A 56,616-nucleotide genomic window follows, 5' to 3' on the forward strand; every position below is an offset into this window, starting at 1 on the left:
CCGCATGCCGTGCGATCGGCTACGCGCAGGTGCTCGCCGTCATCGACGGCGAGTACGACTTGGCGCATGCGCAGGAACGCACGCTGATCGGCACCCGGCGCTACGTGCGCAGACAGCGCTCGTGGTTTCGACGCGATGCCCGCGTGCACTGGGTCGACGGTGCCGATCCCGATCTGGTCCCCGCCACCCTGGAATTTCTGGAGTCCGTATGAACAAGAAAGTCACCAGCCGCAACGCCGCCTTTCAGCAGTGGCAGTCGTACCTGACCAACCGCAGCAAACGAACCAAGGCGGGACGCTTCCTGATTCAAGGCGTTCGCCCGATCACGCTGGCGACCGAACATGATTGGCCTATCGAGGCGATGCTCTACCGCGACGGCGGCGGCGCGCTGTCGACATGGGCGCGCGATCTGCTCGACCGGTCGCGCGCGGAGCAGATCGCGCTGAGTCCCGAGTTGATCGCGGAGCTCGGTGAGAAATCGGACGTCGTACCCGAGGTGATCGCGGTTGCCAAAGCGCGGACGCCGGAACTGCGCGCGTGGCGTCCTGTCGGGACGGCGCCGGTGATCGTCGTCTTCGACAGGCCCGCGTCGCCGGGCAACCTGGGCACGCTGATCCGGTCCGCGAATGCGTTCGGCGCCGAGGCCGTTGTGGTTGCCGGGCACGGGGCCGATCAGTTCGATCCGCAGTCGGTGCGAGCGTCGACCGGATCGGTGTTCGCCATCCCGGTATTCCGCATCGCCGATGTCGGCGAGATGGTGGCGTTTCGGGATCAGGCTCGACGGCCGAGCACCGACCTGACGATCGTCGGAACGGACGAGGACGGCACCGCGGCGATCTTCGACCACGACTTCACCGGCGGCACCGTCCTGGTCGTCGGCAACGAAACCCGCGGCATGAGCGTCGCGTGGCGAGAGGCCTGCGACGTCGTGGTGCAGATTCCGATCGGGGGAGCGGCCAGTTCCCTTGGTGCGCCATCCGCGGGTGCCGTCTGCCTCTACGAAATAGCCCGTCAGCGCGGATAGGCGCTGTCGCTAGAGTGGCGGTATGGAATTCGGCAAGGGACACGGCACCGAGAACGACTTCGTGCTCCTGCCGGACCTCGACGTCGCGATCGATCTACGACCGGAGCGGGTGGCCGCGCTGTGCGATCGCAGGCGTGGCCTCGGCGCCGACGGTGTTCTCCGGATAGCGAAGGCCGGCGCTCTCCAGACCGCGGGCGTGCTCGACTCGCTGCCCGACGGAATCGGCTCCGACGACTGGTTCATGGACTATCGAAATGCGGACGGGTCGATCGCCGAGATGTGCGGCAACGGTGTTCGAGTGTTCGCTCACTATCTGCGCGCGCACGGCCTCGAAGAGCGCGACGCCTTCGTCGTCGGTAGTCGCGCGGGTGCTCGGCCTACTACCGTGCACAGCTTCGACCGGCACTCCGGTGACGTGACGGTCGGCATGGGACCGGTGCGCGACATGGGTTCCTCCACCGCGACTCTCGGCGGACGCGTTTTCGACGGCATCGGTATCGATGTCGGAAATCCGCATCTGGCCTGCGTCGATGCCAACCTGGACGCCGACGGCCTCGCCGCGCTGGACCTGACCGCCGCACCAGGATTCGACCCTGGCTTCTTCCCGCACGGCGTGAACGTGGAGATCGTGACGCCGCTGCGAGACGGCGGGGTCGACATGCGGGTGCACGAGCGCGGTGTGGGCGAGACCCGCTCGTGCGGAACCGGCACTGTTGCGGCCGCAGCTGCGGCGCTTCGCAGCGACGGGCACAGCGACGGCGTGGTGGTCGTGCGAATTCCGGGCGGCGAGGTGGAGGTGCGCATCGACGATGGTGTCGCCGCCTTGCGTGGCCCCTCTGTGCTGGTCGCCGAAGGCACGATCGACGACACGTGGTGGGGCTCGCTCGGATAACCGAATGCGACCACCTGGCGTTTCGTGGGATCATGAACAGCGTATGACGAAATCACAGATGCCCGAACTACCCACCGACGACGTGTACGAGGACGTCGCTGAGTCCGCCGAGCCGACTCATAGCCGCTGGAGCAGCGCCGATCCATCCGTCGGTGAGATGCAGCTCGACGATCGCAGTGCATTGCGACGCGTCGCGGGTCTGTCCACGGAGCTCACCGACGTCACCGAGGTCGAGTATCGCCAGTTGCGGCTCGAACGTGTGGTGCTGATCGGAGTGTGGACCGACGGAACCGCCGCGCAAGCCGAAGGCAGCATGAGTGAGCTGGCGGCGCTCGCCGAGACTGCCGGGTCCGAGGTACTGGACGCGTTGGTGCAGCGCCGTGACAAGCCGGACGCCGCAACCTACATCGGGTCCGGCAAGGCCAACGAGCTGCGCGAGGTGATCGTCGCGAACGGTGCGGACACCGTGATCTGCGACGGCGAGCTGACGCCCGGCCAATTGACCGCGCTGGAGAAGGTGGTGAAGGTCAAGGTCATCGACCGCACCGCCTTGATCCTCGACATCTTCGCTCAACACGCCACCTCACGCGAGGGTAAAGCCCAGGTCGCGTTGGCGCAGATGGAATACATGCTGCCGCGGCTGCGCGGTTGGGGTGAATCGATGTCGCGCCAGGCCGGTGGCCGCGCAGGCAGCAACGGTGGCGTCGGGCTGCGCGGTCCGGGTGAAACGAAGATCGAGACCGATCGCCGTCGCATCCGCGAACGCATGGCCAAGTTGCGTCGTGAGATCAAGGACATGAAGAAGGCGCGCGACACCAAACGAGCTCGGCGCGTGGACAATCGGGTGCCGTCGGTGGCGATCGTCGGCTACACCAACGCGGGTAAGTCGAGCTTGCTCAACTCGTTGACCGACGCGGGTGTGCTGGTGCAGGACGCGCTGTTCGCCACGTTGGATCCCACCACGCGACGTGCCCAGCTAGAGGACGGGCGCGAGTACGTGCTCACCGACACCGTCGGATTCGTGCGCCACCTGCCGACCCAGTTGGTCGAGGCGTTCCGGTCCACGCTGGAAGAAGTCACCGGCGCCGATCTCCTGCTGCACGTGGTCGACGGTGCCGATCCACTGCCGGAGGAGCAGATCAAGGCGGTCCGCGAGGTCGTGACCGACGTCCTTCGTGAAACCGACACGCCGGCACCGCAAGAGTTGTTGGTGGTCAACAAGATCGATGCGGCAGACGCCCTCACCCTGACCCAGCTGCGCGGTCTGCTGCCGGGCGCGCTCTTCGTCTCCGCGCACACCGGTGAGGGCATCGACGTGCTCCGCGCGCGGCTCGGGGAGATCCTCGGCAGACTCGATATCGAGGTCAGTGTGCTGTTGCCGTACGACCGCGGCGATCTTGTCGCTCGAATCCATTCGGACGGAAAGATTCTCGGCAGCTCGCACGAAGAAGAGGGAACCAAGGTTCGGGCCCGTGTGCCGCAGGCGCTTGCGTCCGCGCTGCACGGGTACGCGCACGGCGGCTGATCACCGGACGAGCACGGTGCCGCGCGACCGATGCGGCGGAGCCTTACTATTCGGCGTGTGACCTCGATACGCGACAAATCGGTACCCACGTCCCGGCTGCCACGCTGGACCGTGCACGGCGACGGCAAAACAATCGGTGCCGGTGCCGTCGTCGCCCCCGACGAGCGGCTCAGCTGGCCGCGCACCATCGGGATCGGGATGCAGCACGTGATCGCGATGTTCGGTGCGACACTGCTGGTTCCGACGATCACCGGGTTCCCGGTCACCACCACGTTGCTGTTTTCCGGTGTGGGTACGGTGCTCTTCCTGCTGATCACGCGCGGTCGGATCCCGAGCTATCTGGGATCGTCTTTCGCTTTCATCGCGCCGTTGGCCGCGTCCGCATCCGATGGCCCTGCAGCCCAACTCGGCGGTGTGCTGGCGGTGGGTGTGGTGCTGACCCTGGTGGGAATCGTGGTGCGCGTCATCGGGTCTCGGGTCCTCGATGCGGTGATGCCACCGGTCGTCACCGGGGCCGTGGTTGCACTGATCGGGCTCAATCTGGCGCCGGCCGCCGTCGGATCGTTCGAGAAGCAGCCGCTCGTCGCCGCGATCACGTTGCTGGTGATCCTGCTCGTGACGGTCGTCGGCAGAGGACTGCTGTCGCGGCTCGCGATCTTGGTGGGCGCGGTCACCGGTTGGGTATTCGCGGCCGCGACTGGAGGATTGGCGACCGAGCGCGTCTATGCGTTGCGGGATGCCGCATGGGTTGGGCTGCCGGAATTGCGCGGTCCCAGCTTCGACCTCTCCGTGATCCTGCTGGCGCTGCCCGTCGTCGTCGTGCTGGTCGCGGAGAACGTCGGTCATGTGAAGGCCGTCGCCGCGATGACCGGCAGGCAACTCGACGATATGGCAGGCAACGCATTGATCGCCGACGGGTTGGCAACGACACTCGCGGGTGCAGGGGGTGGGTCGGGAACCACCACCTACGCCGAGAACATCGGTGTCATGGCTGCCACGCGTGTCTATTCGACAGCTGCGTACTGGGTCGCTGCGATCACCGCGATCGTGCTGTCGTTCTCGCCGAAATTCGGCGCACTGGTCTTCACCATCCCCGACGGTGTCATCGGCGGCGCAACGCTGGTGCTCTACGGCTTGATCGGACTTCTCGGGGTGCGCATCTGGATGGATGCGAATGTCGATTTCGCCGATCCGGTCAATCTCACGGTGGTTGCCGCGGCGCTGGTGGCGGGCATCGGCGATCTGACTCTGCATATCGGCAGCGTGGAGCTGGGTGGCATCGCCTGGGGGTCCGTCGGAATCCTCGTCGGATATCCGATCGCCCGAGCGTTGGCCCGGTGGCGTTCGGCGAGCGACCGATAACCCTGGTTTACTTATGTTGGCGTAACGTAAGTTCACAGTTACAGCGACACCGCCGACAGCCAGGAGAGTTACGTGGACCGGACCCTATTCGAGCCTGAACACGACTTGTTCCGAGAGTCGTACCGGAAATTCCTCGAACAGCACGTGGCGCCCAACCACGCGAAGTGGGAAGAAGACAACATCGTCGACCGCGGTGTGTGGCTGGAAGCCGGGAAGCAAGGTTTCCTCGGAATGGCGGTCCCCGAAGAGTTCGGCGGCGGCGGGGTCAAGGATTTCCGCTACAACGCGATCATCGGCGAGGAAACCACCCGCGGCGGATACTCGGGCATCGGATTCACCCTGCACAACGACGTGATCGCACCGTATCTGCTGAATCTCTCCAACGACGAGCAGAAGCAGCGCTGGCTGCCCGGATTCGCCTCGGGTGAGCTGATCACCGCGATCGCGATGACGGAGCCCGGCACCGGCAGTGACCTGCAGGGCATCAAGACCAAAGCGGTCCGAGACGGCGACGACTGGGTGCTCAACGGCTCCAAGACGTTCATCACCAACGGCATCAACGCCGACCTGGTGATCGTGGTTGCGCAGACCGACCCGGACAAGGGTGCACAGGGCTTCAGCCTGCTGGTCGTCGAGCGCGACATGCCCGGCTTCGAGCGTGGCCGCAACCTCGACAAGATCGGCATGAAAGCACAGGACACTGCCGAGCTGAGCTTCGCCGATGTGCGCGTCCCGGCGGCAAACCTGCTGGGCGAAGAGGGGATGGGCTTCATCTACCTCATGCAGAACCTGCCGCAGGAGCGTCTGTCCATCGCAGTCGTCGCGGCGGCCGCGATGGAATCCTGCTTGGACATGACCTGCCAGTACGTACGCGATCGCAAGGCCTTCGGCAAGCCGATCGGTGCCCAGCAGAACACCCGCTTCGTCTTGGCCGAACTTGCCACCGAGACCACCGTCGTGCGAATCATGGTCGACAAGTTCATCGAGCAGCTCAACGCGGAGAAGCTCAGTGTGCAGGAGGCCGCCATGGCCAAATGGTTCTCGACCGAAGCGCAGGTGCGCCTGATCGATCGGTGCCTGCAGCTGCACGGTGGCTACGGCTACATGAAGGAATATCCGATTGCCAAGGCGTACATGGACTCTCGCGTCCAGACGATCTACGGCGGCACCACCGAGATCATGAAGGAAATCATCGGCCGGGGTTTGAACCTGACCTGACCGAGCTGCGGACCTGATCGAGCCGCTGATCTGATCGCGATGCTCTGGACGCCGCGGGCCACTGTTCCCGCGGCGTCCGGAGCCGATCTTCAGACCTTGCGGATCACCGTGACGACCTTGCCGAGAATCACCGCATTGTTGCCGGGGATGGGCTCGAACAGCGGGTTGTGCGGCAGCAGCCACACCTCTTTGCCGGTCTTCTTGAACGTCTTCACGGTCGCATCGCCGTCGATCATGGCCGCAACGATGTCGCCGTTCTCCGCCACGTTCTGTTGGCGCACCACCACCCAGTCGCCGTCGCAGATGGCGGCGTCGACCATCGATTCTCCGACGACCTTGAGCAGGAACAGGGACCCCTCGCCGACCAGTTCGCGGGGGAGTGGGAACACGTCTTCGACGGCCTGCTCGGCCAGGATCGGACCGCCCGCCGCGATTCGTCCCAGGACCGGAACGAACGTGGGGGTGGGGAGCTCGGGACCGTCGTTGCCGTGCGATTCCTCGCCGAACACCGGGCTCGGCATCGCGTCGTCTATGCCGCGAACGTCCACTGCTCGCGGCCTGTTGGGGTCGCGGCGCAAGAAGCCCTTCTTCTCGAGTGTTCGAAGCTGATGCGCCACCGAGGAGGTCGAGGTCAGGCCGACGGCGTCACCGATCTCGCGAATGCTGGGCGGGTATCCACGCTCGCCGACCGACGCGCGAATGACTTCGAGCACCCGTCGCTGCCGATCCGTCAGGCCGGCCGTGATGTCCGGGCCTCCTTGCGCGCCATCGTCTTTCATCGGTGACCCCTCCATACCTTTCGGTGTTCGTTAACCACGGTGACAGCGATTGGCTGACCGACTGTCGAGTACCTGCGGGCAACTGTCGAGCGTCGCTGCAGGTGTTCGAATTCGAATGTAGCCCCATTCGAACAGTGTTTCAAACATCTGTTCGATCCGTGTCGCGACAAATCGAGACTTTGTCGGTGGCGTCTGGTAGAAATCGAACAAGCGTTCATCGAACGAGTGATCGAACGAAGCTACCGACCGAAAGCTAGCTGGAGGAAATGCCATGAGCATCGCAGTCAACGATTTCGCGCCCGCTCCCGTAGCCGACCCGGCACGCCGCACCCCGGCACGTCGCACCCAGGTGCGGCGCCCGGCAGGCAACACCGCCCGTCCACACAGCGGACGTGTCGACTTCGGACCGGCGCGCGTCGGCGCCCCCGCAGGCGTTCATCCGCTGCCGCGTCGGCGCACCTCTCATGGGCCGAGTGGGGCGATCATCCTGTGCGCCGCTCTCCTCACAGCGGTGGTCGTGATGGGGATGCTCGGTTTGGCGCACCTGCGAGCCCCTGCGCCCACCTCCTTCTCGGGCCCCACCACGGTGGTTCAGGTACACGGCGGTGAGAGCCTCTCCGACGTTGCTGCCCGCGTTGCTCCCGATTCTTCGGTCGGGGCAGTGGTAGAGCAGATTCGTCAGCTCAACAACTTGGCGGATGCGGCGGTGCATCCAGGGCAGACACTGATCGCGCCCGCCGCGAACTGACGGATCGTCTCCGTGTTGCGGTCGTTCGAGGAAGTCGGCTACGGCTTCGTCGCGCTCGACGTCGGTGAAGCGCCCGGCAGGAGGCCTCGACGGGTATCGTCGGATCCTGTTGGTTACATCACGCCGAGTGGTCGCATCGACATCGCATCGCGTCTCTGCGAATCCGGCACCGTCGGGTCGCCTGCGGTAGCGATCGGTCGCGAACTCCTCGGCATCGACGGAGGATTCGCAATGCACTGCCCGTTCTGTCGACACCCCGACTCCCGCGTCGTCGATTCGCGAGAAGCCGAAGAAGGCAATGCAATCCGACGCCGTCGGTCCTGCCCAGAATGCGGTCGTCGGTTCACGACGGTCGAAACTGCGGTGCTCGCCGTGGTCAAGCGCAGTGGTGTCACCGAGCCGTTCAGCCGGGACAAAGTGGTCCGTGGCGTCCGTCGTGCCTGCCAGGGTCGTCAGGTGGACAACGACGCATTGAATCTGCTGGCCCAACAGGTGGAAGAGACGGTCCGCGCGTCGGGATCTGCCGAAATCCCCAGTAACGAGGTCGGATTGGCCATCCTCGGTCCGCTGCGCGATCTCGACGAGGTCGCGTACCTACGCTTCGCGTCGGTCTACCGCTCGTTCAGTTCGGCAGACGATTTCGCACGCGAGATTCAGGAGCTCCGCGAACATCAGGCCGAGGTCAGCGCGGAGTAGCTGCCGCAGCGATCGCCTTCTCGATTCTCTTTTCCGAAATGGGTTGTGGCGTACCGAGCTTTTGCGCAAATAAGCTCACCCGTAGTTCTTCGATCAGCCACGAGATCTCCACGACGTGCGCCGCGCCGCGCCGCTCCTCCGGCAGTGAGTCCAAGAGGCGCTCGTAGCGGACATAGACACGATCGAGGACATCCATACCCTGTCGATCGCGAGCAGCGCTGGCAGGCAACGCATCCAGTCGGGTGATGCCGCCGGCAAGGTAACGGGGAATCTCGCGCAACCGGACAGATCCGAACTCGGACACGAAGCCTGCGAACACCAGGTTGTCGAGCTGATTGCGAACATCGTCGGCTACGTCCGCGGTCGCCCCGCCGACTCGGTCGACTGCGCCGAGCCGTCCTTCGAGCGCGGTCGCTTGGGTGAAGATCGGCAGGACCGACCGAATCAGCTGTGCTACACGATCGTTCACCTGTGGGCGGACGGCCGCGACAAGCGCATCGAACTGCTCCGGGCTACGTACCGGACCACCTGCGGCGGAGATCGACTCGTCGACGGCGCAGATCCGGCAGTCGTCGATCAAGGCGTCCACGGAACCGTACGGGTTCTGGCTCAACGTAAGTCGCTGTGCGGTGGTCAGTCCTGCCGTGACCGATTTGGTTGCGGTCGGAATCGTGCGCAGCAGCAACGCTCGGGTGCCGGCCCGCATGGCCTCGGCTTGTTCGCGCGCTGTACTGAGCACACGTACCGCGACACCTCCGGTTTCGGTGACCAACGCGGGATAGCCCGTCACTCGCTGCCCGCCGATGGTGCGGCTGACGGTGGGCTCGAGCGAACCGAGCGATTCCGAGGTCCAGACCGTGGCGGCGGGTCGCTCGGCTGCCGACGTCGCCTCGGCGACCGCGGCGGCAACACGTGGCGCGAGGGTGGTGCGAAGCTGCGCAAGGCTCTTGTCCTTCGCGAGCACGGTACCCGTCGTATCGAGCGCGGCGAACGTCATACGGAGGTGATCGGGCAACGCGGTGACGGCGAAGTCCCCTGGACCGATCTGCGTGGATCCCAACCGAGACAGCTCCCGCGCCATCGCGGTGACCAGCGGTTCGGAGCGCGGGGTGACAGCCGCCAGGGCGGCTCGTGCGAAATCGGGTGCCGGAACCACGGTGCGTCGCAACTGCTTCGGCAGCGTCTTGATCAGCGCCACCACCAATTCTTCGCGCATGCCGGGGACCAGCCAGTCGAATCCGACCGGTCGAATCAGTGCGAGTTGCGCGACCGGGATGCGAGCTGTCACGCCGTCGTCGGCGGTACCTGGCTCGAATTGATACGTCAGTGGGAACTGGATTTCGCCCTGCCGCCAGGCGTCCGGATAGTCGCCACCCAAAACGGTTGCCGCGTCGTCGTTGACCACCGTTTCCGGCGTGAAGTCGAGCAAGGTCGGCTGACGTCGGCGGGTCTTGCGCCACCAGGTGTCGAAATGGCGGGCCGTGACCGCTTCCGCGGGGACGCGCTCGTCGTAGAACTCGAACAATGCGGCGTCGTCGACCACGATGTCGCGGCGTCGAGCCCGATGCTCGAGTTCCTCCATGTCGTCGAGCAATGCTCGGTTTCGGCGGAAGAATTCGTGTTGGGTCTGCCATTCGCCCTGTACCAGCGCGTGCCGGATGAACAGTTCGCGGGAGATCTCCGCATCGATGGTCGCGAAGTTCACGGCGCGTTTGGCGACCAATGGAACGCCGTAGAGCGTCACCCGCTCGTAGGCCATCGCGGCGCCGCGCTTGCTGGACCAATGTGGTTCGGAGTACGTGCGTTTCACCAGATGCGGCGCGAGCTTCTCGGCCCACTCGGGTTCGATTCGGGCGGCCATGCGGCCCCACAGGCGGGTGGTTTCCACCAGTTCGGCGGCCATCACCCACCGCGGCGGCTTCTTGAACAGCGTCGAGCCGGGGAAGACGGCGAACTTGGCGCCGCGTGCTCCGAGAAATTCGCGGGTCTCGGCCTCCCGAAGTCCGATGTGCGACAGCAAACCGGCCAGCAGCGCCTGATGCACCGCGTTCTCGCCCGCCGGTTCCTGGTTCTGCTCCCAGTTCAGTCCGCGGGTGATCTGCCTCAATTGGCCGTGCAGGTCCTGCCACTCTCGGATTCGAAGCCAGTGCAAGAACTCGGTGCGACACATCTTGCGGAACTGGTTGGAGGAGAGCTCGTTTCGCTGCTCGCGGAGGTAATCCCACAACTTCAGATACGACAGGAAGTCCGAGTTCTCGACGGCGAAGCGTGCATGTTTGGCGTCGGCCGCCTGCTGGTGGTCAGCGGGACGTTCGCGAACGTCTTGAATCGACAGGGCGGCGACGATGATCAACGCCTCGCGCAGGCACCCAGCCCTGTTGGCCTCGGCGAGCATGCGGGCCATCCGAGGATCGAGTGGCAGCTGAGCAAGTTCGCGCCCAGTCGGCGTCAGCTCGGGATGCGTTGTGCCCGTGGAGATCGCACCCAACTCTTCGAGCAAGGCGATACCGTCCCGGATACTGCGCTTGTCCGGCGGCTCGAGGAACGGAAAGTTCTCGATCTCACCCAATCCCAGCGACGTCATCTGCAACACGACAGCCGCCAGGTTGGTGCGCAGAATTTCGGGCTCGGTGAATACCGGGCGGGCGTCGAAGTCCTCCTCCGAATACAACCGGATGCAGATGCCGTCAGCGACACGCCCGCAACGGCCTGCTCGCTGGCGCGCGGATGCCTGCGAGATCGGCTCGATCGGCAGCCGCTGCACTTTGGTCCGCACCGAGTACCGCGAGATGCGTGCGGTGCCAGGGTCTACCACGTAGCGGATACCGGGGACAGTCAGCGAGGTTTCGGCGACGTTGGTGGACAGCACAACCCGACGGCCGGTGTGCGCGGTGAAGACCCGGTGTTGCTCGGCTGCGGAGAGTCGTGCGAAGAGCGGAACGATCTCGGTGCGAGAGAGCCTGAGATCGTTCAGCGCATCGGCGGTATCGCGGATCTCCCGCTCACCGGAGAGGAAGACCAAGATGTCGCCGTCACCTTCACCGGTCAGTTCCTGCACCGCTTCACACACCGCATCGACGGGATCGCGGTCGATGATCTGATCTCCAACCTCTACGGAGAGCGGCCGATAGCGCATCTCCACCGGATACGACCGGCCGGATACCTCGACGATCGGTGCGAGCACACCGTTGCGCGCGAAGTGTCGGGCGAACAGCTCTGGATCGATGGTCGCCGACGTGATGATCACCTTGAGATCGGGGCGCCGGGGGAGTAGCTGCTGCAGGTAGCCGAGCAGAAAGTCGATGTTGAGGCTGCGTTCGTGGGCCTCGTCGATGATGATCGTGTCGTAGCGACGCAGTAGGCGATCACGCTGGATTTCGGCGAGCAGAATGCCGTCGGTCATCAGCTTGACCAGGGTGTTCTCCGACGCCCGGTCTGTGAAGCGAACCGTGTAGCCGACAACGTCGCCCAGCTCGGTGTCGAGTTCTTCGGCGATGCGCTCCGCGACTGTGCGTGCGGCGAGACGGCGAGGCTGCGTGTGCCCGATGGTGCCGCGAATACCGCGACCGAGTTCCAGGCAGATCTTGGGGATCTGTGTCGTCTTACCCGAGCCGGTCTCACCGGCAACGATCACCACCTGATGGGCAGCGATTGCCTCGGCAATGTCGCCTCGCCGCGCCGTGACCGGCAGCGCCTCGGGATAGCGAATAGTGGGAACAGCGTTGCGACGATTGGCAATTCGCATTTCGCCTGCGGCAATCTCGGCTGTCACCGAGGCGATTGCGTGCGGCGTGCGGGCACTGTCGAGCCGCCGTCGGAGGCGGTTCTCGTCACGGATGCTGAGGTCGGCCAGGCGCTCCCGGAGTTCTTTTTTGCTGCTATGGCCGTCGAGGGATGTAGTGGACATGCTGACAAAGAGCCTATCGAACTCAGTCCACCGAGTTCTTGCACCCGATTTCCGTAAAGTGTGCGTTCATGCGACTGATGGCGGTGCACGCGCATCCCGACGACGAATCGCGCAAGGGTGCAGCAACACTGGCCAGGTACGCCGCCGAAGGCCACGACGTATTGGTGGTGACGGCCACCAACGGTGAGCGTGGCGAAATCCTCAACCCCGCGATGACCGGGGTGGGCGGCGATACGACGATCGTCGAACTGCGGCGAGCTGAGATGGCGTTGGCAGCACAGCATCTGGGAGTCGAGCACCGGTGGCTCGGCTATCCCGACTCCGGCATGGAGCTCGGAGCGGCCCGCTCCAACCCGCCGGAGGGATGCTTCGCGACGGTGCCGGTATCGGATTCGACCGAGCGGCTGGTCGAGGTGATTCGCGAATTTCGTCCCCATGTGGTGCTCACGTACGACGAATTCGGCGGCTACCCCCATCTCGATCACATGCGCTGCAACGAGGTCACCGTCGCCGCGTACGAGACGTCCGGCGATCCGTCCGCGTATCCGAACGCAGGCACTGCCTGGACCGTATCCAAGCTGTACTACTTCCACGAACCCGTTCGGGTAACCCTGCCCGTGCTCGAGATCGCCGACCGGGTTGGGCGGCATTTGCGCCGCTTCGGTGGCGATCGACGAGTCGCGGAGCCGCAGCCCCGCCCGCCGTCGCCCGAGCGGCCGTGGCCGCGGCAGTTCGACCATCCGATCTTCGCGCCGACGCTCAGGGCGCTCGGCAGGTGGACACCGCGAGCGCGTCGAGTGACGACGTACGTGACCTGCGCCGACTACCTCGAGCAACGCGACGAGGCGCTGCGCGCACATGCTTCCCAAGTCGATCCGAACGGGATCTTCTTCACTGTGCCCATGCAGTGGCGCCGCAAGCTGTGGCCCGCCGAGAAGTTCGAGCTCGCCCGTTCCCGAGTCGCCACATCGATACCGGAAACGGACATGTTCGCAGGCATCGCCGAGGCACGCTGAGCTCTGCAGGGACAGTCGCTATACGGTTGGGGCCGTACGGCGGCGACGCCGGGAGACGACATACGCGAGAGCGAGGGCTGGGCGTGGGTTCACTGTGGCACGGATTTGCGGATATGGGCAGCGTCGAGAGCAACGGCGCCTTCCTCGTCGAGCGTGGTGAGGGCGCCTACATCTGGGATGCGTCGGGCAACAAGTACATCGATGCGACGGCCGGGCTCTGGTTCGCGAACGTCGGGCATGGCCGTCAAGAGATCGCCGACGCCGTCGCAGCACAGCTGTCTCAGGTCGCGCATTACTCGAACTTCGGTGATTTCGCCCCGAAGATCACAGCCGAGCTCGCCGAGCGCCTTGCCGCGATCGCGCCGGTTCCCGGTAGCAAGATCTTCTTCACCTCCGGCGGCTCGGACTCGATCGACACCGCCACCAAACTGGTGCGCAGATACTGGCACGAGGTCGGTCGGCCGGACAAGCGGATCGTGGTCGGGCGCCAGAAGGCCTACCACGGAATGCACGTCGCGGGAACGGCATTGGCCGGTATCGCGCCGAACCGCGAGAACTACGGCGAGCTGATGGCCGACGCTCGCACGATCGAATGGGACAACGCGAAGAGCTTGCTCGAACTGATCGAGGAGATCGGCGCCGAGAACATCGCTGCATTCTTCGCCGAGCCGATCATCGGTGCAGGCGGCATCTACCTGCCACCGGAGGGATACCTCGCAGAGGTGCGCCAGATCTGTCGCGATCACGAAATCCTGTTCGTGGCAGACGAAGTGGTGACCGGGTTCGGCCGTATCGGCGGCGACTGGTTCGCATCCACCCGTTTCGATCTGCAACCCGACCTGATGACGACAGCCAAAGGCCTGACCTCCGGATACGTGCCGATGGGCGCGGTCTTCATCGCCCCGCAGATCGCGGAACCCTTCTTCGCGGGCGGCGTGTGGTGGCGACACGGGTACACGTACGGCGGTCATGCCGGAGCGGCCGCTGCAGCCATGGCCAGCCTCGACATTCTGGAGCGCGAGAACCTGCTCGTCGAGTCGAAGCGGCTGGAAGCATCGCTGCACCAGCATCTTTCGCCCCTCGCCGATCATCCTCGGGTGCAGGAGGTGCGCAGTGGTATCGGTGCGGTTGCCGCAGTCCAGCTCGCGGACCCGGCCGAAGCGCTGCCGTTCGTCAAGACCTTGCGTGAGCACGGGGTGTCCGGTCGGGCTGCGGGCGTCGGCGCCATGCAGTTCTCGCCATCCTTCGTCATGACCGACGACCAGGTCGCCGAGATGGCTGCGGCCGTGCGGGCAGCCCTCGGCTGACCCTTAGGTCGACCGCGCGTCCCGAAGATAGGTGGCTACCGGGTCGAGCCATCGATCGGCGGTCTTGCGCACCAGATAGGTGGTCAGGCCGAAGTCCAGGTCGCTCACGGGCAGAACGGCAACCTCGTCGGGATCGACCATGCGCACCGCTTCGGACTCCAGTGGGGTGATGGCGAACGTCCGCCCGGTGCGGAGCAGCATCAGCATCCCTGATATGTCGGAGAAGCGAAGACCGTCGTCGCTCAGGTCTACGCCGTGATCGGCGAGTCGCCTGCCGATGTCGGCGGGCCGCAGATCCCAGTGTCGCGGACCGCGTGCGTAGCGCATGCCGCGCAGATCGGCGGTGGTGAGTTCGGTGCGATCGGGAAACGTGCGCGCGTCGACGAGTACTCCCATCGGCTCGGAATAGAGGACGACGGTACTCAGGTCCGGGTGCGTTGTGCCGACGTGGGAGATCGCCAAGTCCACCGAACGATCGAGCAGTTCCGATTCCATGTCGAGCGACGGGATCTGGCGTAACTCGAACGAGTAGCGGTTGTTCAGCGCAGACATGGCCTGTGACAAAGTTTCTCGATGATGCGGATTGAGCACGTCAGGGATCGCGAGCCTGACGGTCTCGCGGCGATTTCCCGCGCGCATCAGGTGCGGGATCGCGTCGAAATCCGCAACGACGCCCGCGGCCAACGGAACCAACGATTCACCCGCCGCGGTCAGTCGCGTGTGATGCGTCGACCGATCGAAGAGTTCGGTCCCCAACGATTTCTCCAGAGCTTTGATGCGCTGACTCAGTGGTGGCACCGACATGTGCAGCGATTGTGCGGCGCGAGTGAAGTTGAGCTCGCGCGCCACCGCGAGAAAGTACCGCAGGTGTCGGATGTCCACCTTCTCGACGCTACCCCTCGGTGTTATCGGCTGCGACATACTGGGACAACAGAAACGGTCATTCCCTTAGGGCAGCTAACTACCTAGCGTTGTAGTCACAAGGACACGACGAAAGGGGAGTCATGCAATCCGACCCGACAGCGGCGGCAACCGGCCCACTGGAGGGAGTGCGCGTCGTCGACATCTCGACCGTGGTGATGGGCCCCTACGCGACGCAGATCCTCGGCGACTTCGGCGCCGACGTCGTTCGAGTCGAGCCGCCGTTCGATACCGCGCGCCACTCGCCCGCCGGCCTGGGCCGTCACGACGGAATGGGTCCACTCTTCCTGCAGGTGAACCGCAACAAGCGCAGCGTCACACTGAACCTCAAGGATGCCGACGGCAAAGCCGCGCTGATGGAGCTGCTGGCCGACGCTGACGTCCTCGTCACCAACATGCGCGCTCAGGCCCTCGATCGACTCGGTATCGGTTACCAACAGATTCGCGAGCAGTTTCCGCATCTGATCTACGCGCACGCCCAAGGCTTCAACACGAAGTCGAGCCAAAGCGCGCGCCCCGCCTACGACGAGGTCATCCAGGCCGTCACCGGACTGGTGGACATGCAGCGGCGGGCGAGCGGCTCGCTGCAGTTCATGCCGACGTTCATCGCCGACAAGACTGCGGCCCTCTATCTTCTCAACGGCATTCTTGCCGCGCTGTTCCACCAGCAGAAAACCGGTGCGGGGCAGGAAGTGTCGTTGGCAATGGCGGACGCGATGATCGCCGTCAACATGGTCGAACACATGGCGGGCGACGTCTACGTTCCGCGAGAAGGTGATGTCGGAAATCCGCTGAGTTTCGCCGACGTCCACGCTGCCATGCGCACAAGCGACGGCAAAGCCATTGCGGCCGTTCCCTATACCTACCGCGACGTCAGGAAGTTGCTTGTCGGAGCCGGCCTCGACGAGGACGCCGCAGATCCGGTGTGGGACGAGCCCGTCCTCGACCGGACGGTGTTCTACGACGGCATCGCCAAGGTGCTCGCGAACTCCGAGACCAAGACGGCGGCGCAATGGGAGGACTACCTCACCGCCAACGACATGCCGTACGGCGTTGTGGTCGACATCGCAGACTTGCCGGATTCCGACTATGTCCGCGAATTGAACCTCATCACCGAGGTGGATCACCCGACCGAAGGTCGAATTCGGGTGCTGGCCAACCCTATGCAGTTCTCGGCGACTCCGGTGTCCGTCCGTCGGCAGGCCGAACAACCGGGACAAAGCACGGCGGACGTGCTGGCGTCATTGCGCGCGTCAGTCTGACCCAACTCACCTCAAGGAGAAAGACCATGAACCTCGACTACAGCGACGCAGACCTCGCGTTCCGCGACGAGTTGCGCACCGTGTTCTACGACAAGATCGATGCAGGAATCCGCGAGCGTTCCGCGCTCGGCGAGACCACCCGCGACGACATCGTTGCGACGCAACGGATTCTGAACGAGCACGGTCTCGCCGTGCCGCACTGGCCCGCCGAATGGGGTGGCCGCGGCTGGACTCCGACGCAATCGCACATCTACTCGTCGGAAATGCAGCGCGCCGCGGTTCCGCAGCCGCTCGCGTTCAACGTCAGCATGGTCGGGCCGATCATCGCCGAATTCGGCAACGACGAGCAGAAGGCAAAATTCCTTCCGGCCACGGCCAACCTCGATATCTGGTGGTCCCAGGGCTTTTCGGAACCCGAAGCAGGATCGGACCTGGCCGGCTTGAAGACCACCGCGATCCGCGACGGCGACCACTACGTGATCAACGGACAGAAGACGTGGACCACCCTCGGCCAACACGGTGACTGGATGTTCCTGCTTGCTCGCACCGACCCCAAGGCCGACCGCAAGCAGCGCGGCATCTCGTTCCTGGTGTTGGATCTGACGACTCCCGGTATCGAGCGGCGACCGATCAAACTGGTCGACGGCGGATCCGAGGTCAACGAGTTCTTCTTCGACAACGTCGTCGTCCCCGTCGAGAACCTGATCGGCGAAGAGAACCAGGGCTGGACGTACGCAAAGTTCCTGCTGGGCAACGAGCGCAACAGCATCGCGCAGGTCGGTACCAGCCAGCGGCTGTTCGCCGATCTGGTCGAGCGAGCAGCGCAGACCGAGTTGGTCGACGGCACGCTGTTGCAGGACAACGAGTTCCGCACGCGCATGCACACGGTCAAGTTGCGGCTGCTCGCACTGGAGGCAACCCAACTCCGCGTCACCGGAGCATCCGAACGTGGGAAGGCCAGCCCTGTCTCGTCGCTGCTCAAGCTGGCGGGCACCCGACTGCTCCAGGAACTCTCCGCAATTCGGCTCGAGGCAGGCGCATCCGACTCGGTTCTGATCGGCGGTAGCAACGGCGCGGGCACCGCTCTGCATACCGATCTAGCCGACAACGTCGCGGCCGAGCAATACCTGAACCTGCGCAAGCTGTCGATCTTCGGCGGCTCCAACGAGATTCAGCGCGGCGTCATCGCGAAGACGATCCTTGGCCTCTGAGGGCCACCACACACTTCTCGAAAGAGGTAGCACCATGAATCTCGAACCCAACAGCGAACAGAAGTTGCTCGCGCAGAGCGTCACATCCGTCTTGGCAGGCAAGTACGTGCCCGGTTTTCGCGCCGCCGCCGCCGCATCCGAACTCGGCTGGAGTGCAGAGGTATTCACTGAACTCGCCGAGGTCGGCATCACGGCGTTGAACATTGCCGAAGAGTCCGGGGGCGTCGGGGGCGGTGCCACCGATGTCTACGTGGCGATGGAATCACTGGGACAGTTCGCAGCCGTGGAGCCGTTGCTCGACGGAGTGTTCTTACCTGCGTGGGTCCTTGCCGATGCAGGCGCCCCGGAGCGGCTCGCATCCGTGGCCGAGGGTGAGGCTGTCATCGCGGTCGCGCACGCCGAGCCGAAGCGCGCCTGGGACGGTGCACCGACCGTCGAGGCTCGCACCGAGAGCGGCATCACCACGGTGACCGGCGTGAAATCGCCAGTGCACCATGCCGACAACGCGCGGCTGCTCGTTGTCACGGCTGTCGATGTCGATGGCGTGTTCGGGCTGTACCTGGTGGACAGCGATGCGGACGGCATCACTCGCGTCGACGGGCGGACCACCGATTGGTCTCACGCCTCGGATGTCACCTTCGCTGCCACCCCGGCCACCGTCGTCGCCACGGGTCCGGATGCGCGGCAGGCCTTCGACGTGTCGATTGCCAAGGCGCGCATCGCTCTGACCGGGGAAGCCATCGGGTTGATGGAGACGGGACTGGCGCAGACGGTGGAGTACCTCCGCTCGCGCAAGCAGTTCGGCGTGCCGCTGTCGACATTCCAGGCGTTGACCCACCGGGCTGCCGACCTGTACGCCGAGATCGAACTGGCGCGCTCGATGGCATTGTGGGCCACGGCCAAGGCCGAAGAGTTCGATACCGATTCGACGGTCGAGATCGAATCCGTCGCCGACGACGCCTTCGCCTTTGTCGCGGGCGCAGCCCGTCTGGTCGCCGAAGAGATCGTTCAGTTGCACGGCGGCATCGGGATGACATTCGAGTCGCCTGTCAGCCATGTCGCTGCCCGACTCACCGGAATCACGCAGGCGTTCGGCGGTGTTGCTGCAGCACGGCGGCGGGCGCTCGCTCGCCCGACCGCAACCACCACTCCCAGTGCCGCATAGGAGGAACTCATGTCCACTGTTGCAATCATCGGCGCAGGCGTCATCGGACTGTCGTGGGCCGAACTGTTCCACGACCACGGGTGGGACGTTGTGATCTCCGATCCGCGGACCGATCTGGCCGACGTCGTCGGTGCAAGCTTGGGGGAGCGCGACATTCGTCTGTCGGGCAGCGTCGAGGACGCTGTCGCGCACGCCGACTTCGTGCAGGAGAACGGCCCGGAGCGCATCGAACTCAAGCGCGAGGTGTTCGCCGCGATCGCTGAGGCAGCACCGGCGTCGGCGATCCTCGCGTCGTCGTCCTCGTCGCTGTTGCCGAGCGCCATCGCCGAGGGCAACGCCGCTGCCGACCGGGTGCTGATCGGGCATCCGTTCAACCCGCCTGCGCTGATGCCGCTGGTCGAGTTGGTGCCCGGACCGGAAACCTCTGCCGCCACAATGGATATCGCATTCGACGTCTACTCATCGCTCGATCACACTCCGGTGCGACTGAAGAGGGAGATCCGTGGGTTCGTCGGCAACCGGTTGCAAAAGGCACTCAACGACGAGGCCTACTACCTGGTGCAGCAAGGCATCGTCGACCCGGCGGGCCTCGACACGGTGATGAAGAATTCGCTCGGGTTGCGATGGGCGACGGTCGGACCGTTCGAGGGCGGTCACCTCGGCGGCGGGCCCGACGGCATCCGCCACCTCGCGGCAAACGTCGGTTCGCAGATGACGTTTCCGCTCGGATCACCGGATCGAAGTCGGATGGACGTAGTCTTCGATCAGGTCGAGACCGCCTACGGCACCGGTCCAGAGGCGTATCGAGTGCGCGCACAACGGCGAGATCGGCTCACGCGTCGGATCCTCGACGCGGTTGCCGTTCAGCAGAAGTCGGAGGCGAAACGATGACAGAGCAACTGCTGGTACTGCACCCAGGCAGCAAGGCCATTCTCGCCCTCGGGACCGACGGCTCTCGGATTCGTCCGATCGTCGAGGACTTGCCTGATGTGCCGGACGGCATCGTCGTCGATCACGTTCGCGGCCAACTCTATTGGACGAACATGGGAACACCCGATTCATCGCGAAGACACGAGTACTTCACGCGCAACGGATCGCTCGAGCGAATGAACCTCGACGGCTCCGAGCGCCGAACCATCCTTCCCATGGGGAGTTTCACCACCGGCAAACAACTGACGGCAGACTTCGACAACGCCACGCTCTACTGGTGCGACCGGGAAGGCATGCAGGTGTTGCGGTGCAACCTGGACGGGTCGGACCTCGAACCTCTGGTAGTCGTGGCAGAAGGCGACGACGCGGCGCACGAGATCAGGAATCAGTGTGTCGGCATCGCGATCGACACCGCGAACGGATTCCTCTACTGGACGCAGAAGGGTGCACCGAAGGCAGGGGAGGGTCGCATTTTCCGTGCAGGACTGGAGATCCCGGCAGGGGAGACGGCGGCGAACCGTTCCGACATCGAGACGTTGTGGTCCGGTCTTCCGGAACCGATCGACCTCGAATTGGCAGCGGGCGGTTCGGTTTTGATGTGGACCGACCGCGGAGCCGAGCCGGACGGCAACACTCTCAACAGGGCGCGGGTGCTGCCGGAGGTCGGCACGCCGGAGATCGTCGCCCGGGGCTTTCGCGAGACCATCGCGCTGGCAAGTGCGGACGAGCGCACCTACTATGTCACCGACCTCCACGGTGCCGTTAGGTCGGTCGATGTCGAAGACGGCACAACGGAGTTGATTGCCGAACTCGGCCCCGGCCTCACCGGTATCGCTCTGGCTGACTTCTAGAAATCCACCACGAACCTGCGGTCGGGAACCACCCGGCCGCCGACGTGTATCCAGCCGTCGGCGTTGTACTGGGTCGTGATCGTCGAGCCTTGCCCTTGATGAACAGTCAGGCTGCGTTGTAGTCGATCGGTGATGCGCACCGCTGCCGAGCCGGTGGCCTCGTCCTCGGCAACACCCATGGCAGGTGCGAACATTCGCGACCTGATGGAGCCGGCACTCTCGTCCAGCCACGCCCACGCGTAGTGATGGCCCTCGTGGAACGACGCCGGGTCGAGAGCGTTCACGGCGTCGGCGTCGGGTAGATCGTGGAAGTCGAAGTGTGGTGACCAGTCGGCGCGGCCACGGGCGAAGGTAACCCCATCGACAGTGGTCACCAGAACTGCGCCCGCCGGAACTGCCAGAGTGTCGGCGGGTGTACCGCGATCGGCCAGCCACCACGCCAGCCCAACCGTCGGATGACCGGCGAACGGCAACTCGACTGCAGGAGTGAAGATCTGCGCGGGTGCAGTGCCATCGACGACCGGTCCGACGAATATGGTTTCGCTGAACCCAAGCTGAGCGGTCAGGGCTTGCCGATCCGATTCGGGAACGGCCGCCGCGTCGACAATGCCCAACTCGTTGCCGAACTCGCCTGCAGCGTCGGTGAATACACGGACAACAGCTACGTCGATACTCATGACAGCAGGCTACCGAACGCGAGTCAGGGGCCCACTCACCACCGAAAACAGTAGTGAGCGGACCCTCGGCTCGACAATGAAACTAGGCGAGCGCTTCGGTGTTCTGCACAGCCTGTGCTACCCCGGCGACTATGGCTGCGACGCGCAGCGATTCGAAGATCGCCTCGCGGCCGACGCCCTCTTCACGCAAGGTGTGCTCGTGCGCTTCGAGACAATGTTGGCAGCCGTTGATCGACGACACGGCGAATGACCATAGCTCGAAATCCGCTTTGGGCACACCCGAATTGCCGATGATCTGCATGCGCAAGCCTGCGCGCAGGTCGTCGTACTTGCCGCCGAGAAAACCTTTACCGCGGTAGAAGACGTTGTTCATGCCCATGATCGACGCGGCACCGAGGGCGGCGTTGTAGGCCTCGGCAGACAGTGTGTCGCCCGCGTCTTCGGCGATCTCTTTCAGCGTGGTCGCCGACTTGGTGGCGGCCGCGGTAGCGAGCAGGGTGCCCCACAATTGCTGCTCGGTCAGCACCGTCGAGCGCGCGATGGAGCTCAGGTTGAGCTTGAGGTCCTTGGCGTACTCGGGCAGCGAACCCTTGAGACTGTCGATGCTCATACGCTCAGACGCTCGCCGTCAGGAGCTCGCCCGCATTGATCGTCGGATCGCCCTTGCGCCAGTTGCAGGCGCACAACTCGTCGGACTGCAGTGCGTCGAGCACGCGCAGCACCTCGTCGACGTTGCGGCCGACGGAACCGGCGGTGACGGAGACGAACTGGACCTCGTTGTTCGGGTCGACGATGAACGTGGCGCGATCGGCGACGCCGTCGGCGTTCAGAACACCTGCGGCAGTGGCGAGTTCACGCTTGAGATCCGACAGGATCGGGAAGGGGAGGGTCTTGAGGTCGTCGTGCTGTGCGCGCCACTGGAAGTGCACGAACTCGTTGTCGACCGATGCGCCGAGAACCTGCGCGTCACGATCCTCGAACTCCTCGTTCAGCTTGCCGAACGCGGCGATCTCGGTGGGGCAGACGAAGGTGAAGTCCTTGGGCCAGAAGAAGACGATGCGCCACTTGCCCGCATGGTCGTCGCTGGTGATGGTGGTGAAGTAGTCGTCGGGCTGCTGTGCGTCGACCTTCGACAGATCGCCACCGATCACGCCGGTGAGGTTGTATGCCGGAAATTGGTCGCCGATGGTCAGCAGGGCCATGTAATTCCTCCGAAGTCGGTTGCGCGGTCAGTAATTTCTATCCTGCCGACATCGTTATCAGAGGTAAAGGTGATAAGTAGCACTACACTTATAAGCGTGTCCGATCAGACTTATCAGCCGACGTTGTCGCAGCTGCGCGCGTTCGTCGCAGTCGCCGAGTACCGCCACTTCGGTACGGCGGCGGTGCGTATGGGTGTCAGCCAGCCGACGTTGTCGCAGGCCTTGGCCGCGCTGGAGGCGGGTCTCGGAGTTCAGCTGATCGAACGCAGCACGCGAAAGGTGTTGGTCACGGCCGTGGGTGTGGAGCTCCTGCCGCAGGCGATGGCGACCCTCGAGGCGGCCGATCGATTCGTGGCCGCCGCTGCCGGGTCGGGTGACGGTGTGGTGGGGCCGATGCGGATGGGCATCATCCCGACCATCGCGCCATACGTGCTCCCGTCCCTACTGCCGCAACTACGCGACGACATGCCGGGGCTGTCCGTGCATGTCGTCGAGGATCAGACGGCCCGCCTACTCGATTCGCTCCGTGCGGGTGTGCTCGATGTCGCGATCGTCGCGCTCCCGGCCGACATGCACGGGATCGTCGAGATTGCCTTGTACGCAGAACAATTCGTCCTGGTGCTTCCGAAGGGGCACCATCTTGCGGGACGAACCGATCTCACGGCCGACGTGCTGGGCGGACTGCCGCTACTGCTGCTCGACGACGGACACTGCCTGCGCGAGCAGACACTGGATCTCTGTCGCTCTGTCGACGCGCACCCCGACACTGCAGGGGACACGCGGGCGACATCGTTGGCGACCGTAGTGCAGTGTGTGGCAGGCGGACTCGGCGTGACGTTGGTTCCCGAGATGGCGCTTGACGTCGAGACGTGTCGAGGACACCTCGACATCGCCCGATTCGCCGATCCCGCGCCGGGCCGCTCCATCGGTCTGGTCTTCCGTGGATCGAGTGGCCGCAGCGACGACTACCACCGGCTCGCGGACGTGGTACGCGCTAGCCGCTGACCACCGTGAGGTCGTCGAACACGATCTCGCCCTGAGCGTCGGATTCCTCGACGTCGACCACCGCGTCGATGGACCAGCCATGATCACCGGCTGGGTCGTCGAAGACTTGGCGCACTGCCCACGTGGTCGCCTTGGGCGATACTTGGAACAACTGTGGCCCACGGGCTTCCGGGCCGGTACCGATGCTCTGGTACTCGTCGAAGTACGGCGCCAGCAGGTCTTCCCATCCCTGCGCGTCCGGTCCGGTCCCCAACTCCGCCAACGACTCCCAACGACGCAGTGCGGCCAGCTCCACGCGCCGGAACATCGCGTTGCGGATCAGCACCCGGAACGAGCGCACGTTCGCCGAGATCGGCCGCACCGTCTCGGCGTCGAATGCCAGCTGCTCCGTGTCGATTTCAGCGCCGGGATTGGTGAGCTGCTCCCATTCGTCGAGCAGGCTCGAATCCACCTGGCGGATGAGCTCTCCCAGCCACTCGGTGATGTCTTCGAGCTCCTCCGTGCGCGCTTGCTCCGGCACCGTTCGGCGCAACGCGCGATAGGCGTCGGCGAGGTAGCGCAGGACAAGACCTTCGGAGCGCGTCAGCGAATAGTGACTGATCAACTCCGCGAACGTCATCGAGCGCTCGATCATGTCACGCACCACCGATTTCGGTGACGGTGCGAACTCCGACAACCAGGGGTGGCCGCCCTGGTATGTCTCGAACGCCGGCTCCAACAGCTCGGCCAACGGCTTCGGCCACGTGACTTCCTCGAGCAGTTCCATCCGCTCGTCGTATTCGATGCCGTCGGCCTTCATCTGTCCGATCGCCTCGCCGCGAGCGGCGTGCTGCTGCGCCATGAGTAGTTGTCGCGGATTCTCCAGCGTCGCTTCGATCACCGAGATCACGTCGAGGGTGTAGGTGGGCGAATCCTTGTCGAGCAACTCGAAGGTGGCGAGCGCGAAGGGGGACAGCGGCTGATCCAACGCGAAGTCGCGCTGCAGGTCCACCGTGAGACGGGCGCGACGACCGTGCTCGTCCGGTTCCGGAAGCTGCTGCACCACTCCGGCATTCACCAGTCCGCGGTAAAGGCGCAGTGCTCGCAGAATGTGCTTGCGCTGCGCGGGCCGGGGCTCGTGATTGTCCTCGAGCAGGTGCCGCATCGCGTCGAAGCAATTGCCCGGCCGGGCAATGACGTTCAGCAGCATCGAGTTGGTGACCCCGAACCGCGAGACCAGCGGTTCGGGCGACGCCGCGACCAGCCGCTCGAAGGTCTGTGCGCTCCACGACACGAACCCGTCCGGCGGCTTCTTGCGTTGCACCTTCTTCAGCTTCTTCGGGTCGTCGCCGGCCTTGGCGACGAGGCGAGCGTTCTCGACCTCGTGCTCCGGTGCCTGCACGACGACGGTGCCCATCGTGTCGAAGCCTGCCCGGCCTGCGCGACCGGCGATCTGATGGAACTCGCGGGCGCGGAGTTGCCGAGTTCGGACGCCGTCGTACTTGGTGAGACCGGTCAGCAGCACGGTTCGGATGGGAACGTTGATACCCACGCCGAGAGTGTCGGTGCCGCAGATCACCTTGAGCAGCCCGTCCTGCGCCAGCTTCTCTACGAGGCGCCGGTACTTAGGCAACATCCCGGCGTGATGGACGCCGATGCCGTGACGCACCAATCGAGACAGCGTCTTCCCGAAGCCTGTCGAGAAACGGAAGTTCCCCAAAGCCGTTGCGATGGCTTCCTTCTCCTCGCGGGTCGAGAAGTTGACGCTGGTGAGCGCTTGCGCGCGCTCGAGCGCCGCGGCCTGGGTGAAGTGCACGACGTAAACCGGCGCCTGGTTGGTGGTGACCAACTCTTCGATGGTTTCGCCGATCGGCGTCAATGCGTACGAGTAGCTCAGCGGCACAGGGCGTTCCGAGCCGGACACCACGGTGGTCGGGTTTCCGGTACGCCGGGTGATGTCCTTCGCAAAGAACTCGACCTCGCCGAGCGTCGCCGACATCAGCAGGAACTGGACGTTCGGGAGTTCGATCAGCGGAACCTGCCACGCCCAGCCACGATCCGGTTCCGCGTAGTAGTGGAACTCGTCCATCACCACCTGGCCGACATCCGCGCCGGCGCCCTCGCGCAGAGCCAGATTGGCCAGGATCTCTGCTGTCGCGCAGATGATCGGGGCATCGGCGTTGACGGATGCGTCGCCGGTCACCATGCCCACCCGATCGGCACCGAAGATCTCGCAGAGCGCGAAGAACTTCTCGCTGACCAGCGCTTTGATCGGAGCCGTGTAGAAGGTGCGCTGACCGCGGGCGAGTGCGGCGAAGTGCGCGCCGATGGCAACCATCGACTTACCGGACCCAGTAGGCGTCGCCAAGATGACGTTGGCGCCGGAGACCAACTCCAGCAGCGCTTCTTCTTGCGCGGGGTAGAGGTTCAAGCCACGTTCGGTGGTCCAGGCCGTGAAGGAATCGAAGAGCCAATCGGCATCCACGGCGCTGCCCGCAAGCAGTTCGTCGATCAGGCTCGGAAGTTGCACGTCCTACAGGCTACGTGCCGCCCAGGTCCGCGCCGCACAGTCATCACTCACGTAGCGCTGCGCTCGGTTGCGTCGATGGCGTCGAGCACGGCGAGTCGGTCGGCGGGGCTGCCCGAGATATCGGTTGTCCGCAAGCCGGATTCGAGGGTGTGCCGCCACCGTTGGCGATCGAACGCAGCGGGCTGGGTAGTCGCGATGAAGTTCTGCACAGTTGCGACGAACCGATCCGGTTCGTCGTGAAACGGGAAATGCGCAGACTCGCTGAATATTTCGAGCCTCGAATCTGGAATGGCGGAGTGCGCAAGGTGGGCGTGGGCGACGGGAAGCAGGCCATCGCGTTCGCCCCAGACGATCTGCACGGGTATGTGCTCGTACAGATAGGAGCGGTCCAGGATGGTCACCGCCTGCCCGCGCCAATCCACAACGGCACGAAGGGTTTTGATGAAGGCGCGATGCCCGGTCGCGTCGGAATGGCCCGCGACGACACGCATTCCGTCGGCGGCGTCGTGCAGCACGGACGGGCGCGAATATCCCGATGCCCGGCACAGCGCGGAGATCTGTCGCCCTGTCGACTCGAGCGCTGCAGGCACGCCGGGAACTTGGACCACGCGTAGACCGAGAGCGAATCCGGGTACCGCACCGAGACGCAGGACCGGATGGACCTCACGACTGACGCCTCCTGCACACACCAGGACGAGGCGCTCGACGAGTTCCGGAAACTGATAGGTGAACTGCGACGCGACCCCGCCGCCGAGGGAGTGGCCGATCACCGTGACTCTGTCGATGTCCAACACGGCCAGCAGGTCTCGCAGGCCGTTCGCGAAACCGGCGACCGAATAGTCGGCCCGTGGTTTGTCGGAGCGTCCGTGACCGAGCAGATCGGGTGCGATGACCGTGTGGTTGCGAGCGAGATGCGGAATGATCCCGCGCCAGGTCTCGGAATTGTCGCCGATTCCGTGGACCAGCAAGATCGCGGGACCGCTGCCCGCGATGCGCACGGCACGTCGGTAGCCGTGAATCGTCCGAAAGGTAAGGCGTGGTTCGACTTCCGTCACTGCGTGCAGCGGCCGCGTAGGTGTGGTTCCCATGCATACCCCTCTCGCCGCAGCTATCTGCGGGAGTCTACGACCGAGAAGGGTTTCGTGCAGTGTGAGCGGAAAGCGCTAGGTGGCGCTGCGCTCGCCACCGCCGATCGCGTCCAGGACGGCGAGCCGAACGGCGGGGGCGGTGGACACGGGATGCGTTCCCGAGCCGGAGACCAACATGGTCCGCCACGCTTCGGCGTCGTGCGCGGTAGTCGTCGTGGTGTCGAGGAACTCTTCGATCACGCGCAGAAACCTGATCGGATCGTCGTGGAACGGGTAGTGCCCCGCCCTATCGAACACGGCGATCCGTGAGCCGGGCATCGCTGCATGCGCAAAGTGGGCGTGGCTGACCGGGAAGACGGAATCCTTTGCTCCCCAGATGATTTGAACAGGCAAGTCTTCGTTCAGGTAACAACGATCGAGCAGGGTGATCGACTGGCCGCGCCAGTCGACCACAGCACGGAGCGTGTTGAGGAACGCTAGGTACGACGTGCGATCGGGGAGTTCGCCGATGATCGAAAGCACGTCCGGCGTTTCGCGCAGCAGCGCCTTCGGATCCATGTCGACGGCATGCAACTGGCCGATCGCGTTGCCCGCCACCTTCACTGCGGTCTTGGCACCGGGCAGCCGCATCAAGCGCAACGAGGAATTGACCATCGGCGCGGAGAGCACCCGCAGCAGCGGGTGCACATCGCCGGTGATGCCGCTGGTGGCGACGAGCACGAGCCGATCCACCATCTGCGGGTACTGATAGGCGAACTGCATTGCGACGGCGCCCCCGAGCGAGTGTCCGATGACGGTCGCTCGCTCGATGTCGAGTACCGACAGCAGGTCGCGCATGCCGTTGGCATAGGCGGCCACGGAGTAGTCGGCGCGAGGCTTGTCGGATCGGCCGTGACCCAGCAGGTCGGGGGCGATCACGGTGTGTGTCTTGGCCAGATGCGGAATCAAGTCGCCCCAGGTCGCCGAGCTGTCCCCGATGCCGTGAACGAGCAGGATCGCCGGTCCGCTACCCGCGATACGGAATGCTCGTCGATACCCGTGAATGGTGCGAAAGACCAGCCTGGTTTCGGTGTCGGGAACACGCCGCAATGTCCGCTCGCGCGAAGTGCTCATATCGTCCTCCAACCACTGAACGGGACCAGCGTGCCGACCGTGCCGCGAATGTTAGACCTCGATCACGGCACGTCGCCAATTTACTGGCCGATCGTCCAAAAATGCAGGTTACAGGTAACGCGCAGGTTGCGGACTCTGCACGAATCGACTACTGCTTATCGGTGCCCGACGTCCCACCATCGTCGTATCCGCCCTGCTCAGCGAGGAATTTCTCGAACTCCGCACCCAATTCGTCGCCGCTCGGCAGTGCCTCGTCACCTGCGAGAAGGGTCGATTGCTGCTCTTGTGCCGTGATGAAGGTGTCGTATTGGCGCTCCAGCGCGTGCACCACCGTCTCCACCTCGGCATTGCCCTGGATGTGCTCGTTGACCTGTTCGCGAACGCGAGCCGCCGCCTCGCCGAGAGCGGCCAACGGGAGATCGAGGCCACCCATGGTGCCGACGTTCTCCAACAGGGTCTGCGCTGCCTCCGGGTAGTCGGTCTGCGCAAGGTAGTGCGGAACGTGTACCGAGAAGCCCACCGACTCGTGCCCGTGTTGAGCCATTCGGAACTCCAGCAGCGACGACGCGTTTCCGGGTACCTCGATCTCGCCGGACCAGCGCTGCTGATCCTTGACCAGCTCCTTGTTGGAAGAATGCGCCGTCATGCCGAGTGGTCGAGTGTGTGGGATCGCCATCGGAATGGCACTGAGACCGATGGTGCGGCGCACACCGAGTTGTTCGGCGAGCAGTCGGACCGCGGTAGTGAAACGCTCCCAGCGCAGGTCGGGTTCCATCCCCGCGAGCAGCAGAAACGGTGTGCCCGCGGAATCACGAAGCGCGTACAGATTCAAGGAAGGCTCGTTGTACTCGGCGAAATGGTCGGTCTTGAACAACATCGTCGGCCGACGTGACCGGTAGTCGAGCAATTCGTCCACGTCGAAACTGGCGACCAGTTCCGTCTCGAGACTCTCGCGCAGATGCGTGGTCGCTAGTCGAACCGCGTGGCCGGCGTCGGTGAATCCTTCGAGTCCGTGCACAAGGACCGGGCCCATGCCGTCTTCGGACGACACCTTGGGTGCCGGAAACTCCAGCTCGTACATTCTCGACTGTTCGTCCATCGTCGACCCCTTTCACCGGCGGGAACTCAACACCATTGTCCCTCATCTGCGCACGAGCACTTCCTGCTCCCAACGCACCGGCGCAGGTCAGAATTCCCGATCGTGGAGCGGAGGGGATCGGGATCGGTGCTTGCGCCGATGTGACAGGCTGAACACGCGATCGGCAGTGAAGTTTCTACTCGGTTCCGGAGGGTGACATGACGCAGCGAGTCCAGGGTGTTGTTGCACGTGGCAAGGGAGATTCGGTCACAACCGAAACGATCGTGATACCCGATCCGGGGCCCAACGATGTGATCGTCGCCGTTCAGGCCTGTGGTGTCTGCCACACGGATCTGCACTATCGCGAGGGTGGGATCAACGACGAGTTTCCTTTCCTGCTGGGCCACGAGGCTGCCGGTGTGGTGGAGCAGGTAGGCAGTGGTGTCGACACCGTCGCGGTCGGCGACTTCGTCGTACTGAACTGGCGTGCCGTGTGCGGCCGGTGTCGAGCATGCAAGAAGGGCAAACCCTGGTATTGCTTCGACACGCACAACGCGAGCGTGAAGATGACTCTCGAAGACGGAACCGAACTGTCGCCCGCACTGGGGATCGGAGCATTCGCCGAGAAAACGCTGGTACACGAGGGCCAGTGCACCAAAGTCGATCCGGAATCGGATCCCGCGGTGGTCGGTCTGCTGGGCTGCGGCGTGATGGCCGGACTCGGGGCGGCGATGAACACCGGCAACGTGGGCCGGGGCGATTCGGTGGCCGTGATCGGTTGCGGCGGCGTCGGGGTCGGCGCGATCGCCGGCGCGAAGCTGGCAGGCGCGACGACAATCATCGCTGTCGACGTCGACGCGGGCAAGCTCGAGACGGCGAAGGAATTGGGCGCGACGCACACGATCGATGCGTCGTCGGGCGATGTCGTGACAGCGATTCAGGAGCTCACCGACGGGTTCGGCGCGGATGTGGTCATCGACGCCGTCGGCCGCCCGGAGACGTGGCGTCAGGCCTTCTATGCACGCGATCTGGCAGGCACCGTCGTGCTGGTCGGCGTCCCCACGCCGGAGATGACCCTGGAAATGCCGCTGATCGACTTCTTCAGCCACGGCGGCTCGCTGAAATCGTCCTGGTACGGCGACGCTCTACCCGAACGCGACTTCCCGACGCTGGTGAACCTGTACAGGCAGGGCAGACTTCCGCTCGAGCAGTTCGTGACGGAGCGAGTGGGACTCGGCGACGTCGAGGCGGCTTTCGCGACGATGAAGAAGGGGGCCGTGCTGCGGTCTGTGGTGGTGTTGTGAGCGAACTGCGCATCGACCGCGTCGTCACGTCGGGGACGTTCTCTCTCGACGGCGGCACCTGGGACGTCGACAACAACGTGTGGGTGATCGGCGACGACTCCGAAGTGGTGATCGTCGATGCCGCGCACTCGGCGGTGCCGATCGTCGACGCGGTTGCCGGTCGAACGGTGCGGGCAATCGTCTGCACCCACGGGCACGACGACCACATCACCGTTGCACCGGAATTGTCGGCCACCCTGGATGCGCCGGTGCTGCTGCATCCGGCCGACGACATGCTGTGGCAGCAAACGCATTCCGAGCAGCAGCACGGCGACCTCGACGACGGTCGACGTATTTCGGTGTCGGGAACCGACATCGTGGTGCTGCACACGCCCGGTCATTCGCCTGGGTCGGTATGCCTGTATCTGCCCGACGCCGGGGAACTGTTCACCGGCGATACGTTGTTCTCGGGCGGGCCCGGAGCGACCGGGCGGTCCTACTCGGATTTCCCGACGATCATCGACTCGATTTCGTCGCGCCTGTTCAGCTTGGCGCCGGAGACCTCGGTGCGCACCGGACACGGCGACGGTACGACCATCGGTACGGAGGCGCCGATGTTGGAGGAATGGATCGCGCGTGGTCAGTAGTCGCGCGGCGGTTTGCGCCGGTGTCGCGTCCGCGTTGATCGTGTTGACGGCCGGCTGCGGTAGCTCGATTTCCGGTACGGCAGTCTCACAATCCGTCGGAACTACTCGTCATCTGTCTGCCGCTCTGGGTTCGATGCTGCTGGAAAGCGCGAAGTTCCCGCCGCAATACGCGGCACTGAAACTGGCGCAGCCGGAGGCCGCTCAGGCATCGGAGGATCTCTCAGGCGTCGCCATCGGGGCTAAAGTGGATCCCGGGGGATGTAAACCGCCGCAACAGGATCGGACCGCCAACGGCACCGCGGTGGTCGTCGGTACCGATGCGGCGACGCGCGCGACGATCAGTGTGGAACTGCTGCGAACGGATTCGCCGCTGTCGGTTCTGCGCGATCAGGTCGGGCAATGCCTCGACCTGACCGCCGAAAAGAACGGTGTGACGTCCACGGTGCACACCGAAGTGCAGCCGCCACCGCCGAGCGATGCCGACGACACCATGGCTTTCACGCGGACGGTGTCGTCCGGTAGCGGGGTGACGCAGGTGAAGCAGTCGATGCTCACCCTGATCGGGCAGATCGGCGACGTGCGAACATCGGCGACGTACATGTCTTTCGGTGCAGGACAACCGGATACGGCAGCTCTGGATCAGGTGTTCACCGACGCGCTGGCGCGGGTGCGCGACGCCTAACACGGAGCACTGACACCGCTACCGATTTCGACCTGTTTTCCAGGCCGCGCGACGGTGGTTGTTCACAACCGTCGTCGTTATCCACAGACAAGTTTTCGAGGCCCTTTCTCGCCCGTTTTCATCGCGCCTCGGGTGCAGCATTGCGGCCATGACAACATCGACGACGCCACACGATCCGTTGGAGGCCTGGCGCGAGCCGCTACGCGTCTCCGATCCCGCCGACCTGATAGTCGCGGTACCTGCACTGCTCGGCTTTCATCCGCACCGATCGCTGGTGATCGTCTGCCTCGGTGGGGGATCCGCCTCGTCGGTCGGGGCGGTCCTGCGTCACGACCTGATACCGCCGGACCGGTCCGGTCACCGATCGGACCGGATGATCGCCGCGGTGGAACAGTTCGGTGCCATCTGCGGAAACGAGGGCGCGCGTGCGGCATTGGCGGTGATCGTCGACGACGTGGGCGATCGTGAGTCCTACGACGACGTGGTCGGCATGCTCGCGGCTTCGCTCGCCGCCAACGGTGCCGAACTGGTCGGCGCTCACGTCACCGCGTGTATCGAGGCCGGCCAACGGTGGTGGAGTCTGTTGGGCGATCCGCGCTCCGGTGTGTTGCCCGATCCTTTCGCATCGCGTGTGGCGGCCGCACATGTGTTGGAAGGCAGGCAAATCTGGGCGTCGCGGTCGGAACTGTCAGGCCTGTTGGACGGCGGAGACGACCTGGAACGGCGCGCCGTCGCCGACGCCGTCGACCAGTTGCGTGAGGGAGCACTCTTCGATCGACTGGGATCGAGAAGTCGGGTCGAGACGCCGCGAGAGGTCAGCCGTGCGCGACTGGACCTCGTCCTGTGGCAGATCACTACGGTGGCGTCGGGGGAGCGGCTGCAACCGATCGAGTTCGCGGAACTCGTTCTTGCACTCGATGATCGGGTGGTTCGCGATGCTGCTATGGCGCTTGCGGTCGGTGACGATGCTGTTGCTGCCGAGCGATTGTGGATCGAGCTGGCACGGGTTGCTCCCGATCCGTACCGCGCCGACGCCGCGACCCTGTTCGGCTATTGCGCCTACGTTCGCGGCGACGGCCCGCTCGCGGGCATCGCGTTCTCCGCTGCATTGGAATCGAACCCAGCACACGGTGCCGCCGGATTGCTGGATTCGGCGTTGCAGCACGGAATCAGGCCGGAGCTGGTGCGCAAGTTGGCCGATACCGGATTCGATTGCGCCCGCAGGCTCGGCGTCGATCTGCCACCGCCTACTTAGCGTGCGGCGTGCGACCGATCGCCGAGCTGCTGCAGGAACTCCCACGCGTCGGCGACGATGCCGTCGAGATCGGTGTGCTGCGGCCGCCAGCCCAGCTCGGCGATCGCACGTTCGCTGGACGCGACGAGTACGGCCGGATCGCCCGCCCGCCGCGGCGCGTCCTGTGCGGCGATGGGTCCACCGGTGACACGTTCACACGCCGAAATCACTTCTCGGACACTGAATCCGGCACCGCTACCGAGGTTGTAGATGCGATGCGTTCCCGGCTGCGATGTCCGCAATGCGAGCAGGTGCGCCTCCGCGAGGTCGCGGATGTGGATGTAGTCGCGAACTGCGGTGCCGTCCGGTGTCGGCCAATCGGTGCCGAACACCGCGATCTTGTCCCGCTGGCCCGCTGCGACCTGCAACACGAGGGGAATGAGATGGGTTTCGACGACACGGTTTTCACCGGTTCCGGCATACGCGCCGGCGACATTGAAGTAACGGAGGCTGGTTGCGCCGAGGCCGTGCGCAACCGTGTACGACGTGATGGCGTGATCGATGGCCAGCTTGGACGCACCGTACGGGTTGGTCGGCCGGGTCGGCGCGTCCTCGGTGATCGGGGATGACTCGGGTTCGCCGTAGGTGGCGGCGGTCGACGAGAACACCAACCGCGGTGTGCCCGATCGCCGGATCGCCTCGAGCAGGTCGAGCGTCTTGACGACGTTGCCGTACCAGTACTTCTCGGGCTTCTCCACCGATTCGCCGACCAACGACTGGGCGGCGAAATGCAGCACCCCGTCGAATGCGGGGGTGCCGCCTTCCCCGAGGATCTCGGCCGCCTTCTCCGCGACATCGCCTTCGACGAACTCGGCGCCCTCGGGAACCGCATCCGCGTTGCCGGTCGACAGGTCGTCGACGATCACCACGTCGTGGCCGTCTTCGAGCAGCACTTTCGCGCAGCCGCTACCCACGTATCCGGCGCCGCCGGTGACAAGAAGTTTCACTTTCTCAGACCTGCTTCACCTGGACGGCGTGTGCCATTTCTTCGGACAGCTCGAATCCCTCGTGCCCGGGCACCGTGATCAGCACCGAGACCGTCTTGTTCTCGACCGTGACGCGAGCATCGGGGACCACGCCGGCCTCCCGCAGTTGCCCGATCACCTCGGGATCGGTCTGAATGTGCTCGGCGAGCCTGCGCACCACCACAGCCGTCGGCTTACCGACAGGCAGATCACTGAGGCGAACCAGGTTCTCCGGGTTCGTCGACCCGCCTGTGTGTCCCAGCTCGTCCAGTCCGGGAATCGGGTTGCCGTACGGCGATGTGGTCGGGTGATTCAACACCTCGACAAGGCGACGTTCCACCTCTTCGCTCATGACGTGCTCCCAGCGGCACGCCTCGGCGTGTACCTGGTCCCACTGCAGCCCGATCACGTCGACCAGCAAACGCTCGGCGAGCCGGTGCTTGCGCATGACGGATACGGCCATGCCGCGACCCTTGTCGGTCAGTTCCAAGTGCCGATCGCCGGCAACCAGAAGCAGGCCGTCGCGCTCCATACGCGCCACCGTCTGACTGACGGTCGGGCCGCTCTGCTCGAGACGCTCGGCGATCCGAGCGCGCAGCGGCACCACACCCTCTTCCTCGAGGTCGTAGATGGTCCGGAGATACATCTCCGTGGTGTCGACAAGATCCTTCACCCTTTTACACCCCTTCGTCGGCCATGATGCTACCGGTCGAACCACATGATCGGTGCAGCACACAGCGTGGGGCACGCCGCAGCATCGGTGATCGATCGGGGTGCCCGCCCGCTGTGTAGTGGAACGTCGTAACCCGCGGGAAGCTTCCCGTGAGCCAAGTACCGTGTCCCTTATGACTGCGTCGTCGCGCGCGAATTCGACGCCGATTCACTCCGGCGGCGATCGTGTTGTCGTGTGGAGCCCGGACTATCTCGGCTACACCTGGGCACGCGGACACCCGATGAACCCGCAGCGCCTCGACCTCACGATGGCGCTCGCGCGATCCATCGGGCTACTCGACGGCATCGAGATCGTCGAGCCGGCGAGTGCCGCCGAATCCGAACTGCTGCGGATCCACACACCCGCCTACATCGAGGCCGTCAAGAACGCGGGAACCTCCACTGTCGTCGATGCCGTGGACCCTCCGTTCGGGCTGGGCTCCGCCGACAATCCGATCTTTCCCCGAATGCACGAGGCCGCATCGGTCATCGCCGGCGGAACGCTGAGTGCAGCGCGCGAGATCGCCGCCGGACGAACCCGTCGCGCGGTCAGCATCGGCGGCGGTATGCATCACGCGATGGCCGGTGCGGCATCAGGATTCTGCGTCTACAACGACGTCGCCATCGCCATCTCGTGGCTGTTGGACAACGGCTACGACCGGATTGCCTACATCGATGTCGACGTCCACCACGGCGACGGCGTGCAGCGAGCGTTCGCCCACGATCCACGGGTGTTGACGGTGTCGATCCACCAGCATCCGGCGACGTTGTGGCCGAGCACGGGGTGGTCGAGCGAGATCGGTGAAGGAGCTGCCGAAGGAACGGCGATCAACCTGGCCGTCATGCCGGGGACCGTCGACGCAGTCTGGTTGCGCGGTTTCCACGCCGTGGTGCCGGGAGCGATCGAGGCGTTCCGGCCACAGATCGTGGTGAGTCAATGCGGCGTCGACACCCATCGCGAAGATCCGCTCGCGGATCTGGCATTGACCGTCGACGGCCAGCGTGCCGCGTTCCTCGCGATGCGCGATCTCGCCGACCGGTACGCGGAAGGGCGTTGGCTCGCAGTCGGTGGCGGTGGATACGGTCTGGTCAGAGTGGTGCCCAGAGCATGGACACACTTGATCGCGGCTGCGCTCGATCGCGAGATCGACCCCGAGTCGGCGATACCGGAGTCCTGGCAGGAACGAGCGCGCGCCTTCGCGCCCGGGGTGAGCATTCCGACCACGATGGGAGACGGCGGCAACGTGAACTACCAACGGTGGGACGGTCCAGGCGGCACACCCGAAACCCATTCGCCTGCCGTCGACAACGCGCTGCGACGGCTCGACACCTCGATACTCGCGACCCGACGCGCCGTGTTCCCGCTACTCGGCCTCGATGCGGACGATCCGCGTGACTGACGCGCCGAATCGAGTGGACTTTCCGGAGCACTGGCGTGCAGATGTACTCGCGTCCGACGGTGGAGTCGTCACATTGCGGCCGATCATGCCGTCGGATGCCGAGCGGGTCGTCGCGTTCCACGGTGGGTTGTCCGAGCGCACCCGATACCTGCGCTACTTCGGCCCGTATCCCACGATGTCGCCGCGCGACGTCGAGCACACCACCAACGTCGACCACCGCAATCGGGTCGCGCTCGTCGCCGTACTCGGTGATCAGATCATCGCGATCGGGCTCTACGAACGGCTCTCCGACGCGGGCGGCAACGCCGTCGAACCCGACGACGCTGCACCAGGACGCTCGGCGGAAGTGGCGTTCGTCGTCGCCGACGATCACCAGGGGCGCGGTCTCGGCTCCATTCTGCTCGAGCACCTCGCCGGTGCTGCCGCGGAGAACGGTATCGAGGTCTTCGTCGCCGAAGTACTGACGCAGAACCGCGGAATGCTGACCGTGTTCAAGGAAGCCGGCTATCAGATTCGCCGGACCATGGACGGCTCGGTCCTGCACCTCGAGTTTGCCATCGACCCGACGGAAGCCTTGACCTCCGTGCGTAATTCGCGTGAGCGAGCCTCGGAGGCGCGCAGCGTGCGTAACCTGCTGTCGCCACGATCGATCGCGGTGATCGGCGCGTCGGGGGAGTCCGGCAAGGTCGGCAACGCGGTGCTGGTCAATCTGCTGCGAGGCGAGTTCACCGGCCCGGTGTTTCCGGTGAACTCGTCGCATCGGTCGGTCAGAGGGGTCCGCGCATATGCGACGGTGCGCGAGATTCCCGACGACGTCGACCTGGCGGTGATCGCTGTCCCCGCCGGCTCCATCGACTCCGTTCTCGACGACTGTCTGGCCAAGGGTGTCAAAGGTCTCGTCGTCCTGTCGGCGGGTTTCGGCGAAACGGGCAGCGCCGGATTCGCCGCGGAACGCAAGCTGGTGCACGAAGCGCGGGGCCACGGCATGCGGGTTGTCGGCCCTAACGCTCTCGGTATCGCCAACAACGATCCAGCGGTGGCATTGAACGCTACGCTCGCGCCGATCCTGCCCGAGCGTGGGCGGATCGGGTTCTTCTGCCAGTCGGGCCCTCTCGGTGCCGCGATCCTCGCCGAAGCCGCGACCCGCGGACTCGGTCTGTCTACGTTCGTCTCCGCAGGCAACCGCGCAGATCTGTCGGGCAACGACCTTCTGCAGTACTGGGATTCGGACTCCGACACCGACGTGGTGCTGCTGTATCTGGAGAGTGTCGGCAACCCGCGCAAGTTCTCGCGGCTGGCACGCCGAGTGGCGCGGACCAAGCCGATCGTCGCCGTGCGCAGCGGACGCAACGGCACACCGCAGGCGGCGGTGGGCGAGGCGGCCAGCGATATCGACAACTCCATCGTGCGCGACCTGTTCCGCCAAGCAGGCGTGATCCAGGTGGATTCCATCTCCCAGCTCTTCGATTGCGCTGCACTGCTTGCCTATCAGCCGTTGCCTGCCGGTCCGCGGCTCGGAATCGTCGGCAACAGTTCCGCTTTGGCATGGTTGGCGGTCGACGCCGCGCAGAGCGAGGGACTCGACGTCGCCGAACCGGTCAACCTGGGGCCGAGCGCAACGCCGGAGGACTTCGCCAAGGCGCTGCGCAAGGCGTTGAAGTCACCGGACATCGATTCGGTGATCGTGGTGGTTGCTCCGCCCGTTGCCGTGCCGATGACGCCGTTCGCGGACGCGCTGCTGTCGGTCGTGCGCGTGGACGGTAAGCCGATCGTCACGACTTTCCTTGCAAACGAGGGCATTCCGGACGACCTCGCAATCGTCGGTCCGGACGGCAAACCGGGGCGTGGCTCCATCCCGTCGTACCCGGATCCGGAGCGGGCGGCGCACGCACTCGGCCGGGTGTGGCGCTACGCCGACTGGCGCAGCAGGCCGGCGTCGCAGGTGAGCAGGCCGGACGGAATGGATGTCGACTGCGCGCGAAGTTACGTGTCGAAGTGGCTGGCCGATGCACCGGAAGGGCGGTGGCTCAACGACATCGAGGTGGTGCAGATCCTGTCCTGCTACGGCATCGACATCGTCGACTTTCGAGAAGTCACCACCGCTGACGAGGCAGTCGATGCCGCTGGTTCGATCGGCTACCCGGTCGCGGCGAAGGCGACCGGTGAAATATGGCGCAACAGAGCGGATCTCAGCGGCGTCCGGCTCGACCTCGCCGGACCCGACGCTGTTGCCGTGGCCTATCACGATCTGGCAGCGGTCTCGGGTCAGCCGCTGCTGCACATCCAGCGGATGGCGACCAAGGGCATCGGGTGCGTGGTTCGCGTGCAGGACGATCCGTCGTTCGGCTCGGTCATCTCGTTCGGTCTCTCCGGCACGATCCTCGATTTGCTGGGCGATCGTGCTTACCGTGCGCTTCCGCTGACGGAGGACGAGGCGACCGAACTGATCGATGCGCCCCGCGCGGCACCGTTGCTGTCGGGCTATCAGTCGGCGCAACCGGTGAACAAAGACGCTCTGACCGAGTTGGTGCAACGGATCTCGGCCCTTTGCGACGACCTGCCCGAGGTTCGCGAATTGTTCTGCGAGCCGGTGCTCGCATCGGGCGCAACCGCCGAGGTGTTGTATTCACGGCTGCGCATCGGACCTGAGCCCAGCCGTGTCGATCTGGGTCCACGCCGCCTCAGCTGACGTGAGCGAGGGGTTCCCTCACTGCCGAAAACGGCGTGCAGGGGTCCCCCGACTCACGCTCGTGGGCAACCGGACACAGAAAAGCGCGCCGGTCGAACCGGGCAGATCCCTGAGGGGAGGACTCTGCCGATCCGACCGACGCGAGGGGGTGAATCGTCGGCGACCGTGGTCTACCGCCGCTTCACCGGTTTCTAGCTTGCGTAGGAGCGAAGCCGCTCGGCGCGATCACCCTTGCGGAGCTTGCCCATCACTTCACGTTCGATCTGACGCACGCGTTCGCGCGACAGTCCGAACAGCTTGCCGATCTGGTCGAGGGTGCGCGGCTGACCGTCGTCGAGGCCGAAGCGCAACCGGATGACCTGCTGCTCGCGCTCGTCCAGCGTGGCGAGCACGCTGCGCACATCGCTGTGCAGCAATCCTGCGATCACGGCACTTTCCGCCGACGTCGCCTCGGAATCCTCGATGAAGTCGCCCAGCGGTGCCTCTTCGTCGTTGCCGACCGGCATATCGAGACTTACCGGGTCGCGGCTGTGATCGAGCAGGTCGGCGATCTTGTGAACAGGAATACCCGATTCACTCGCCAACTCGTCGTCGGTGGCCTCGCGACCCAACTGCTGATGCAGCTCGCGCTTGATGCGGGCGAGCTTGTTGACCTGCTCCACCAGGTGCACTGGGAGCCGGATGGTGCGGCTCTGATCGGCCATGCCGCGGGTGATGGCCTGCCGGATCCACCAGGTTGCGTAGGTGGAGAACTTGAAGCCCTTCGCGTAGTCGAATTTCTCCATCGCGCGGATGAGTCCGAGGTTGCCTTCCTGGATCAGGTCGAGCAGCGGCATGCCGCGGCCGGTGTAGCGCTTCGCGAGGGAGACGACGAGACGGAGGTTGGCTTCCAGCAGGTGTGCACGGGCCGATCGACCCTCGCGAACCACGATGGCGAGGTCGCGCTTCTTCGCAGCCGTCAGACGCTTCGCGTTCTGCAGCACATGCTGGGCGTAGAGGCCAGCCTCGATGCGCTTGGCCAAATCGACCTCTTCGACAGCGGTCAGCAGAGCCGTCTTTCCGATTCCATTGAGGTACACGCGTACCAGATCGGCGGCTGGGCTCTGAGCGTCGAGATCGGCATTGCTGGCGCGCAAACGAGTGGTGCTGGGGCTGGTCATGCTTGCCTCCCTGATCGGTGGTCTCTCATGAAGTTCAACGGCTCCACGCGAAAGAAAGTTCCCGTTCCACTGCGTTGCAAACCCTCTCGAGCAGCGGTTTTTCGCTCAGCGTCCTGAGAAGTTGCTGAGAACTGAAAAGATTTGCCAGTGACCGGGAACCCGGGCCGATCTCAGGCGGGCAGCACCAAACCGTGCCGCACCAACGACGTGACCAGGGCGGCTGCCGCGGTGGTCAGTTCGGTGGTGACGGCCTCGCCGTGGGCGGCGGCCAACAGTTCGACCAATTCGGACAACACCAGACCGTCCGCGCGCATTCCGCCGACCAATGCGATGGCCAGATCGTCGACCTCGTGTTGCCATGCGGGCCCACTGCCGCGGTGCAATCGGGCGACCACCTGCTGCCAGCCCTCCTCGCCGGGTCGGTAGACGCGTTCAAGCGCGGTGGTGGGTTCGATGCGGAACCGGGCATCGACGACGTCGTGCTCGCGCAGCCACTCCGATCGCGCGAAGTAGGCGATGGCCTCGGGGCCCAGCGGGTCGGCGAAACCGTGCGACAGATCCTCGGCTAATACCTCGGTGGGACCGTCGATTTTGCGGAGGTAGACGAAGCCGAACCCGATGCCGACCACATCGGCACCATCGAGGTGATCGAGCCACTGTTCGGCGCGCAGCTGAGTCTCGTGGTCGCGCGGATCCAGGCCACCGTCACGCAGCCAGGTGCCGACGTACAACGCCGGGTCGGCGACGTCGCGCTGGACGAACCAGGCGTCGATGCCGTGATCGGGAAGCCAGGATGCGACCCGATGGCGCCAGTCCTGCCCGTCGACGTGCAACCAGGACGCGAGCAATGCAGCGGTTCCACCGGCGTTGAGCAGGTCGGGTACGCCGGACACCACCAGCTCGCTCGCGCCGTCCAAATCGAGACCCGAGTCGCGATACGAGTGGTCGACCGCGGCCGATCCGACGACGAACGGGGGATTGGCGACCACCCGATCGAACGTGCGATCCGCCACCGGCTCGAACCACGACCCCTGGACCACCTCGATGTCGAGACCGTTCAGCGCCGCCGTCGCAGCCGCGAGCCGCACCGATCGCGGGTTGACGTCGGTAGCGGTGATGCTGCGCGCAAATCCCGCGCAGTGCACTGCCTGGATGCCGCAGCCGGTGCCGAGATCGAGCAGCGTGTCGACGGGGTCCGTCGGGATGGCTTGGAGCAGCGACAACGACGCCTGCCCGACGCCGATGACGTGGTCGGCGTCGACCGGTCGTGGTCGGATGCTGCCGTCGAGGTCGGACAGAATCCAGCGGTTTCCAGCGCCGGTATCGAGCGGACGGAGATCGAGGCCTGCTCGGACCCCATCACCGTCGGGCTCCAGCAGTCCCGCGGCCAGCGCGCGGTCCAGGTCGAGCGGGTGCAACGCAGCGGCCACATCGGCGCGAGAGCAGGTGTCGGCCAACAGGAACAGCCTGATCAAGGTGCCGAGATCGCCGGCGTCGCGCGCGGCTCGGCGCACCGGAACCGGCTCGGACCTGCCCAGTGCGGAATGCGCATCCGCGCCGAGTGTTTCGAGCAGGGTGTCCGCGTCGTATCGGCACCGAATCAGGGCTTCGCGGAGATCGTCACACAGGGCTATCAGGTCCGACGCGCTCTGCTCCATGGTGGTGATTGTGGCCCATCGTGGCCAGTACCTGGTCGACCAGCAGCCGTGCGGCGCGGTCGGTGCGGTCGATGTCGTCGGTGAGGAAGCGGTCGAGCATGATGCCGCGCATTCCGGAGATCAGCACGGTTGCCGTCGCGATCGGATCGGCAGGCGGATCGTCGAGTCGGTGCAGCACGGCGGCGAGTTCAGTGACCAACACCGCGACGGCATCGATGACGTATTCGGCAAAGGGTCCGTGCTTCTCGACGCAGGCGGCACCCATGACTTGGAGTAGAACCCTTGTGCTGGTGGATGTTTCACCGTCCGTCAGCGAGCTCCCCATGTGCTGGAGTCGCCAGCGCAATCCGTCGGCGTCGGTCACGTCGGCGAAGAGGGACGAAATGTCCGGGCGATGCGTGGTCAGCGCCTGGATCAACAACTCTTCCTTGGTGCCGAAGTAGTAGATGAGCATGCGTGAGCTGGTGCCGAGTTCGGCAGCCAGCGGGCGCAGCGAGAGGTCGGTGAGGCCATGGGTGCCGATGTAGCGCACGGTTCCTGCCAGCAGTTCCGCACGCCTGTCGTGATCAAGTGGTCGAGCCATGGATTGACTGTAGCGATCGGTACAGGTATTTATGGAATCATGTCTGTACCGATCGCTTCAGAAACTAGATCCGCCGTGGTGACGGCCTTCGCCGCGACGACCTCGCTCGCCGACACGATCGGCGCTACTTGGGAGCGCCTCCTGCGGGGTGAGAGCGGAATCGGCGAGCTGACCGATCCGTTCGTCGCCGAATACGACCTGCCCGTCCGCATCGGCGGCAAGCTGAAGTCGCAACCGGCGGACGCGCTGACCCGCGTCGAACAGCGTCGACATTCGTTTGTCGAACAGATGGCCCTGGTGCTGGGGCGGCAGGTGTGGCATGCGGCCGGATCGCCCGAGGTGGACGGCGAACGGCTCGCCGTGGTGATCGGTACCGGTCTGGGCGGTGGTGATGCGCTGATCGCAGCGGTCGATGCGATGCGCGCGGGCGGCTACCGCAAGGTGTCGCCGATGGCTGTCCCGATGGTGATGCCGAACGGGCCCGCTGCCACGGTCGGACTCGAGCTCGGCGCGAAAGGCGGTGTGTTCGCGCCGGTGTCGGCCTGCTCGTCCGGCTCGGAGGCGATCGCGCACGCCTGGCGGCTGATCGTGACCGGCGAGGCCGACGTGGTGGTCGCAGGCGGAGTCGAGGGCTACATTTCCGACGTGCCGATCGCCAGTTTCGCGATGATGCGCGCCATGAGCACGCGCAACGACGAGCCGCACCGTGCCTCTCGTCCGTTCGACAAGGACCGCGACGGGTTCGTTTTCGGCGAAGCGGGAGCGTTGCTGGTCTTCGAATCGGAAGCGCACGCGAAGGCTCGGGGCGCGACGATGCACGGGCGGGTGCTCGGCGCGGGCATCACCTCGGATGCATTCCATATCGTCGGCTCGGATCCCGACGGCGCGGGCGCCGCGCGGGCCATGCGCAAAGCGATCCAGACTGCCGGGTTGACGGCCCGCGACGTCGACCACATCGATGCGCATGCGACGTCGACGTCGATCGGTGATGCTTCCGAGGCGAACGCCATTTCCGCCGTGGCACCGCACGCCTCGATCTACGCGCCGAAGTCCGCTCTCGGCCATTCGATCGGTGCGGTCGGCGCGCTCGAGGCGATCCTGACAGTGCTCACCGTGCGCGACCAGGTGGTGCCGCCCACGCTGAATCTCGAGCAGCAGGATCCCGCGTTCGATCTCGACATCGTCTCCGGTGCTGCGCGCGAACAGCACATCGAGTTCGCGCTCAGCAATTCGTTCGGCTTCGGCGGGCACAACGTGGCGCTCGCGTTCGGGCGAGCCTGACGTGCAGTCGACACGCTGACGCCCTGAAAGCCGAGGACCGACTGCTCTACGAGTTACTAACCGTCGATCGTGTGGTGTGGCGACTCGATCGCGGGTGCCGAGGGCGCGATGGTTCCGTAGTTGTACGTGCGCGGCTCGTTCTTCTTGCGCGGCGGCCGATCGTTGGCGATCAAGACGGCGATCCATGGCAACGGAACGGACGCCGCGATGATGAGGATGGAAACGAGCGGATTCTCGAAAGCGCTGTACGCCACTGCCGCAAGGATCAACGCGGGGATGCGGAAAGACATGATGATCGTGTACTTCTTCACCCGGGCTCGGTGCTGTTCTTCCACCGATTGCGCTGCCGCGGTGATGACCGCCGGGCGTCCTGGAGATCCGCTTTCGACGGGCTCTCGGAAAAAACCTACGGGCCGTCCAGGCCCTGCACTGCGTGCCATACCTCCACTGTTGCACTCCTGCCGATCAAATGCACACGTCGCAGAACATCGAGATGCAAAGCACGCGGACAACGCCGATACGGCATCATGGATACGTGAGTACCGACACCAAAATCCGCCCGGAAACCACGACCGACGAGACCACCCAGGACGACACGCCCAAGTTCTTCCACTACGTCAAGAAGAACAAGATCGCCGAAAGCGCGGTGATGGGGACCCACGTCGTCGCCTTGTGCGGTGAAGTGTTCCCGGTGACCAAGTCGGCGAAGCCCGGTTCGCCCGTGTGCCCGGAATGCAAGAAAGTCTACGAAGGATTGCGCAAGGGCGACTGAGTTCGCCGTCTCGACGGCACATCGTCTTCCAGCGACGGTGTGGGCGTCTTGCGGCGCAGCGGCACGGTCGGGTTGTTGTCGTCGGCGTCGTCGGAATCGCTGCGCGCCACCGAGCGCACCCGGTCACCGATGCGGATGGGTCCGGTTGCAAGTTTGCGGCCGATGTTCGCCACCGGTGCGGTGATCGCCTGGCCGTCTTCGCTGGCCAGCCATTCCCGCATCTGATCGATCCGCGTCGCACGCGCGGGCCAGAATTCCTGAATCGTCGCGTTGAACTCCGCGCCGAGGATCACGGCGAAGCCGAGGAAGAACGTGAAGAGCAGAAACGCGATGGGGGTCGCGAGTGCTCCGTAACTGACACCGGTCTTCGCCACCCAGCTCAGATACATCCGCAGCACCGTGCTGGCGCACATGAAGAACACACCGGCCACCAGGGCGCCGCCCAGCAGGCGGTGCCACGGCAACGACTTGTGCAGCGCCAGCTTGTAGAGGGTGGTCAGTCCGATGATCAGCAGCAGCCCAACACCGGGGTAGTAGAAGAAGTCGAGCAGCTGCGATCCCACGGCGACCCAGGACTCGGGCAACGCACGACCGATCACGGTCGGGCCCAGGGCGACGAGTGGCAGGATGAAGACCGCGAGGATGAGAAACATCACATAGACGAGCAACGCGAATATGCGTTGCCACACCGGGTTTCTGGCGTCCTTCTGGCCGTGGGCCTCCACGATGGAGTCGACGAACGTGGAGATCGCCGACGAGCCGGCCCACAGCGACAACACGAAGCCGACCGAGACGATTTCGCCACGCCCGCGCTGCAGGACATCGTGCACGGTGGGCTCGATCAATTGGTCGACCACGCTGGAGCTGAAGGCATCGCGGCTGAAGGTGATGATCTTGCGCTGAATGATGTCGACCGTGTCCGGCCCGAACCAGGTCCCCACGTAACCGAGGCAGCCCAGCAGACCCAGCAACAGCGGCGGCAGGGACAGCGTCTGCCAGAAGGCGGCGGTCGCCGATTTGCCGAAAATGGAGTCCGACCAGGCCTTGGCAAGGGTTCTGCAGATGACCTGCCAGATCTTTCGCACCATCGACACGTGCTTCGGCGATACGTCTGGCGCGTTCTCTGCGCCCGGTGTTTCGCTCATGGTGGTTCCCAGCATTCCTGACAACGTGTCGCGCCGCCTGCTGTCAAGGGTCGTGTCGCGAAACTTCGATGTGTCGAGTCTGCCACCCTTTGCGCCTCGCGGAGAGTGTCGCCGCGAGCAGTTAAGCTCGTTCGGCAATCCGATAGCTGTAGCGAAACGAGCAAGAGGGGGATCGTGCCGGGCGAGGTTCAGGAGCACACCGTGACGCAGGTCTCGGGAGCGGCCGGCTCGCTCCGTACCTGGCAGCGGCGGGCGCTGACGAAGTACTTGGCGAGCAAACCGCGCGATTTTCTCGCGGTGGCGACGCCCGGCGCGGGCAAGACGACCTTCGCGCTGCGCGTGGCGGCAGAGCTCCTCGCCGATCGCACCGTCGATCAGATCACCGTCGTCGCGCCCACCGAACACTTGAAACACCAGTGGTCGCAGGCGGCAGCGCGTGTCGGGATTTCGTTGGATTCGCGATTCTCCAACTCGACCGGTCAAACCTCGTCGGACTACCACGGTGTCGTCGTCACGTACGCGCAGATCGCGTCGCATCCCTTCAAGCACCGGGTTCGTACCGAGAACCGACGCACGCTGGTGATCCTCGACGAGATCCACCACGGCGGCGACGCGAAGAGCTGGGGCGAGGCGGTGCGCGAGGCCTTCGACGGTGCGACCCGTCGCCTCGCCCTGACCGGCACGCCGTTCCGCAGCGACGACAGCGCAATCCCGTTCGTCACCTACGAACCCGACAGCGAGGGCCTGCCGCGCTCCAAGGCGGATCACTCCTACGGCTACGCCGATGCCCTCGCCGACGGCGTGGTGCGGCCGGTGGTGTTTCTCGCTTACTCCGGTGAGGCCCGCTGGCGCGACAGTGCGGGCGAGGAGTACACGGCACGGCTGGGGGAGCCGCTGAGTGCCGAGCACACCGCTCGGGCCTGGCGCACAGCACTCGATCCCAACGGTGACTGGATTCCTGCGGTTCTGCACGCCGCAGACACCCGCCTCGGCCAGCTACGCGCAGGCGGTGTTCCCGATGCGGGCGGTCTGGTGATCGCGACGGATCAAACCACCGCCCGTGCCTACGCCGACCTGTTGGAGACCTTGCACGGCGAACGTCCGGCTCTGGTTCTCTCCGACGACCCGCTGTCGTCGCAACGCATTTCGGAGTTCTCGTCGAACACCCAGAAATGGATGGTCGCGGTGCGCATGGTGTCCGAGGGCGTGGACGTTCCCCGGCTCGCTGTCGGCGTCTATGCCACGAGTGCTTCGACGCCGCTGTACTTCGCCCAGGCGATCGGACGGTTCGTGCGTGCCCGCCGGACCGGTGAGACGGCAAGCGTGTTCCTTCCGTCGGTGCCGGTGCTGCTCGACCTCGCGAGCCAGCTGGAACGGCAACGCGACCACATCCTCGGCAAGCCGCATCGCGAGAAAGACGGCTTCGACGACGATCTGCTGGCCGACGCCAACAAGCAGAAGGACGAGCCGGGCGAGGACGAGAACGCCTACACATCGCTGGGGGCGGACGCCGAGCTGGATCAGGTGATCTACGACGGTTCTTCGTTCGGCACAGCCACCTTCGCGGGCAGCGACGAGGAAGCCGACTATCTCGGCTTGCCAGGTCTGCTCGACGCCGACCAGATGCGTGCCTTGCTGCGCGATCGGCAGAGCAAGCAGATCGAGGAACGTACGGCGGTCGGGCAGAACCAGGTGCGCCCACAGGCTGTCGCGGAACGCGCCGCGACAGCGGACCGACTGGCCGAGCTACGACGTGAACTCAACGGCCTCGTCGCCATGCATCACCATCGCACCGGCAAGCCGCACGGCGTGATTCACGGGGACCTGCGCAGGGAATGCGGTGGACCACCGACGGCGGTGGCAACCGCGGAGCAGCTGACCGATCGCATCGCGTCGCTGCGGCGCTTCTGACCTCGCTCGAAGAACGCAACAGCGGGTGACCCGAAGGCCACCCGCTGTGGGAAACGATTGCACTTGGCGAAGGACTAGCCGACCGGTACCGGCTCGGACTCGATCGTCGCATCGAGCTCACGAAGACGATCGGCGTGCTCGTTCGCGTGGTGCTGGCAGAACAGGAGTTCGCCTCCTGTGGACAGCACTGCGCGGACCTTGGCAGCGGCTCCACAACGATCACAGCGATCGGCTGCTGTCAGCGTGCTGCTTGTCAGAGTTCCTGGCATGACTCCTCCGTCCTGGCTCACGGCTTGCGCCGATTGCCTGGGCCTGTCCTCCGCAACTTGTTTGGTGCGGTAGATCTACTCTGTCAGACGTTTGGAGGACGCAAGTTGTTCCCTTGGGCGTTTCATTGTGTTGTCACTAACACGAAACACGCCCGATTCACGGCCTGTGAGGAGAATTACCATCGTGAGCTTTGCGCAAACACTGGTGCATATGTGCAGCTCCGACGAGTGGTCGGCCGCACAGCGTTTCGGTGAGTGCCGACCCCCGTCGCTGGCCACCGATGGCTTCGTGCACCTGTCGACACCCGCCCAGGTTCAGCTACCGGCGAACAGGCTTTTTGCGGGCCGTCGCGACATCGTGGTGTTGCGGGTCGATCCGGACTTACTGGACGCCGAGATCAAGTGGGAACCGGGAGTTCCGTCGGATCCGGCGTCGATGCTTTTTCCACACCTGTACGGGCCGCTTCCGGTGGCCGCGGTGATCGATGTCGTCGACTATCTGCCGGGCGACGACGGCGTGTTCGCGCCGATGTAGAGAAATGACGGCTGGTTCCGTCCTCTGCACGATGGCGCCGAATCGGGGCCCCGACGTAAGGACCTTTCCGTGAAGTACATGATCCTGATCTACGGCAATCGTGAAAGTTGGAGCGCGATGGACGCCGACTCGTTCCGAAAGCTGATGTCCGCACACGAGGCCCTGCGCGCGGAACTCGAAGCGTCTGGCGAATTCGTCGACACCAACGAATTGCCGATCGACGGTGCGAAAATCGTGCGAAACAAGGGCGGTGTTGCCGAGGTGACCGACGGACCGTTCGTGGAGGTCAAGGAAATCGTCGCCGGCTACTACATCGTCGAATGCCCGAGTATGGATCGGGCGACAGAGATTGCGGGAAAGCTGTCCGAGGCGGAATTCGGACTGGTCGAGGTCCGTCGGATGACGTCGCAGCCGGATCACTGACATGGCGGCCGGCACGGAGGTGGAGCGGGTGCTGCGGCGCTCGACTCCCCACGTGCTCGGCGCGCTCGTGCGGCGCAGCGGTGATTTCGAGATGTGCGAGGACGCGGTGCAGGAGGCGACCCTTGCCGCCTACGCCAACTGGCCCGACACCGGCATCCCAGACGACCCGACGGCCTGGTTGATCAGGGTTGCGCACCGCAAGCTCATCGACGCGCTGCGCAGCGATCTCGCCCGGGTTCGCCGGGAGACGCAGGACGCCGAACTGTCGTTGCGCGAGCTCGCGGCAACCGATCCCATCGGTGACCTGGACCGAGACGACACGCTCACCCTCCTGTTTCTCTGCTGCCACCCGTCGCTGACACCCGCATCGCAAGTTGCGCTCACGCTCAGAGCTGTGGGCGGTCTCACGACTGCGGAGATCGCGCGGGCGTTCTTGGTCGGCGAGGCGAGCATGGCGCAACGCATCACGCGAGCGAAAGAAAAGATCAGGCGATCGGGGCAGCAATTCGCGATGCCACCCGCGGGGGAGCGCAATGATCGGCTCCGCGCTGTGGAGCACGTGCTCTACCTGGTGTTCAACGAGGGCTACGTGGCCAGCTCCGGTTCCGGGCAACGCGGTGAGCTGGCCACGGAAGGAATCCGACTTGCGCGACTTCTGGTCGCGGCGGCACCTGGCGACGGTGAGGCGGCGGGTCTGCTTGCGTTGATGCTCCTGCTGGATTCGCGCCGGGCTGCCCGCACCCGCCCCGACGACTCCCTGATCTCGCTGGCCGAACAGGACAGGCAGCTCTGGGACCGCGATGCGATTGCCGAGGGCGTCGCGCTGATCACCGACAGCCTGGCCCGATTACCGCTCGGGCCGTATCAGGTGCAGGCAGCCATCGCTGCGTTGCACGCGGAGGCGCCGAGCAGCGAGGAGACGGACTGGGCGCAAATTCTGGTGCTCTACGAGGTGCTCGAGGCCATCGCACCCAATCCGATGGCGTCGCTGGGCCACGCGGTCGCGGTGGCGATGTTGCGCGGCCCGGATGCCGGTCTGCAGAAGCTCGCCCTGCTCGACGACGATCACCGGCTCGTCGCGAATCACCGCTTGCATGCCGTGCGTGCGCATTTTCTCGAGCTGCTCGGTGACGACGCCGTAGCGCGGTCCGGCTACCTCGCGGCAGCGGACCTCACCGAAAGCGAACCGGAGAAGGCGTACCTGCGTGATCGTGCGGCGCGCCTGCACTCCGTTCCGCGCGCCGATCGATAGTCGTCACGGCTGATTGTCCATGCCCTGCGCCACGATCGCGGCTTGCACTCGCGAACGCACGTCCAGCTTGGTGAGCACGCGCGACACGTGAGTCTTCACAGTTGCTTCGCCGATGAACAATCGCGCGCCGATCTGTGCGTTGGATAAACCGTCGCCCACACACGTCAACACCTCCCGTTCGCGTTCGGTGAGGGTGTCGAGCCCGGCGGGCTGCACGGCCGGGTGCGATGCGGTCGCGGCGAATGCGTCGATCAAGGTCCGGGTGACCTGTGGCGCCAACACACCCTCACCTGCAGCGACGGCACGCACCGCATCGACCAGTGCGTCGGCCGACGCCGACTTGAGCAGGAACCCCGATGCGCCGGCGCGGAGCGCGCGGAACACGTATTCGTCGATGTCGAAGGTTGTCAGGATCAGGACCCGAGCGTCGCCGTCTGCGGTGATGCGTTCGGTGGCCGCGATGCCGTCCAGCCCGGGCATGCGCACATCCATCAGCACCACGTCGGGCCGCAACGCGATGGTTTGCGCGATTGCGATGTCGCCGTCGGCAGCCTCGCCGATCACCTCGATGCCGTCGGCGTTGCCGAGGATGAGTCGTAGGCCGGATCGGATGGCGGCGTGATCGTCGGCGATCAGCACTCGAACGGGAGTCACCGCGCAGCGCCCGCGGTCAGCGGCAGCGACACGTGTACCCGCCATCGACCCGAGCCGGGGCCCGCTTCGAAGGTGCCGCCGAGCAGCTCGGTGCGCTCGCGCATATTGGTCAGGCCGCGGCCGAGGGAGTTCGCGGCGCGTGGTGTGTGGCGGGCGAGAGCGTTGCTGACGTCGAGTAACAATCGACCCGATTGTGCGTGTACATCGACGTCGACGGGACGTCCAGGCGCGTGCTTCATCGCGTTGGTGAGCGCCTCCTGGGCAATGCGGTAAGCGGTGTGATCGACCGCGGTCGGCACCGGGTGATCTGTGGTTCGAAGCACGGTGACCTCGGTGCCCGTCGCGCGCGTCGAATCGACCAGCATCGGCAGATGTTCGAGTCGCCGGGGCGCCGTTGTATCCGAATCGTTCGACGACGACCGCAACAGCCCGATCATCGTGTGCATCTCGTCGAGTGCCCCGATGCTGTTGGCGCGCACCGACTCCAGCACGGCCTGCACCGATTTCGGATCGGTCCGCGCGATCGCGAGCGCAGCCTCCGACTGGATGGCGATCGCGGAGAGATGTCCCGCGATCACATCGTGCAGGTCGCGGGCCATCACGTTGCGCTCGTCCGCGATCGCGGCTTGCCGATCGAGTTGTGCGACCACCGCCATCGCCGCGGCTCGGCGACGTTCGGACTCCGCGATCTCCTTGTGGGTGCGGACGGTGATCGCCCACCAGATCGGCGTCCCGACGAAGGCGACGGCCGCACCCATGGCGACGGCGAGTACGCGCCAGTCGTCGGCGACTATGCCGACGCCGATGCAGAACACGACGGACAGCACGGCCGACGCGATCACGACGGCCCGCGACTTGGTTCGCGAGCCGTACAACACGGCGGCGTAGATCAGATCGGAGTAGATCAGCCAGATGGGAACCGACGCTCCCAAGCCGAGATCGATCGCGAGCGGAATCAGCCCGCCGAGCAGTGCCGCGATCGGGATCGACCGTCGAAAGTAGGTGGCGCAACACAACAGCGCCAAGACGGCGAATCGCACCGGGAGTCCGCGATCGGGTCCGTCCCCGAACGAGAACAGCCCCATCGGATACAGCGACGCGCCGAAGCAGAACGCGCCCACCGCGATGACCGCGTCCTGCGCGGAAGCCGGCAACTCGGACCAACGGCGCATGTTTCCATCAGAGCACAGGACGGGCGACATCGAGTCAGACGAAGGGATGACGGCTCGATCCGACCATTGCCCGATGTGGTCGAGCGACTACCGAATCACCGTGTAGGTGTGACCGATTCAGGCCCGCCCGGGCGGGAACCCTCCTTTGGCGACGGGACCCCACCGCTCGGGCGTGACCCGCAGCAGGACTTTGCCCTGCTCGACCATTGCCGCTCGGTATTCGTCCCAGTCGGAATGTTCGCCGGCGATGACCCGGAAGTAATCGACAAGCGGCTCCACGGCGTCGGGCAGATCGATCACCTCGGCGGGGCCGTCGACCCGCACGTACGCGCCGTTGAACTCGTCGGACAGCACAGTGACGCTGGCCTTGCCTGCACGCCGAACATTGCGTGTCTTGGCCCGCTCGGGGTAGCTGGCGATCACGATTCGCCCGTCGCCGTCCACGCCGCCGGTCACCGGCGAACTCTGCAACGAGCCGTCGGCGCGAAAAGTGGTGAGCACCATGTTGTGTCGGGGAGTGACGAACTCGAGCAGCTCGGCGCGGCCCACTCGATCTGTGGTGGCAAGTGTTCTCGGCATACGGTCCACAGTGCCAGGTGTAGGCAACTGGCGACGTCGGCATGGTGATCGCAACGCTGGCCGGTCTGGCGTTGATCGACGCCACCAGCATCGGGACGTTGGTGATCCCGGTGTGGCTGTTGCTGGCGTCGGAGCGACCACCCGCACGGCGTCTCGCGCAGTATCTCGGCGCGATCGCGGCGTTCTACTTCATGGTCGGGATCGCGCTGACGATTGCGGTGCGAACGGGTATCGACACGCTGACGGCCGAGGTGCGAACGCCTGTGGTGCTGTGGCCGCAACTCGTGGTCGGTGTCGCCTTGTTCGCCGTGTCCTGGCGTTTCGACTCCGCGAGACGGCGCAGAGCCGGGGCACCGGATCGGGCTGTTCGGTGGCGCGCCAGAGCACTCGACGCCCAATCGTCGGGGCGGGGTCTTGCGATGCTGGCGGTGAGTGCGGGATCGATCGAACTGTTCTCGATGTTGCCGTATCTGGCCGCGATCGGGCTGATCGTATCGACCGGAACGACTGCCGTGCAATGGATTCCATTGCTGGCGGGCTACTGCGCGGTGATGATCGCACCCGCGGCGATCGCGATCGTCGCTCGATCGGTAGCAGGCGAGCGCGTCGAGGCGATGCTGGCGCGGGTGGACGGGTTCGTGTCCCGGCACGCCGACAGTGCTCTCGGGTGGATGCTCGGCATCGTCGGGTTTCTGTTGGCGAGCGACGCGGCCACCGCACTGTTCGTCGAGTGACGGGACAGCCTGAATTGTCCGGGTGCTCTGCGGCGAAGGCAGGTACGGGGATAGTGTCGAGCATGTGAACGTGGAAGTGACTCCGCTGCCCGGAATCGGTGTCCGCAAGGACTTCGAACTTGCCTCCGGTCGGCGCATCGGTGTGGTAACCCACCGCGACGGGACGGTCGATCTGATCGTCTCCAAACGCGACGACCCGGATGCCTGCGCAGCCCAGGTACCGCTCTCCAACGAGGAGGCGGCGGTGCTCGGCAACCTGCTGGGTGCGCCGCAGTTGGTCTCGCAACTGCAAGAAGAACACCGCGACCTGCCGGGCATCAGCACCCGGCAGATGCCGATTCTCGAAGGCTCGCCCTTCGACGGCCGCACCCTGGGCGAGACCGCCATGCGGACTAGGACCAAGGTGTCGATCGTCGCTGCCATGCGTGCGGGACAGGTTCACCCGTCGCCCGGCCCCGACTTCACATTCACAGCCGGTGACCTGCTCGTGGTCGTCGGCACTTCGGAAGGGCTCGACGCCGCCGCCAAGATCTTGCACCACGGGTGACGGTTATGGCCCTGCGCTGGGACCGACATGGATAACACAGCGCTTGCACTCATCGAGTTGGGTGCAGTCTTCTTCGCGTTGGGGGTGCTCGGCCGTGTCGCGGGGCGGTTCGGCATGTCACCGATCCCGCTCTATCTGCTCGGCGGGCTCGCCTTCGGCAGCGGCGGCTTCGTTCCGTTGGGGGCGGCCAACGAGTTCAGTCATCTTGCCAGCGAGATCGGCGTTGTTCTGCTGCTGTTGCTGCTCGGGTTGGAATACACCGCACCCGAACTGGTCACCGGTCTGCGCCGATCGTGGATGGCGGGTCTGCTCGACATCGTGCTCAACGCGACCCCTGGCGCGATCGTGGCGCTCGCCCTCGGCTGGGGCCCCACCGGCGCGCTCACATTGGGCGGCGTCACCTACATTTCGTCGTCGGGCATCGTCGCAAAAGTCCTCACCGATCTGGGACGCCTCGGTAACCGTGAGACGCCGGTGGTGCTGTCGATCCTGGTGTTCGAGGACCTGGCGATGGCCGCGTATCTGCCGATCCTCACCGCGTTGCTCGCCGGCGTCGGGGTGTTCGGCGGGTTGAAAGCTCTGTGCATCGCGCTCCTGGTGATCACCGGGGTGCTGGTCGTCGCATTGCGGTTCGGGCATTACGTGTCGGCGATCGTCGACAGTGCGGATCGGGAAGTGTTTCTGCTGAAACTGCTCGGTGCGGCGTTGCTGGTGGCCGGTGTCGCGTCGGCCCTGCAGGTATCCGCCGCTGTCGGCGCGTTCATGCTCGGCATCGCCATCTCGGGTTCAACGGCCCACAATGCCGCCAAACTGCTGGAACCGCTGCGTGATCTGTTCGCGGCCATGTTCTTCGTCGTTTTCGGTCTGAGCACCGATCCGGCAAGCATCCCGCCGGTGCTGGGCTGGGCGATCGTGCTCGCGGTGGTGACCACCCTCACCAAGGTGGCGACCGGCTGGTGGGCGGCCAAACGGCAGAACGTCGGCAAGATGGGTCGCGCTCGCGCGGGTGCGGCCTTGGTGGCGCGCGGCGAATTCTCGATCGTCATCGCCGGTCTCGCGGTCACCGCGGGGGCTGTCGAGAAGGAGCTGGCGGCGCTGGCGACCGCCTACGTGTTGCTGATGGCCGTGCTGGGACCTACCGCAGCCCGACTTGTCGAACCCACCGTCCGGTTCCTCCAGCGTTCGACGACGCCGAATTCACCCGATCAGGATCCGTTCTTCACTCCGTAGGCGGCTGCACACCGTCGGTGAGGTCGCGAACCGCGGCGTAGCGTTCGCGCACCTGCGGCTGCGGATCCGCTTCGTAGCGTTGGGTATCGGCCTGCGGCCACGTCGGCGGTCGATCGGTTCCGGCGAGCGTCCAGGCCGCCTGGCGTGCGGCGCCGTCGGCGACGTACTCGCCCGGCGAGGGCACCAGCACCGGAACGCCGAGGATGGCCGGGGCGAGTCGGCGCACGGCTTCCGAGCGGGCACCGCCGCCGATCAGGATCACGCGACGCACCTGCACGCCCTGGGCGATCAGGTGATCGACGCCGTCGGCGAGGCCGCACAACAGACCTTCGACGGTGGCGCGCGCGAGATGCGCAGGCGTCGACGTCGCGATGGTCAAACCGTGGACGGCACCGGTGGCGTGCGGTCGGTTGGGTGTGCGTTCGCCTTCGAAGTACGGCACCATCACCAGGCCATCGCTACCGGGCGGAGCTGCAAGGGCGAGCGACGACAACGCGGCGTGGTCGACGCCCAGCAGCGTCGTGGTGGCATCGAGGACGCGAGCGGCGTTGAGCGTGCACACGAGGGGGAGTTGGCGTCCGGTCGCGTCGGCGAACCCGGCGACAATTCCGGAGGCGTCGCGAGCCGCCGCACTCGACACCGCGGACACGACGCCGGACGTGCCGATCGAGATCACGACGTCGCCCTCGCCTGCGTCCAGCGCAAGGGCGGCGGCGGCGTTGTCGCCGGTGCCGGGGCCGATCACGGCGCCACCACGATGCTCGCCGACCCGCTCGTATGGGCCGGCTACTCGAGGCAGCTGTGGGCGCCGGTCGCGAAATGCCAAGCGGAGCAGGTCTTCTCGATATTCGTCGGTGACGGCCGAGAAGTAGCCGGTGCCGCTGGCGTCGCCGCGATCGGTTGCCAACGCGTCGAGGCCGGCGTCGGTGCCGAGGTGCCAGGTGAGCCAGTCGTGGGGGAGGCAGACGGCCGCGGTGCGGTCGGCGTTGTGTGGTTCGGCATCGGCGACCCACCGAAGTCTGCTTGCCGTGATCGCGGCAAGGGGGACGACGCCGACGGCGTCTGCCCATGCCTGAGCGCCACCGAGTTCCTCGACCAGAGCGGTCGCCGCATCCGCGGATCGGGTGTCGTTCCACAGCAGGGCGGGTCGCACCACTTCACCGCTGGAATCCAGACACACCAAGCCGTGCTGCTGAGCACCGACCGACAGTGCGGCCACGTCGTCGAGCCCGCCCGCCGCGGAGATCGCTTCGCCGAGCGCGACGAACCACTCCGCGGGATCCACTTCGGTGCCCGGCGGATGGGTCGCTCGTCCCGAGCGGACGAGCACGCCCGAATCGGCATCGCGAATGACGACCTTGCACGACTGCGTCGACGAATCGACGCCTGCTACCAGCGGCACACAGCCGACCGTACCCGTGCTGTGCCGACTACCTCAGGGAGGCAGGTTACTTCGGGCGCGCCAAATCGATGGTCCAGTAGGACAGCGCGTTCGGGCCGGCCTGCAGACCGAAGCCGACCTGGGTGAAGGTGCAGTTCGCGAGGTTGGTCTTC

General features: G+C 65.2%; 54 protein-coding genes (2 of these 54 running past the window's edge). 31 read left to right on the plus strand and 23 right to left on the minus strand.

Annotation, left to right across the window (positions count from 1 at the left end):
- The 6 genes from miaA to FOY51_RS08045 form a co-directional block, all read left to right on the plus strand.
- Nucleotides 1–212, plus strand: the 3' portion of a protein-coding gene (gene miaA / locus FOY51_RS08020) for a tRNA (adenosine(37)-N6)-dimethylallyltransferase MiaA (protein ID WP_149429694.1). Its footprint begins 700 nt before the window's first position; 212 of the gene's 912 nt are visible here — the last part of the coding sequence; its start codon lies off the left edge, out of view; it ends in the stop codon at nt 210–212.
- A complete protein-coding gene (locus FOY51_RS08025) occupies nt 209–1,024 on the plus strand; it encodes a TrmH family RNA methyltransferase (protein WP_149429695.1) in 816 nt (271 codons plus the stop codon). Before miaA ends, FOY51_RS08025 begins: the two co-directional genes overlap by 4 nt.
- A 22-nt stretch (nt 1,025–1,046) precedes the next feature.
- On the plus strand, nt 1,047–1,916 hold the full coding sequence (dapF, locus tag FOY51_RS08030) for a diaminopimelate epimerase (protein ID WP_149429696.1): 870 nt from the start codon (nt 1,047–1,049) through the stop codon (nt 1,914–1,916).
- A gap of 43 nt (nt 1,917–1,959) precedes the next feature.
- The gene (gene hflX, locus FOY51_RS08035) at nt 1,960–3,441 is read left to right on the plus strand and encodes a GTPase HflX (protein WP_187776240.1); all 1,482 of its coding nucleotides are present in this window, start codon (nt 1,960–1,962) and stop codon (nt 3,439–3,441) included.
- A gap of 57 nt (nt 3,442–3,498) precedes the next feature.
- On the plus strand, nt 3,499–4,803 hold the full coding sequence (locus FOY51_RS08040) for a uracil-xanthine permease family protein (RefSeq protein ID WP_371830422.1): 1,305 nt from the start codon (nt 3,499–3,501) through the stop codon (nt 4,801–4,803).
- A gap of 72 nt (nt 4,804–4,875) precedes the next feature.
- The gene (locus FOY51_RS08045) at nt 4,876–6,021 is read left to right on the plus strand and encodes an acyl-CoA dehydrogenase family protein (protein WP_149429697.1); all 1,146 of its coding nucleotides are present in this window, start codon (nt 4,876–4,878) and stop codon (nt 6,019–6,021) included.
- Between the two features lie 89 nt (nt 6,022–6,110).
- On the opposite strand, the gene lexA is transcribed toward FOY51_RS08045, so the two are convergent.
- On the minus strand, nt 6,111–6,800 hold the full coding sequence (gene lexA, locus FOY51_RS08050) for a transcriptional repressor LexA (protein ID WP_149429698.1): 690 nt from the start codon (nt 6,798–6,800) through the stop codon (nt 6,111–6,113).
- 271 nt (nt 6,801–7,071) lie between these two features.
- Between lexA and FOY51_RS08055 the strand changes: the two genes are divergently transcribed.
- Both FOY51_RS08055 and nrdR read left to right on the plus strand, forming a co-directional pair.
- On the plus strand, nt 7,072–7,548 hold the full coding sequence (locus FOY51_RS08055; RefSeq protein ID WP_149429699.1) for a LysM peptidoglycan-binding domain-containing protein: 477 nt from the start codon (nt 7,072–7,074) through the stop codon (nt 7,546–7,548).
- Nucleotides 7,549–7,779: 231 nt separating this feature from the next.
- Complete coding sequence (gene nrdR / locus FOY51_RS08060) at nt 7,780–8,244, plus strand: transcriptional regulator NrdR (protein ID WP_149430030.1); 465 nt, start codon at nt 7,780–7,782, stop codon at nt 8,242–8,244.
- On the opposite strand, the gene hrpA is transcribed toward nrdR, so the two are convergent.
- Entirely contained in the window at nt 8,231–12,151 is a 3,921-nt protein-coding gene (gene hrpA / locus FOY51_RS08065) for an ATP-dependent RNA helicase HrpA (protein WP_149429700.1), read from the minus strand. The two genes, nrdR and hrpA, sit on opposite strands and share 14 nt — an antisense overlap.
- A 68-nt stretch (nt 12,152–12,219) precedes the next feature.
- Between hrpA and FOY51_RS08070 the strand changes: the two genes are divergently transcribed.
- Together FOY51_RS08070 and FOY51_RS08075 are read left to right on the plus strand one after the other, a co-directional pair.
- Nucleotides 12,220–13,167, plus strand: a complete 948-nt coding sequence (locus FOY51_RS08070) for a PIG-L family deacetylase (RefSeq protein ID WP_235916194.1) — start codon at nt 12,220–12,222, stop codon at nt 13,165–13,167.
- A 113-nt stretch (nt 13,168–13,280) separates the two neighbouring features.
- Nucleotides 13,281–14,474, plus strand: a complete 1,194-nt coding sequence (locus FOY51_RS08075) for an aminotransferase family protein (protein WP_371830423.1) — start codon at nt 13,281–13,283, stop codon at nt 14,472–14,474.
- A gap of 3 nt (nt 14,475–14,477) precedes the next feature.
- Here the strand turns inward: FOY51_RS08075 and FOY51_RS08080 are convergent, their stop codons facing one another.
- Nucleotides 14,478–15,356 (minus strand): LysR family transcriptional regulator, encoded by an 879-nt coding sequence (locus FOY51_RS08080; protein WP_149429701.1) that lies wholly within the window; start codon nt 15,354–15,356, stop codon nt 14,478–14,480.
- 122 nt (nt 15,357–15,478) lie between these two features.
- Here FOY51_RS08080 and FOY51_RS08085 point away from each other — a divergent pair, with 122 nt between their 5' ends.
- The 5 genes from FOY51_RS08085 to FOY51_RS08105 are packed head-to-tail and all read left to right on the plus strand — an operon-like array spanning nt 15,479 to nt 20,814.
- Entirely contained in the window at nt 15,479–16,657 is a 1,179-nt protein-coding gene (locus tag FOY51_RS08085) for a CaiB/BaiF CoA transferase family protein (RefSeq protein WP_149429702.1), read from the plus strand.
- A 26-nt stretch (nt 16,658–16,683) separates the two neighbouring features.
- Nucleotides 16,684–17,868 carry an acyl-CoA dehydrogenase family protein gene (locus FOY51_RS08090; protein ID WP_149429703.1) on the plus strand — a complete coding sequence of 395 codons (1,185 nt, stop codon included), beginning with the start codon at nt 16,684–16,686 and terminating at the stop codon, nt 17,866–17,868.
- A gap of 34 nt (nt 17,869–17,902) precedes the next feature.
- Nucleotides 17,903–19,033: an acyl-CoA dehydrogenase family protein gene (locus FOY51_RS08095; protein WP_149429704.1), complete on the plus strand. Its 1,131-nt coding sequence runs from the start codon at nt 17,903–17,905 to the stop codon at nt 19,031–19,033.
- Nucleotides 19,034–19,042: 9 nt separating this feature from the next.
- Entirely contained in the window at nt 19,043–19,924 is an 882-nt protein-coding gene (locus FOY51_RS08100; protein WP_149429705.1) for a 3-hydroxyacyl-CoA dehydrogenase NAD-binding domain-containing protein, read from the plus strand.
- Nucleotides 19,921–20,814, plus strand: a complete 894-nt coding sequence (locus tag FOY51_RS08105) for a hypothetical protein (RefSeq protein ID WP_149429706.1) — start codon at nt 19,921–19,923, stop codon at nt 20,812–20,814. The genes FOY51_RS08100 and FOY51_RS08105 overlap by 4 nt, the downstream gene beginning before the upstream one ends.
- Here the strand turns inward: FOY51_RS08105 and FOY51_RS08110 are convergent.
- The 3 genes from FOY51_RS08110 to FOY51_RS08120 all read right to left on the minus strand — a co-directional run bounded on the left by FOY51_RS08110 (nt 20,811) and on the right by FOY51_RS08120 (nt 22,693).
- Nucleotides 20,811–21,491 carry a PhzF family phenazine biosynthesis protein gene (locus FOY51_RS08110; RefSeq protein WP_149429707.1) on the minus strand — a complete coding sequence of 227 codons (681 nt, stop codon included), beginning with the start codon at nt 21,489–21,491 and terminating at the stop codon, nt 20,811–20,813. The genes FOY51_RS08105 and FOY51_RS08110 overlap by 4 nt on opposite strands.
- An 82-nt stretch (nt 21,492–21,573) precedes the next feature.
- Nucleotides 21,574–22,101: an alkylhydroperoxidase, AhpD family gene (ahpD, locus tag FOY51_RS08115; protein ID WP_149429708.1), complete on the minus strand. Its 528-nt coding sequence runs from the start codon at nt 22,099–22,101 to the stop codon at nt 21,574–21,576.
- A 4-nt stretch (nt 22,102–22,105) separates the two neighbouring features.
- A complete protein-coding gene (locus FOY51_RS08120) occupies nt 22,106–22,693 on the minus strand; it encodes a peroxiredoxin (RefSeq protein ID WP_149429709.1) in 588 nt (195 codons plus the stop codon).
- A gap of 96 nt (nt 22,694–22,789) precedes the next feature.
- On the opposite strand from FOY51_RS08120, the gene FOY51_RS08125 reads away from it, so the two are divergent.
- Nucleotides 22,790–23,698 carry a hydrogen peroxide-inducible genes activator gene (locus tag FOY51_RS08125; RefSeq protein WP_149429710.1) on the plus strand — a complete coding sequence of 303 codons (909 nt, stop codon included), beginning with the start codon at nt 22,790–22,792 and terminating at the stop codon, nt 23,696–23,698.
- On the opposite strand, the gene FOY51_RS08130 is transcribed toward FOY51_RS08125, so the two are convergent.
- The 4 genes from FOY51_RS08130 to FOY51_RS08145 form a co-directional block, all read right to left on the minus strand.
- A complete protein-coding gene (locus FOY51_RS08130; RefSeq protein ID WP_235916195.1) occupies nt 23,688–26,207 on the minus strand; it encodes a DEAD/DEAH box helicase in 2,520 nt (839 codons plus the stop codon). The two genes, FOY51_RS08125 and FOY51_RS08130, sit on opposite strands and share 11 nt — an antisense overlap.
- Nucleotides 26,208–26,254: 47 nt before the next feature.
- Entirely contained in the window at nt 26,255–27,295 is a 1,041-nt protein-coding gene (locus FOY51_RS08135; protein WP_149429711.1) for an alpha/beta fold hydrolase, read from the minus strand.
- Between the two features lie 75 nt (nt 27,296–27,370).
- On the minus strand, nt 27,371–28,408 hold the full coding sequence (locus FOY51_RS08140; protein WP_149429712.1) for an alpha/beta fold hydrolase: 1,038 nt from the start codon (nt 28,406–28,408) through the stop codon (nt 27,371–27,373).
- A gap of 148 nt (nt 28,409–28,556) precedes the next feature.
- Nucleotides 28,557–29,507, minus strand: coding sequence for a PAC2 family protein (locus tag FOY51_RS08145; protein ID WP_149429713.1), 951 nt, complete (start codon nt 29,505–29,507; stop codon nt 28,557–28,559).
- Nucleotides 29,508–29,704: 197 nt separating this feature from the next.
- Here FOY51_RS08145 and FOY51_RS08150 point away from each other — a divergent pair, with 197 nt between their 5' ends.
- The 4 genes from FOY51_RS08150 (at nt 29,705) to FOY51_RS08165 (ending at nt 33,353) form a co-directional block, all read left to right on the plus strand.
- Nucleotides 29,705–30,790: an S-(hydroxymethyl)mycothiol dehydrogenase gene (locus tag FOY51_RS08150; protein ID WP_149429714.1), complete on the plus strand. Its 1,086-nt coding sequence runs from the start codon at nt 29,705–29,707 to the stop codon at nt 30,788–30,790.
- A complete protein-coding gene (locus FOY51_RS08155) occupies nt 30,787–31,416 on the plus strand; it encodes an MBL fold metallo-hydrolase (RefSeq protein ID WP_149429715.1) in 630 nt (209 codons plus the stop codon). The genes FOY51_RS08150 and FOY51_RS08155 overlap by 4 nt, the downstream gene beginning before the upstream one ends.
- Complete coding sequence (locus FOY51_RS08160) at nt 31,406–32,098, plus strand: sensor domain-containing protein (RefSeq protein WP_149429716.1); 693 nt, start codon at nt 31,406–31,408, stop codon at nt 32,096–32,098. Before FOY51_RS08155 ends, FOY51_RS08160 begins: the two co-directional genes overlap by 11 nt.
- Nucleotides 32,099–32,246: 148 nt before the next feature.
- Entirely contained in the window at nt 32,247–33,353 is a 1,107-nt protein-coding gene (locus FOY51_RS08165) for a DUF4192 domain-containing protein (protein ID WP_149429717.1), read from the plus strand.
- Here the strand turns inward: FOY51_RS08165 and galE are convergent.
- Together galE and FOY51_RS08175 are read right to left on the minus strand one after the other, a co-directional pair.
- Nucleotides 33,350–34,339, minus strand: coding sequence for a UDP-glucose 4-epimerase GalE (gene galE / locus FOY51_RS08170; RefSeq protein ID WP_149429718.1), 990 nt, complete (start codon nt 34,337–34,339; stop codon nt 33,350–33,352). The genes FOY51_RS08165 and galE overlap by 4 nt on opposite strands.
- Nucleotides 34,340–34,343: 4 nt before the next feature.
- Entirely contained in the window at nt 34,344–35,030 is a 687-nt protein-coding gene (locus tag FOY51_RS08175; RefSeq protein ID WP_149429719.1) for an iron-dependent transcriptional repressor DtxR, read from the minus strand.
- 172 nt (nt 35,031–35,202) lie between these two features.
- Here FOY51_RS08175 and FOY51_RS08180 point away from each other — a divergent pair, with 172 nt between their 5' ends.
- Nucleotides 35,203–36,468 carry an acetoin utilization protein AcuC gene (locus FOY51_RS08180; protein ID WP_149429720.1) on the plus strand — a complete coding sequence of 422 codons (1,266 nt, stop codon included), beginning with the start codon at nt 35,203–35,205 and terminating at the stop codon, nt 36,466–36,468.
- Nucleotides 36,446–39,157 carry a bifunctional acetate--CoA ligase family protein/GNAT family N-acetyltransferase gene (locus tag FOY51_RS08185; protein WP_149429721.1) on the plus strand — a complete coding sequence of 904 codons (2,712 nt, stop codon included), beginning with the start codon at nt 36,446–36,448 and terminating at the stop codon, nt 39,155–39,157. Before FOY51_RS08180 ends, FOY51_RS08185 begins: the two co-directional genes overlap by 23 nt.
- A gap of 191 nt (nt 39,158–39,348) precedes the next feature.
- Here the strand turns inward: FOY51_RS08185 and FOY51_RS08190 are convergent, their stop codons facing one another.
- From FOY51_RS08190 to FOY51_RS08200, 3 genes are all read right to left on the minus strand, one after another.
- A complete protein-coding gene (locus FOY51_RS08190; protein ID WP_149429722.1) occupies nt 39,349–40,317 on the minus strand; it encodes a sigma-70 family RNA polymerase sigma factor in 969 nt (322 codons plus the stop codon).
- Nucleotides 40,318–40,487: 170 nt separating this feature from the next.
- Nucleotides 40,488–41,975 (minus strand): DUF7782 domain-containing protein, encoded by a 1,488-nt coding sequence (locus tag FOY51_RS08195; RefSeq protein WP_149429723.1) that lies wholly within the window; start codon nt 41,973–41,975, stop codon nt 40,488–40,490.
- A complete protein-coding gene (locus FOY51_RS08200; protein ID WP_149429724.1) occupies nt 41,938–42,558 on the minus strand; it encodes a TetR/AcrR family transcriptional regulator in 621 nt (206 codons plus the stop codon). The genes FOY51_RS08195 and FOY51_RS08200 overlap by 38 nt, the downstream gene beginning before the upstream one ends.
- A 39-nt stretch (nt 42,559–42,597) precedes the next feature.
- Here FOY51_RS08200 and FOY51_RS08205 point away from each other — a divergent pair, with 39 nt between their 5' ends.
- Entirely contained in the window at nt 42,598–43,839 is a 1,242-nt protein-coding gene (locus FOY51_RS08205) for a KasA/KasB family beta-ketoacyl-ACP synthase (protein ID WP_149429725.1), read from the plus strand.
- 56 nt (nt 43,840–43,895) lie between these two features.
- Here FOY51_RS08205 and FOY51_RS08210 read toward each other — a convergent pair whose 3' ends face one another.
- The gene (locus FOY51_RS08210) at nt 43,896–44,279 is read right to left on the minus strand and encodes a DUF3099 domain-containing protein (protein ID WP_149429726.1); all 384 of its coding nucleotides are present in this window, start codon (nt 44,277–44,279) and stop codon (nt 43,896–43,898) included.
- A gap of 95 nt (nt 44,280–44,374) precedes the next feature.
- Here FOY51_RS08210 and FOY51_RS08215 point away from each other — a divergent pair, with 95 nt between their 5' ends.
- Nucleotides 44,375–44,611, plus strand: coding sequence for a DUF3039 domain-containing protein (locus FOY51_RS08215; RefSeq protein ID WP_149429727.1), 237 nt, complete (start codon nt 44,375–44,377; stop codon nt 44,609–44,611).
- On the opposite strand, the gene FOY51_RS08220 is transcribed toward FOY51_RS08215, so the two are convergent.
- On the minus strand, nt 44,584–45,699 hold the full coding sequence (locus FOY51_RS08220) for a YihY/virulence factor BrkB family protein (protein ID WP_371830428.1): 1,116 nt from the start codon (nt 45,697–45,699) through the stop codon (nt 44,584–44,586). The genes FOY51_RS08215 and FOY51_RS08220 overlap by 28 nt on opposite strands.
- Before the next feature lie 258 nt (nt 45,700–45,957).
- Here FOY51_RS08220 and FOY51_RS08225 point away from each other — a divergent pair, with 258 nt between their 5' ends.
- Nucleotides 45,958–47,667, plus strand: coding sequence for a DEAD/DEAH box helicase (locus FOY51_RS08225; protein WP_149429729.1), 1,710 nt, complete (start codon nt 45,958–45,960; stop codon nt 47,665–47,667).
- 74 nt (nt 47,668–47,741) lie between these two features.
- On the opposite strand, the gene FOY51_RS08230 is transcribed toward FOY51_RS08225, so the two are convergent.
- Nucleotides 47,742–47,936 (minus strand): DUF7455 domain-containing protein, encoded by a 195-nt coding sequence (locus FOY51_RS08230; protein WP_149429730.1) that lies wholly within the window; start codon nt 47,934–47,936, stop codon nt 47,742–47,744.
- Nucleotides 47,937–48,147: 211 nt separating this feature from the next.
- On the opposite strand from FOY51_RS08230, the gene FOY51_RS08235 reads away from it, so the two are divergent.
- The 3 genes from FOY51_RS08235 to FOY51_RS08245 all read left to right on the plus strand — a co-directional run bounded on the left by FOY51_RS08235 (nt 48,148) and on the right by FOY51_RS08245 (nt 50,146).
- On the plus strand, nt 48,148–48,471 hold the full coding sequence (locus FOY51_RS08235) for a DUF952 domain-containing protein (RefSeq protein ID WP_149430034.1): 324 nt from the start codon (nt 48,148–48,150) through the stop codon (nt 48,469–48,471).
- Between the two features lie 78 nt (nt 48,472–48,549).
- Entirely contained in the window at nt 48,550–48,894 is a 345-nt protein-coding gene (locus tag FOY51_RS08240) for a YciI family protein (protein ID WP_235916226.1), read from the plus strand.
- A 1-nt stretch (nt 48,895) separates the two neighbouring features.
- Nucleotides 48,896–50,146, plus strand: coding sequence for an RNA polymerase sigma factor (locus FOY51_RS08245; RefSeq protein WP_149429732.1), 1,251 nt, complete (start codon nt 48,896–48,898; stop codon nt 50,144–50,146).
- A gap of 3 nt (nt 50,147–50,149) precedes the next feature.
- Here the strand turns inward: FOY51_RS08245 and FOY51_RS08250 are convergent, their stop codons facing one another.
- The 3 genes from FOY51_RS08250 to FOY51_RS08260 form a co-directional block, all read right to left on the minus strand.
- Nucleotides 50,150–50,800 carry a response regulator gene (locus tag FOY51_RS08250; RefSeq protein ID WP_235916197.1) on the minus strand — a complete coding sequence of 217 codons (651 nt, stop codon included), beginning with the start codon at nt 50,798–50,800 and terminating at the stop codon, nt 50,150–50,152.
- A complete protein-coding gene (locus tag FOY51_RS08255; RefSeq protein ID WP_149429734.1) occupies nt 50,797–51,972 on the minus strand; it encodes a sensor histidine kinase in 1,176 nt (391 codons plus the stop codon). Before FOY51_RS08255 ends, FOY51_RS08250 begins: the two co-directional genes overlap by 4 nt.
- A gap of 117 nt (nt 51,973–52,089) precedes the next feature.
- The gene (locus FOY51_RS08260) at nt 52,090–52,551 is read right to left on the minus strand and encodes a PPOX class F420-dependent oxidoreductase (RefSeq protein WP_149429735.1); all 462 of its coding nucleotides are present in this window, start codon (nt 52,549–52,551) and stop codon (nt 52,090–52,092) included.
- 41 nt (nt 52,552–52,592) lie between these two features.
- Here FOY51_RS08260 and FOY51_RS08265 point away from each other — a divergent pair, with 41 nt between their 5' ends.
- The 3 genes from FOY51_RS08265 to FOY51_RS08275 all read left to right on the plus strand — a co-directional run bounded on the left by FOY51_RS08265 (nt 52,593) and on the right by FOY51_RS08275 (nt 55,062).
- Nucleotides 52,593–53,285: a GAP family protein gene (locus tag FOY51_RS08265; protein ID WP_149429736.1), complete on the plus strand. Its 693-nt coding sequence runs from the start codon at nt 52,593–52,595 to the stop codon at nt 53,283–53,285.
- A gap of 64 nt (nt 53,286–53,349) precedes the next feature.
- Nucleotides 53,350–53,832 (plus strand): cation:proton antiporter regulatory subunit, encoded by a 483-nt coding sequence (locus tag FOY51_RS08270; RefSeq protein ID WP_149429737.1) that lies wholly within the window; start codon nt 53,350–53,352, stop codon nt 53,830–53,832.
- Nucleotides 53,833–53,859: 27 nt separating this feature from the next.
- On the plus strand, nt 53,860–55,062 hold the full coding sequence (locus tag FOY51_RS08275; protein WP_149429738.1) for a cation:proton antiporter: 1,203 nt from the start codon (nt 53,860–53,862) through the stop codon (nt 55,060–55,062).
- Here FOY51_RS08275 and FOY51_RS08280 read toward each other — a convergent pair.
- The gene (locus tag FOY51_RS08280) at nt 55,052–56,464 is read right to left on the minus strand and encodes an FGGY-family carbohydrate kinase (RefSeq protein WP_149429739.1); all 1,413 of its coding nucleotides are present in this window, start codon (nt 56,462–56,464) and stop codon (nt 55,052–55,054) included. The genes FOY51_RS08275 and FOY51_RS08280 overlap by 11 nt on opposite strands.
- Nucleotides 56,465–56,510: 46 nt before the next feature.
- On the minus strand, nt 56,511–56,616 hold the end of the coding sequence (locus tag FOY51_RS08285; protein WP_187776242.1) for a CAP domain-containing protein. 389 nt of this gene lie beyond the right edge of the window; 106 of the gene's 495 nt are visible here — the last part of the coding sequence; its start codon lies beyond the right edge, outside the window — the gene reads right to left on this strand; its stop codon occupies nt 56,511–56,513.

The organism is Antrihabitans cavernicola, assembly GCF_008297975.1.
In the GTDB taxonomy this organism is placed as follows: Bacteria; Actinomycetota; Actinomycetes; order Mycobacteriales; family Mycobacteriaceae; genus Antrihabitans; species Antrihabitans cavernicola.

What these genes read in the sequence shown, in the direction of transcription:
- FOY51_RS08210 (WP_149429726.1), bottom strand. Translation starts at nt 44,279, where the DNA reads ATGGCACGCAGTGCAGGGCCTGGACGGCCCGTAGGTTTTTTCCGAGAG.
- FOY51_RS08265 (WP_149429736.1), top strand. Translation starts at nt 52,593, where the DNA reads ATGGTGATCGCAACGCTGGCCGGTCTGGCGTTGATCGACGCCACCAGC.
- FOY51_RS08185 (WP_149429721.1), top strand. Translation starts at nt 36,446, where the DNA reads ATGCGGACGATCCGCGTGACTGACGCGCCGAATCGAGTGGACTTTCCG.
- hflX (WP_187776240.1), top strand. Translation starts at nt 1,960, where the DNA reads ATGACGAAATCACAGATGCCCGAACTACCCACCGACGACGTGTACGAG.
- FOY51_RS08195 (WP_149429723.1), bottom strand. Translation starts at nt 41,975, where the DNA reads ATGGAGCAGAGCGCGTCGGACCTGATAGCCCTGTGTGACGATCTCCGC.
- FOY51_RS08095 (WP_149429704.1), top strand. Translation starts at nt 17,903, where the DNA reads ATGAATCTCGAACCCAACAGCGAACAGAAGTTGCTCGCGCAGAGCGTC.
- FOY51_RS08245 (WP_149429732.1), top strand. Translation starts at nt 48,896, where the DNA reads ATGGCGGCCGGCACGGAGGTGGAGCGGGTGCTGCGGCGCTCGACTCCC.
- nrdR (WP_149430030.1), top strand. Translation starts at nt 7,780, where the DNA reads ATGCACTGCCCGTTCTGTCGACACCCCGACTCCCGCGTCGTCGATTCG.
- FOY51_RS08235 (WP_149430034.1), top strand. Translation starts at nt 48,148, where the DNA reads ATGTGCAGCTCCGACGAGTGGTCGGCCGCACAGCGTTTCGGTGAGTGC.
- lexA (WP_149429698.1), bottom strand. Translation starts at nt 6,800, where the DNA reads ATGAAAGACGATGGCGCGCAAGGAGGCCCGGACATCACGGCCGGCCTG.
- FOY51_RS08180 (WP_149429720.1), top strand. Translation starts at nt 35,203, where the DNA reads ATGACTGCGTCGTCGCGCGCGAATTCGACGCCGATTCACTCCGGCGGC.
- FOY51_RS08075 (WP_371830423.1), top strand. Translation starts at nt 13,281, where the DNA reads ATGGGCAGCGTCGAGAGCAACGGCGCCTTCCTCGTCGAGCGTGGTGAG.
- FOY51_RS08120 (WP_149429709.1), bottom strand. Translation starts at nt 22,693, where the DNA reads ATGGCCCTGCTGACCATCGGCGACCAATTTCCGGCATACAACCTCACC.
- FOY51_RS08140 (WP_149429712.1), bottom strand. Translation starts at nt 28,408, where the DNA reads ATGAGCACTTCGCGCGAGCGGACATTGCGGCGTGTTCCCGACACCGAA.
- FOY51_RS08150 (WP_149429714.1), top strand. Translation starts at nt 29,705, where the DNA reads ATGACGCAGCGAGTCCAGGGTGTTGTTGCACGTGGCAAGGGAGATTCG.
- FOY51_RS08100 (WP_149429705.1), top strand. Translation starts at nt 19,043, where the DNA reads ATGTCCACTGTTGCAATCATCGGCGCAGGCGTCATCGGACTGTCGTGG.
- FOY51_RS08135 (WP_149429711.1), bottom strand. Translation starts at nt 27,295, where the DNA reads ATGGGAACCACACCTACGCGGCCGCTGCACGCAGTGACGGAAGTCGAA.
- FOY51_RS08070 (WP_235916194.1), top strand. Translation starts at nt 12,220, where the DNA reads ATGCGACTGATGGCGGTGCACGCGCATCCCGACGACGAATCGCGCAAG.
- FOY51_RS08240 (WP_235916226.1), top strand. Translation starts at nt 48,550, where the DNA reads ATGATCCTGATCTACGGCAATCGTGAAAGTTGGAGCGCGATGGACGCC.
- FOY51_RS08165 (WP_149429717.1), top strand. Translation starts at nt 32,247, where the DNA reads ATGACAACATCGACGACGCCACACGATCCGTTGGAGGCCTGGCGCGAG.
- FOY51_RS08025 (WP_149429695.1), top strand. Translation starts at nt 209, where the DNA reads ATGAACAAGAAAGTCACCAGCCGCAACGCCGCCTTTCAGCAGTGGCAG.
- FOY51_RS08220 (WP_371830428.1), bottom strand. Translation starts at nt 45,699, where the DNA reads ATGGTGCGAAAGATCTGGCAGGTCATCTGCAGAACCCTTGCCAAGGCC.
- hrpA (WP_149429700.1), bottom strand. Translation starts at nt 12,151, where the DNA reads ATGTCCACTACATCCCTCGACGGCCATAGCAGCAAAAAAGAACTCCGG.
- FOY51_RS08110 (WP_149429707.1), bottom strand. Translation starts at nt 21,491, where the DNA reads ATGAGTATCGACGTAGCTGTTGTCCGTGTATTCACCGACGCTGCAGGC.
- FOY51_RS08275 (WP_149429738.1), top strand. Translation starts at nt 53,860, where the DNA reads ATGGATAACACAGCGCTTGCACTCATCGAGTTGGGTGCAGTCTTCTTC.
- FOY51_RS08205 (WP_149429725.1), top strand. Translation starts at nt 42,598, where the DNA reads ATGTCTGTACCGATCGCTTCAGAAACTAGATCCGCCGTGGTGACGGCC.
- ahpD (WP_149429708.1), bottom strand. Translation starts at nt 22,101, where the DNA reads ATGAGCATCGACAGTCTCAAGGGTTCGCTGCCCGAGTACGCCAAGGAC.
- FOY51_RS08230 (WP_149429730.1), bottom strand. Translation starts at nt 47,936, where the DNA reads ATGCCAGGAACTCTGACAAGCAGCACGCTGACAGCAGCCGATCGCTGT.
- FOY51_RS08055 (WP_149429699.1), top strand. Translation starts at nt 7,072, where the DNA reads ATGAGCATCGCAGTCAACGATTTCGCGCCCGCTCCCGTAGCCGACCCG.
- FOY51_RS08255 (WP_149429734.1), bottom strand. Translation starts at nt 51,972, where the DNA reads ATGCGCCGTTGGTCCGAGTTGCCGGCTTCCGCGCAGGACGCGGTCATC.
- FOY51_RS08190 (WP_149429722.1), bottom strand. Translation starts at nt 40,317, where the DNA reads ATGACCAGCCCCAGCACCACTCGTTTGCGCGCCAGCAATGCCGATCTC.
- FOY51_RS08200 (WP_149429724.1), bottom strand. Translation starts at nt 42,558, where the DNA reads ATGGCTCGACCACTTGATCACGACAGGCGTGCGGAACTGCTGGCAGGA.
- FOY51_RS08085 (WP_149429702.1), top strand. Translation starts at nt 15,479, where the DNA reads ATGCAATCCGACCCGACAGCGGCGGCAACCGGCCCACTGGAGGGAGTG.
- FOY51_RS08090 (WP_149429703.1), top strand. Translation starts at nt 16,684, where the DNA reads ATGAACCTCGACTACAGCGACGCAGACCTCGCGTTCCGCGACGAGTTG.
- FOY51_RS08260 (WP_149429735.1), bottom strand. Translation starts at nt 52,551, where the DNA reads ATGCCGAGAACACTTGCCACCACAGATCGAGTGGGCCGCGCCGAGCTG.
- dapF (WP_149429696.1), top strand. Translation starts at nt 1,047, where the DNA reads ATGGAATTCGGCAAGGGACACGGCACCGAGAACGACTTCGTGCTCCTG.
- FOY51_RS08145 (WP_149429713.1), bottom strand. Translation starts at nt 29,507, where the DNA reads ATGGACGAACAGTCGAGAATGTACGAGCTGGAGTTTCCGGCACCCAAG.
- FOY51_RS08105 (WP_149429706.1), top strand. Translation starts at nt 19,921, where the DNA reads ATGACAGAGCAACTGCTGGTACTGCACCCAGGCAGCAAGGCCATTCTC.